45 protein-coding genes, 8 tRNA genes, 2 rRNA genes and 1 riboswitch (2 of these 56 only partly in view) are annotated in these 55074 nt (G+C 62.0%); of the genes, 15 read left to right on the forward strand and 40 right to left on the reverse strand.

Going from position 1 to position 55074, the window contains the following annotated elements; genetic code table 11:
• On the forward strand, nt 1-77 hold the final stretch of the coding sequence (locus MOQ67_RS21645; protein ID WP_017847684.1) for a hypothetical protein. It extends 220 nt beyond the left edge of the window; the window shows 77 of its 297 coding nt (coding positions 221-297); its start codon lies off the left edge, out of view; its stop codon occupies nt 75-77.
• A 17-nt stretch (nt 78-94) separates the two neighbouring features.
• On the opposite strand, the gene MOQ67_RS21650 is transcribed toward MOQ67_RS21645, so the two are convergent.
• Nucleotides 95-772 (reverse strand): HAD family hydrolase, encoded by a 678-nt coding sequence (locus tag MOQ67_RS21650; protein ID WP_017847685.1) that lies wholly within the window; start codon nt 770-772, stop codon nt 95-97.
• 550 nt (nt 773-1322) lie between these two features.
• Nucleotides 1323-1399: transfer RNA gene (locus MOQ67_RS21655), tRNA-Val, on the reverse strand.
• 184 nt (nt 1400-1583) lie between these two features.
• Here MOQ67_RS21655 and MOQ67_RS21660 point away from each other — a divergent pair.
• Nucleotides 1584-2867, forward strand: coding sequence for an NAD(P)/FAD-dependent oxidoreductase (locus MOQ67_RS21660; protein ID WP_104902758.1), 1284 nt, complete (start codon nt 1584-1586; stop codon nt 2865-2867).
• Nucleotides 2868-3091: 224 nt separating this feature from the next.
• Here the strand turns inward: MOQ67_RS21660 and MOQ67_RS21665 are convergent.
• The 19 genes from MOQ67_RS21665 to leuC form a co-directional block, all read right to left on the reverse strand.
• Nucleotides 3092-3168, reverse strand: a tRNA-Asp gene (locus tag MOQ67_RS21665).
• A gap of 105 nt (nt 3169-3273) precedes the next feature.
• Nucleotides 3274-3350: transfer RNA gene (locus MOQ67_RS21670), tRNA-Asp, on the reverse strand.
• Nucleotides 3351-3405: 55 nt separating this feature from the next.
• Nucleotides 3406-3481: transfer RNA gene (locus tag MOQ67_RS21675), tRNA-Val, on the reverse strand.
• Between the two features lie 107 nt (nt 3482-3588).
• Entirely contained in the window at nt 3589-4353 is a 765-nt protein-coding gene (locus MOQ67_RS21680) for an SDR family oxidoreductase (protein WP_017847688.1), read from the reverse strand.
• 11 nt (nt 4354-4364) lie between these two features.
• Complete coding sequence (locus MOQ67_RS21685) at nt 4365-5576, reverse strand: O-succinylhomoserine sulfhydrylase (protein ID WP_057005680.1); 1212 nt, start codon at nt 5574-5576, stop codon at nt 4365-4367.
• Between the two features lie 65 nt (nt 5577-5641).
• Nucleotides 5642-7147, reverse strand: coding sequence for an amidophosphoribosyltransferase (purF, locus tag MOQ67_RS21690; RefSeq protein WP_017847690.1), 1506 nt, complete (start codon nt 7145-7147; stop codon nt 5642-5644).
• A 41-nt stretch (nt 7148-7188) separates the two neighbouring features.
• Nucleotides 7189-7746, reverse strand: a complete 558-nt coding sequence (locus MOQ67_RS21695; protein ID WP_026140123.1) for a CvpA family protein — start codon at nt 7744-7746, stop codon at nt 7189-7191.
• Between the two features lie 257 nt (nt 7747-8003).
• Nucleotides 8004-8657, reverse strand: a complete 654-nt coding sequence (locus tag MOQ67_RS21700) for an SPOR domain-containing protein (RefSeq protein ID WP_046382642.1) — start codon at nt 8655-8657, stop codon at nt 8004-8006.
• The gene (gene folC / locus MOQ67_RS21705; RefSeq protein WP_128192431.1) at nt 8641-9948 is read right to left on the reverse strand and encodes a bifunctional tetrahydrofolate synthase/dihydrofolate synthase; all 1308 of its coding nucleotides are present in this window, start codon (nt 9946-9948) and stop codon (nt 8641-8643) included. The genes MOQ67_RS21700 and folC overlap by 17 nt, the downstream gene beginning before the upstream one ends.
• Entirely contained in the window at nt 9945-10865 is a 921-nt protein-coding gene (gene accD / locus MOQ67_RS21710) for an acetyl-CoA carboxylase, carboxyltransferase subunit beta (protein ID WP_017847695.1), read from the reverse strand. Before accD ends, folC begins: the two co-directional genes overlap by 4 nt.
• 244 nt (nt 10866-11109) lie before the next feature.
• Complete coding sequence (locus tag MOQ67_RS21715; protein WP_193040437.1) at nt 11110-11742, reverse strand: phosphoribosylanthranilate isomerase; 633 nt, start codon at nt 11740-11742, stop codon at nt 11110-11112.
• Between the two features lie 64 nt (nt 11743-11806).
• Nucleotides 11807-12631, reverse strand: coding sequence for a tRNA pseudouridine(38-40) synthase TruA (truA, locus tag MOQ67_RS21720; RefSeq protein WP_046382638.1), 825 nt, complete (start codon nt 12629-12631; stop codon nt 11807-11809).
• Between the two features lie 158 nt (nt 12632-12789).
• Nucleotides 12790-15342 carry a FimV/HubP family polar landmark protein gene (locus tag MOQ67_RS21725; protein ID WP_104902755.1) on the reverse strand — a complete coding sequence of 851 codons (2553 nt, stop codon included), beginning with the start codon at nt 15340-15342 and terminating at the stop codon, nt 12790-12792.
• A gap of 162 nt (nt 15343-15504) precedes the next feature.
• Nucleotides 15505-16515: an aspartate-semialdehyde dehydrogenase gene (locus MOQ67_RS21730; protein ID WP_017847699.1), complete on the reverse strand. Its 1011-nt coding sequence runs from the start codon at nt 16513-16515 to the stop codon at nt 15505-15507.
• A 175-nt stretch (nt 16516-16690) separates the two neighbouring features.
• Nucleotides 16691-17803, reverse strand: coding sequence for an aspartate-semialdehyde dehydrogenase (gene asd, locus MOQ67_RS21735; RefSeq protein WP_017847701.1), 1113 nt, complete (start codon nt 17801-17803; stop codon nt 16691-16693).
• Nucleotides 17804-17867: 64 nt separating this feature from the next.
• On the reverse strand, nt 17868-18950 hold the full coding sequence (leuB, locus tag MOQ67_RS21740; protein ID WP_017847702.1) for a 3-isopropylmalate dehydrogenase: 1083 nt from the start codon (nt 18948-18950) through the stop codon (nt 17868-17870).
• Between the two features lie 52 nt (nt 18951-19002).
• Complete coding sequence (locus MOQ67_RS21745; RefSeq protein ID WP_198718474.1) at nt 19003-19767, reverse strand: class I SAM-dependent methyltransferase; 765 nt, start codon at nt 19765-19767, stop codon at nt 19003-19005.
• 153 nt (nt 19768-19920) lie between these two features.
• Nucleotides 19921-20565, reverse strand: coding sequence for a 3-isopropylmalate dehydratase small subunit (leuD, locus tag MOQ67_RS21750; protein WP_026140124.1), 645 nt, complete (start codon nt 20563-20565; stop codon nt 19921-19923).
• A gap of 10 nt (nt 20566-20575) precedes the next feature.
• Nucleotides 20576-21994: a 3-isopropylmalate dehydratase large subunit gene (gene leuC / locus MOQ67_RS21755; protein ID WP_046382634.1), complete on the reverse strand. Its 1419-nt coding sequence runs from the start codon at nt 21992-21994 to the stop codon at nt 20576-20578.
• A 147-nt stretch (nt 21995-22141) separates the two neighbouring features.
• Between leuC and MOQ67_RS21760 the strand changes: the two genes are divergently transcribed.
• Together MOQ67_RS21760 and MOQ67_RS21765 are read left to right on the forward strand one after the other, a co-directional pair.
• A complete protein-coding gene (locus MOQ67_RS21760) occupies nt 22142-23032 on the forward strand; it encodes a LysR family transcriptional regulator (protein ID WP_017847706.1) in 891 nt (296 codons plus the stop codon).
• A gap of 66 nt (nt 23033-23098) precedes the next feature.
• A complete protein-coding gene (locus tag MOQ67_RS21765) occupies nt 23099-26377 on the forward strand; it encodes an EAL domain-containing protein (protein WP_198718473.1) in 3279 nt (1092 codons plus the stop codon).
• Nucleotides 26378-26380: 3 nt separating this feature from the next.
• On the opposite strand, the gene MOQ67_RS21770 is transcribed toward MOQ67_RS21765, so the two are convergent.
• Together MOQ67_RS21770 and MOQ67_RS21775 are read right to left on the reverse strand one after the other, a co-directional pair.
• Nucleotides 26381-27661 (reverse strand): hypothetical protein, encoded by a 1281-nt coding sequence (locus MOQ67_RS21770; protein ID WP_102618924.1) that lies wholly within the window; start codon nt 27659-27661, stop codon nt 26381-26383.
• Between the two features lie 107 nt (nt 27662-27768).
• Nucleotides 27769-28659 (reverse strand): hypothetical protein, encoded by an 891-nt coding sequence (locus MOQ67_RS21775; protein ID WP_057005687.1) that lies wholly within the window; start codon nt 28657-28659, stop codon nt 27769-27771.
• Between the two features lie 302 nt (nt 28660-28961).
• Between MOQ67_RS21775 and MOQ67_RS21780 the strand changes: the two genes are divergently transcribed.
• Entirely contained in the window at nt 28962-29348 is a 387-nt protein-coding gene (locus MOQ67_RS21780; protein WP_198718472.1) for a hypothetical protein, read from the forward strand.
• An 886-nt stretch (nt 29349-30234) separates the two neighbouring features.
• Here MOQ67_RS21780 and MOQ67_RS21785 read toward each other — a convergent pair.
• The 9 genes from MOQ67_RS21785 to gltX all read right to left on the reverse strand — a co-directional run bounded on the left by MOQ67_RS21785 (nt 30235) and on the right by gltX (nt 35438).
• Nucleotides 30235-31200: a tRNA dihydrouridine synthase gene (locus MOQ67_RS21785; RefSeq protein WP_198717840.1), complete on the reverse strand. Its 966-nt coding sequence runs from the start codon at nt 31198-31200 to the stop codon at nt 30235-30237.
• A 55-nt stretch (nt 31201-31255) separates the two neighbouring features.
• Complete coding sequence (locus MOQ67_RS21790; RefSeq protein WP_017847711.1) at nt 31256-31690, reverse strand: acyl-CoA thioesterase; 435 nt, start codon at nt 31688-31690, stop codon at nt 31256-31258.
• Between the two features lie 38 nt (nt 31691-31728).
• On the reverse strand, nt 31729-32562 hold the full coding sequence (locus MOQ67_RS21795) for an alpha/beta hydrolase (RefSeq protein WP_017847712.1): 834 nt from the start codon (nt 32560-32562) through the stop codon (nt 31729-31731).
• Between the two features lie 14 nt (nt 32563-32576).
• Entirely contained in the window at nt 32577-33116 is a 540-nt protein-coding gene (locus MOQ67_RS21800; RefSeq protein WP_017847713.1) for a TetR/AcrR family transcriptional regulator, read from the reverse strand.
• A gap of 184 nt (nt 33117-33300) precedes the next feature.
• Nucleotides 33301-33376: transfer RNA gene (locus MOQ67_RS21805), tRNA-Glu, on the reverse strand.
• 78 nt (nt 33377-33454) lie between these two features.
• A tRNA-Ala gene (locus tag MOQ67_RS21810) sits at nt 33455-33530 on the reverse strand.
• 50 nt (nt 33531-33580) lie between these two features.
• Nucleotides 33581-33656 (reverse strand) — tRNA-Glu (locus MOQ67_RS21815).
• 77 nt (nt 33657-33733) lie between these two features.
• Nucleotides 33734-33809: transfer RNA gene (locus tag MOQ67_RS21820), tRNA-Ala, on the reverse strand.
• Between the two features lie 147 nt (nt 33810-33956).
• Nucleotides 33957-35438, reverse strand: coding sequence for a glutamate--tRNA ligase (gene gltX, locus MOQ67_RS21825; RefSeq protein ID WP_017847714.1), 1482 nt, complete (start codon nt 35436-35438; stop codon nt 33957-33959).
• 196 nt (nt 35439-35634) lie between these two features.
• Between gltX and MOQ67_RS21830 the strand changes: the two genes are divergently transcribed.
• Together MOQ67_RS21830 and MOQ67_RS21835 are read left to right on the forward strand one after the other, a co-directional pair.
• Nucleotides 35635-36681 carry an HlyD family secretion protein gene (locus MOQ67_RS21830; protein ID WP_017847715.1) on the forward strand — a complete coding sequence of 349 codons (1047 nt, stop codon included), beginning with the start codon at nt 35635-35637 and terminating at the stop codon, nt 36679-36681.
• A 49-nt stretch (nt 36682-36730) separates the two neighbouring features.
• Nucleotides 36731-38221: an MDR family MFS transporter gene (locus MOQ67_RS21835; RefSeq protein WP_185833598.1), complete on the forward strand. Its 1491-nt coding sequence runs from the start codon at nt 36731-36733 to the stop codon at nt 38219-38221.
• Between the two features lie 372 nt (nt 38222-38593).
• On the opposite strand, the gene uvrB is transcribed toward MOQ67_RS21835, so the two are convergent.
• The gene (gene uvrB / locus MOQ67_RS21840; protein ID WP_017847718.1) at nt 38594-40609 is read right to left on the reverse strand and encodes an excinuclease ABC subunit UvrB; all 2016 of its coding nucleotides are present in this window, start codon (nt 40607-40609) and stop codon (nt 38594-38596) included.
• A 345-nt stretch (nt 40610-40954) separates the two neighbouring features.
• Here uvrB and MOQ67_RS21845 point away from each other — a divergent pair, with 345 nt between their 5' ends.
• On the forward strand, nt 40955-42151 hold the full coding sequence (locus MOQ67_RS21845; RefSeq protein ID WP_017847719.1) for an amino acid aminotransferase: 1197 nt from the start codon (nt 40955-40957) through the stop codon (nt 42149-42151).
• 111 nt (nt 42152-42262) lie between these two features.
• Entirely contained in the window at nt 42263-42472 is a 210-nt protein-coding gene (locus MOQ67_RS21850; protein ID WP_198717841.1) for a hypothetical protein, read from the forward strand.
• A 45-nt stretch (nt 42473-42517) separates the two neighbouring features.
• Here MOQ67_RS21850 and ptrR read toward each other — a convergent pair whose 3' ends face one another.
• The gene (gene ptrR / locus MOQ67_RS21855; RefSeq protein ID WP_046382626.1) at nt 42518-43390 is read right to left on the reverse strand and encodes a putrescine utilization regulator PtrR; all 873 of its coding nucleotides are present in this window, start codon (nt 43388-43390) and stop codon (nt 42518-42520) included.
• A 103-nt stretch (nt 43391-43493) separates the two neighbouring features.
• On the opposite strand from ptrR, the gene MOQ67_RS21860 reads away from it, so the two are divergent.
• Entirely contained in the window at nt 43494-44885 is a 1392-nt protein-coding gene (locus MOQ67_RS21860; RefSeq protein WP_198717842.1) for an aldehyde dehydrogenase family protein, read from the forward strand.
• A 55-nt stretch (nt 44886-44940) separates the two neighbouring features.
• Here the strand turns inward: MOQ67_RS21860 and MOQ67_RS21865 are convergent, their stop codons facing one another.
• Both MOQ67_RS21865 and MOQ67_RS21870 read right to left on the reverse strand, forming a co-directional pair.
• Nucleotides 44941-45246: a protealysin inhibitor emfourin gene (locus tag MOQ67_RS21865; protein ID WP_017847723.1), complete on the reverse strand. Its 306-nt coding sequence runs from the start codon at nt 45244-45246 to the stop codon at nt 44941-44943.
• Nucleotides 45247-45274: 28 nt separating this feature from the next.
• Complete coding sequence (locus tag MOQ67_RS21870) at nt 45275-46336, reverse strand: M4 family metallopeptidase (RefSeq protein ID WP_046487116.1); 1062 nt, start codon at nt 46334-46336, stop codon at nt 45275-45277.
• A 134-nt stretch (nt 46337-46470) separates the two neighbouring features.
• Between MOQ67_RS21870 and MOQ67_RS21875 the strand changes: the two genes are divergently transcribed.
• The 4 genes from MOQ67_RS21875 to MOQ67_RS21890 all read left to right on the forward strand — a co-directional run bounded on the left by MOQ67_RS21875 (nt 46471) and on the right by MOQ67_RS21890 (nt 50520).
• Nucleotides 46471-47400, forward strand: coding sequence for a DNA/RNA non-specific endonuclease (locus tag MOQ67_RS21875; RefSeq protein ID WP_046487114.1), 930 nt, complete (start codon nt 46471-46473; stop codon nt 47398-47400).
• A 35-nt stretch (nt 47401-47435) separates the two neighbouring features.
• Nucleotides 47436-47630: riboswitch (cobalamin riboswitch) on the forward strand.
• A gap of 114 nt (nt 47631-47744) precedes the next feature.
• Nucleotides 47745-48755, forward strand: a complete 1011-nt coding sequence (locus MOQ67_RS21880) for an ABC transporter substrate-binding protein (RefSeq protein ID WP_046382623.1) — start codon at nt 47745-47747, stop codon at nt 48753-48755.
• On the forward strand, nt 48752-49756 hold the full coding sequence (locus MOQ67_RS21885) for a FecCD family ABC transporter permease (RefSeq protein ID WP_046487110.1): 1005 nt from the start codon (nt 48752-48754) through the stop codon (nt 49754-49756). The genes MOQ67_RS21880 and MOQ67_RS21885 overlap by 4 nt, the downstream gene beginning before the upstream one ends.
• A complete protein-coding gene (locus MOQ67_RS21890) occupies nt 49753-50520 on the forward strand; it encodes an ABC transporter ATP-binding protein (protein ID WP_017847728.1) in 768 nt (255 codons plus the stop codon). The genes MOQ67_RS21885 and MOQ67_RS21890 overlap by 4 nt, the downstream gene beginning before the upstream one ends.
• 93 nt (nt 50521-50613) lie before the next feature.
• On the opposite strand, the gene MOQ67_RS21895 is transcribed toward MOQ67_RS21890, so the two are convergent.
• Nucleotides 50614-51174, reverse strand: a complete 561-nt coding sequence (locus tag MOQ67_RS21895) for a nucleotidyltransferase family protein (RefSeq protein ID WP_046487107.1) — start codon at nt 51172-51174, stop codon at nt 50614-50616.
• Nucleotides 51175-51328: 154 nt separating this feature from the next.
• Between MOQ67_RS21895 and chrA the strand changes: the two genes are divergently transcribed.
• Nucleotides 51329-52537, forward strand: coding sequence for a chromate efflux transporter (gene chrA / locus MOQ67_RS21900; protein ID WP_198717843.1), 1209 nt, complete (start codon nt 51329-51331; stop codon nt 52535-52537).
• Between the two features lie 54 nt (nt 52538-52591).
• Here chrA and MOQ67_RS21905 read toward each other — a convergent pair whose 3' ends face one another.
• The 3 genes from MOQ67_RS21905 to MOQ67_RS21915 form a co-directional block, all read right to left on the reverse strand.
• Nucleotides 52592-52825 carry a hypothetical protein gene (locus tag MOQ67_RS21905; RefSeq protein WP_017847731.1) on the reverse strand — a complete coding sequence of 78 codons (234 nt, stop codon included), beginning with the start codon at nt 52823-52825 and terminating at the stop codon, nt 52592-52594.
• A gap of 218 nt (nt 52826-53043) precedes the next feature.
• Nucleotides 53044-53159 (reverse strand): 5S ribosomal RNA (gene rrf / locus MOQ67_RS21910).
• Between the two features lie 156 nt (nt 53160-53315).
• Nucleotides 53316-55074 (reverse strand): 23S ribosomal RNA (locus MOQ67_RS21915); it runs 1133 nt beyond the window's last position.

Consider the following 55074-nt stretch of genomic DNA (forward strand, 5'->3'; position numbering starts at 1 on the left):
CGCGCCAGGGCGTGAAAAATTATCCTTTGCACACGCCCGGCGCCCCAGGCACGTGTGAAGAAGGCCACGGCCGATAGAACGCACCCTTTTCCTCTCACTCCATTCGGCGCTCGACGCGCAGCAGGCCTTCAGCGTCGCGCCGCACCTGAAACTGCTCATACCCGTCAATCCAGGCATGCGCAGTCACCATGGGTGTCAGGTGCGTCGAGGTCACGACCATCACATCCGCGCCCGCCGCCTCCCCCGCTCGGATCCCCACCGTCGCATCTTCGAATACCAGGCAGTCCTGGGCCGCGACACCCAGACGTTGCGCACCCAGCCTATAGCAGGCGGGATCCGGCTTGCCGTTGGCGACATCCTCGGCCGTCACCCACACCGCCGGCGGACTGATGCCCGCCGCCTGCAGGCGCCGCAGCGCCAACTCCCTGGGAGCGGACGTCACCAACGCCCATTGATCGCTGGGCACATCATTCAAGAACGCAACGGCGCCGGGAATCGCCACCACACCCTCGACATCATTCAGCTCAGCCTCGGTGATCCATTGCGCCTCAGCCTCAGGATCGACCCCAGGCAACGCCTGACGCCTGATCGTATCGATCGCCCGCGCGCCATGAATGGTGGTCAGGAACGCCGCCACATCCAGGCCATGACGTTCAGCCCAGATACTCCACACCCTTTCGGCAGCCGCAATGGAGTTGAGCAAGGTGCCATCCATATCGAACAGGAAGGCGCGATAACGCTGGGCAAATACAGCTGAACCGGGGATGGGCACGGTGTGGCTTCCTCGCAGGCGACGACAAAAATAGACTCGAGGCAATCTACGGATCACCTCGACGCTTGTAAACGCCAACAGCGCTCACGCGACGCATCCCCGGCGCTACAGCGGCAGCTCCCAGGACGGGGCGACGTGTTTCGAGTGTTTTTTTCCAAGGCGGGAGAATTGTCGCTGCAGACCGACAAACCGTGGGGGGGGGGTGATCGCCTTGTGTCGGCCCGGCGTGAAGATTCTCATTCAGCCACTACACTCAACAAAGCAACCGCACGTTCTGTGCATCGTTCAGGGCAATATTGCCGACAAAGAGGCTAGCCACTATGTACGCCGGACAAACGCATATGGAAACGTTCAATGGCGAAATTCTCGGCCAGATGCTCGTCCAGATCATCTGTCTGCTAGCGGTGGCTCAGCTTTTCTTCTGATCGCCCGCTTCACCGTCCGCCGCGAACGGGGCGTGGCGAAACTGCGCCCAAATTTCAGGCGCATACAAAAAAGGGCCCACCTTTCGGTGAGCCCTTCTAGACCGCCCAGCAGAGCGGATTTTGTTTGGTAGGCGCGATTGGACTCGAACCAACGACCCCCACCATGTCAAGGTGGTGCTCTAACCAACTGAGCTACGTGCCTGCTGTGAGGCGGCATTTTACGGAATTCCGGAGGGCTGTCAACATCTTTTTTGCAGCTAACCCTATGAATATGCGAATTTTTTATTTTCGGCCCGCACACCCGTATTTTTCGGGCGGCTGGCAGGCGATTTTCAACTCAGGTAGGATCAGGGCACTCGTAAAAAATATAAAACAGAGGTTCCAGGATGGCGAACACCCCCTACCCCCAGTCGTATTACGCCGCGTCGGCGAATGCGGCTCCGCCTCGCCCAGTGCTGCAAGGTGAAGTCGAAACCGATGTGTGCGTGATCGGTGCTGGCTACACCGGACTCTCCAGCGCGCTGTTTCTGCTGGAGAACGGTTTTCGCGTGACAGTCCTGGAGGCAGCCAAGGTGGGGTTTGGCGCGTCTGGCCGCAACGGCGGGCAGATCGTCAACAGCTACAGCCGCGATATCGATGTGATCGAGCGCAGCGTCGGGCCGAAGCAGGCGCAGTTGCTGGGACAGATGGCGTTCGAGGGCGGCAGGATCATTCGTGAGCGGATCGCCAAGTACCAGATTCAGTGCGATCTGAAGGACGGTGGAGTATTCGCCGCGCTGAACAGCAAGCACATGGGTCACCTGGAGTCGCAGAAGCGCTTGTGGGAGCGTTATGGCCATACGCAGCTGGAGTTGCTGGACGAGCGGCGCATCCGCGAGGTGGTGGCCTGTGACAATTACGTCGGCGGCCTGCTGGACATGAACGGCGGACATATCCACCCGCTCAACCTGGCGCTGGGCGAAGCAGCAGCCGTAGAGTCCCTCGGCGGCACGATTTATGAGCAGTCAGCCGCATTGCGCATCGAGCGCGGCGCCAACCCAGTGGTACACACCGCCGAGGGCAAGGTCAGGGCGAAGTTCATCATCGTCGCCGGCAATGCCTACCTGGGGAACCTGGTGCCGGAATTGGCGGCCAAATCGATGCCGTGCGGCACGCAGGTGATCACCACCGCACCGCTGGGGGACGAACTGGCCAAAACGCTATTGCCACAGGACTACTGCGTCGAAGATTGCAATTACCTGCTCGACTACTACCGCCTGACCAGTGACAAACGCCTGATCTTCGGCGGTGGCGTGGTCTATGGCGCGCGGGACCCGGCCAATATCGAAGCAATCATCCGCCCGAAGATGCTCAAGGCCTTCCCGCAACTCAAGGATGTGAAGATTGACTACGCCTGGACCGGCAATTTCCTGCTGACCCTGTCGCGCTTGCCGCAAGTCGGTCGCCTGGGCGACAACATCTATTACTCCCAAGGCTGCAGCGGCCACGGCGTGACGTACACACACCTGGCGGGCAAGGTACTGGCAGAGGCCCTTCGAGGCCAGGCAGAGCGTTTTGACGCGTTTGCCGACCTGCCGCACTACCCGTTCCCCGGCGGGCAACTGCTGCGCACGCCGTTTGCCGCGATGGGCGCCTGGTATTACGGGCTACGGGATAAGCTGGGGTTCTGATGGGAAGGCTTGCCTGGGATGCTGGCACGGCGCACTCAGCCGACATCATCGCAGGCAAGCTTGCGTCCACAGGGGCTGAGGTAGCTTGCCGACACGCGCCGATCAATGCTGAATCGCAGACACAAAAAACCCCGGTCTTTCGACCAGGGTCTTTGCTATCGGGTCAAAGGCAGCCAACGGCTTTCTTTGTGCTGCAAGGCGTTCAGTGGGCCTTGAAGCAGATATGGCGCAGCGGACGGGACTCGAACCCGCGACCCCCGGCGTGACAGGCCGGTATTCTAACCGACTGAACTACCGCTGCGTATCGCTTGACCGGCCGAACGTAAACCCTCGACCGTCTTTAAACATCTGGCTGATCAGCCTTGGCTGTTCAACCTCAAGCCCGACGAATCGAACCTGGCAAATATGGCGCAGCGGACGGGACTCGAACCCGCGACCCCCGGCGTGACAGGCCGGTATTCTAACCGACTGAACTACCGCTGCGCGTCGGTGCAACCTTTAACGTTGCGTCTTACCCTAGGGCAAAACTCTCAAGAAGTGGTGGGTGATGACGGGATCGAACCGCCGACCCTCTGCTTGTAAGGCAGATGCTCTCCCAGCTGAGCTAATCACCCTTTGCTTCGTTGAGGCCGCGAAATTTACGCAGATAGCGGACCTAAGTCAATAGCCTGCTTGAAGTTTTTCTGAAAAAGACAAAATAGTTTCAAGACGGCTACCCACCCTACTCGCTGTAAATCATCTTCTTGCTCATGCCGCCGTCCACCACAAACTCCTGCCCGGTGACGAACCCGGCCTGGCGCGACAGCAGCCATGCCACCAGCGCCGCCACGTCCTCCACCGTGCCAACCCTGCCCGTCGGGTGCTGGGCGTGGTCGGCGTCGGTCAGCGGCTCTGCGCGACGGGCTGCCGGATCACGCGCATCGATCCAGCCAGGGCTGACGGCGTTGACCCGCACTTCCGGGCCAAGGCTCATCGCCAAGGCGTGTGTCAGGGCCAGCACGCCGCCCTTGCTCGCCGCGTAGGCTTCGGTGTCCGGCTCCGACTGCCGAGCCCGGGTCGAGGCCAGGTTGACGATCGCACCGCCATGGGCGCGCAGGTAAGGCGCACAGTGCTTGGCCAACAGCATCGGGCCGCTGAGATTCACCGCCAGCACGCGATTCCAGGAGGCCAGGTCAAGGCTTTCAAGGGTGATATTGCGCGGGTCGGCCACCGCCGCATTGCACACCAACGCATCCAGGCGCCCGAACTGCCCGAGCACTTCAGCGACGCCCTGGGCGACTTGCTTCTCGTCGGCCACGTCCATGGTGATAAACCAGGCGTTCTCGCCGAGCACCTTGGAGACCTTGGAGCCGCGCTCGCGGTCCAGGTCGGCCAACACCACCTGCCAGCCTTCGCTGATCAGCCACGCCGCGATCCCCAGGCCAATGCCCCGGGCAGCGCCCGTCACCAGCGCGACGCGGCCGTTACCGCCCGCAGCCGCTTCCATGGACCACTCGATCACAAAGCCGCCAGCCCACGGGCCAGATCAGCCTGCAAGTCAGCGACGTCTTCAAGCCCCACCGCAACACGGATCAGGCTGTCGCGAATACCCGCCGCTTCCCGCTCCTGCGGCGCCAGGCGGCCGTGGGACGTGGTGCTCGGATGGGTAATGGTGGTCTTGCTGTCACCCAGGTTGGCGGTGATCGAGATCAGGCGCGTCGCGTCGATAAAGCGCCAGGCGCCCTCTTTGCCGCCTTTCACTTCAAAACTCACCACCGCACCGAAGCCGCGCTGCTGGCGCTGGGCCAATGCGTGCTGCGGATGGCTCTTGAGACCGGCGTAGTGAACCTTCTCGATACCGTCCTGCTGCTCCAGCCACTCGGCCAGGGCCTGGGCGTTCGCGCAATGGGCTTTCATCCGCAGGCTGAGAGTCTCCAGGCCCTTGAGGAAGATCCATGCATTGAACGGGCTCAGGGTCGGGCCGGCCGTGCGCAGAAAACCCACCACTTCTTTCATCTGCTCGCTACGCCCCGCCACCACACCGCCCATGCAACGGCCTTGGCCGTCGATGAACTTGGTCGCCGAATGCACGACAACATCCGCACCCAGCTTCAACGGCTGTTGCAACGCCGGCGTGCAGAAGCAGTTGTCGACCACCAGCATGGCGCCTTTGGCATGCGCGACTTGCGACAGCGCGGCGATGTCCACCAACTCGGCCAGCGGGTTGGACGGCGACTCGACGAACAGCAGCTTGGTATTGGCTTTGATTGCTGCATCCCAGCCGGAAAGATCCGCCAAAGGCACGTAGTCCACTTCAATACCGAAGCGCTTGAAATACTTTTCGAACAGGCTGATGGTCGAACCGAACACGCTGCGTGACACCAGCACATGGTCGCCGGCGCTGCACAAGCTCATGACCACCGCCAGGATCGCCGCCATGCCGGTCGCCGTGGCGACCGCCTGCTCAGCGCCTTCCAGTGCGGCGATACGCTCTTCGAACGCGCGCACGGTCGGGTTGGTGTAACGGGAATAGACGTTGCCCGGCACTTCACCGGCAAAACGCGCAGCGGCGTCGGCAGCGGTGCGGAACACATAGCTGGAGGTGAAGAACATCGGATCACCGTGCTCGCCTTCTGGCGTGCGGTGCTGACCGGCGCGCACAGCCAGGGTATCGAAAGCTACGCCATCGAGGTCGCTGTCCAACCGACCGGCATCCCATTCCTGACTCATGCTGCGACTCCTTACTCAATGCTTTGTTTAAGATACAAAACCGGCCCCTCAGGGCCGGTGTTCACTCAATTGTTGTACAGATCGATGATCGCACTGACCGCCTGGGTCTTGATCTTCGACGAGTCGTTACGCGCCTGCTCGATCTTGTTCAGGTAAGCCTCATCGACATCACCGGTCACGTATTTGCCGTCGAACACCGCGCAGTCGAACTGCTCGATCTTGATCTTGCCACCGCCGACCGCTTCGATCAGGTCGGAAAGGTCCTGATAGATCAGCCAATCGGCGCCGATCAGATCGGCTACGTCCTGGGTCGTGCGGTTGTGGGCGATCAGCTCGTGGGCGCTCGGCATGTCGATGCCGTACACGTTCGGGTAACGCACGGCAGGCGCGGCGGAGCAGAAGTACACGTTCTTCGCGCCAGCTTCGCGGGCCATCTGGATGATCTGCTTGCAGGTGGTGCCACGCACGATGGAGTCATCCACCAGCATCACATTCTTGCCGCGGAATTCCAGTTCGATGGCGTTGAGCTTCTGGCGTACAGACTTCTTGCGCGCCGCCTGGCCAGGCATGATGAACGTGCGGCCGATGTAGCGGTTCTTGACGAAGCCTTCACGGAACTTGACGCCCAAGTGGTTGGCCAGCTCCAGCGCAGCGGTACGGCTGGTATCCGGGATCGGGATCACCACGTCGATATCGTGCTGAGGGCGCTCGCGCAGGATCTTGTCGGCCAGCTTCTCGCCCATGCGCAGGCGCGCCTTGTACACCGAAACGCCGTCGATGATCGAATCCGGACGCGCCAGGTAGACGTGTTCGAAGATGCACGGGGTGAGTTTCGGCGCAACAGCGCACTGGCGGGTGTGCAGCTTGCCATCTTCGGTGATGTACACCGCTTCGCCCGGTGCCAGGTCGCGGATCAGGGTGAAGCCCAGCACGTCCAGGGACACGCTTTCGGAGGCGATCATGTACTCGACGCCTTCGTCGGTATGACGCTGGCCGAACACGATCGGGCGGATGCCGTGCGGGTCACGGAAACCGACGATGCCATAACCGGTGACCATCGCCACTACCGCGTAACCACCGACGCAACGGTTATGCACGTCGGTGACGGCGGCAAACACATCTTCTTCGGTCGGCTGCAGCTTGCCGCGCTGGGCCAGCTCGTGAGCGAACACGTTGAGCAACACTTCCGAGTCAGAGTTGGTGTTGACGTGGCGCAGGTCAGATTCGTAAATCTCCTTGGCCAGTTGTTCAACGTTGGTCAGGTTACCGTTATGCGCCAGGGTGATGCCGTAAGGCGAGTTGACGTAAAACGGTTGAGCTTCGGCCGAGGTCGAGCTACCGGCAGTCGGGTAACGCACATGGCCAATGCCCATGTGCCCGACGAGGCGCTGCATGTGACGCTGATGGAACACGTCACGTACCAGACCATTGTCCTTGCGCAGGAATAACCGGCCGTCGTGGCTGGTCACAATACCGGCAGCGTCCTGGCCGCGGTGCTGGAGGACGGTTAGCGCGTCATACAGCGCCTGATTGACGTTCGACTTACCGACGATACCGACGATGCCACACATGCGACGCAACCCCTACTTAATGAATCTTGACTGAACACTGCTTACTGAGGCGTTTTGGCCGGTAAGAGGTGCTCCTTGAACGGAAGATCAGCGGGCACGCTGATCCCGCTGGCCAGCCACTGACTGCTCCACCCCAAAATGAGGTTCTTGGACCAATCTGCAACCAATAGAAATTTTGGCACGAGTACCGACTCCTGCCACCACGAATCCTGCTGTACTGGCCCCAGGCTCAACAGCCCGACCGCCACGACCACCAGCAACGCGCCACGCGCAGCGCCGAAGGCCATGCCGAGAAATCGATCGGTCCCGGAGAGGCCGGTGACACGTATCAACTCGCCAATAAGATAATTGACCATTGCTCCCACCAGCAGCGTGGCGATGAACATGATGGCGCAGCCCGCGATGACGCGAGCCGAAGGTGTCTCGATGTACCCGCTCAAGTAGACCGACAGCGAACCGCCGAACATCCAGGCGACGACTCCTGCAATGATCCAGGTCAGCAACGACAGTGCTTCTTTTACGAAGCCGCGGCTTAGACTGATCAAAGCGGAGATGGCGACGATTGCGACGATCGCCCAATCAACCCAGGTAAATGGCACGGTGCAGCCTACAGACGGATAAGGCGGCGCATTTTAGCAGAGCGCCGGGCTATCGGTAAGCTGTGATTGCGGGTGCTTTGCAAAACAATAGTTTGTGACGAGTTAAGCGCATTTCAAGGCCCACTCGAAACCAAAGTGGAAGGGGGCTGGCTCCCGATGGCGATGGATCAGTCAGCACAACCGATACTGATCGACCGCCATCGGGGGCAAGCCCCCTCCCACATTTGACTGCATTCCAAGCTGAAAGCGGCGTGAACTCAGCCGCGTTCAGGCTGGAAACGCACCACAAAACCGTTGAGATTCTGCTGACGCCCCAACAAATCGCGCAGACGGTCCGCCTCGGCGCGCTCGATCAACGGCCCGATAAACACGCGGTTCTTGCCATCGGCGCTGCGGATGTAAGCGTTGTAGCCCTGGCTGCGCAGTTTTTTCTGCAAGGCCTCGGCACTTTCGCGATTGGCCAGGCTGGCCAACTGGATCGACCAACTGATCGGCAGGCCATTCGGGTCGATACGGCTCTGACCCACGTCCGGTTTGCCCGGCGCGGCAGGCTGCGGCACGACCGGCTTGGGGGCAGGCGCTGGCGCAGCGGGCTTGGCAGCGACGGCAGGCGCCGGCTTGACCACAGGCACACTCGGCTGCACCGGCATCGAAGGGGCCGGCTGCGCGGCCAACTCCTCATCGGCCGGCACCGGCTCTTCTTCAGGCAATGCCTGCGGCTCAGGCACCACCACCGGCTCAACCTGCACCTGAGGCACGACCGGCGCCTGGGGCGCTGCCGGGGCCTCGACGACCACCTGGCGCTGTTCGTCCTGACGGGAAAACAGCATCGGCAGGAAAATCACCGCCAAGGCCACCAGCACCAGGGCACCGACCATCCGCTGCTTGTATGCGCTATCCAGTAATGCCATGTGCAGCTTCCTCCGTGGAGCGCCGGGCCAACCATTCGAGCGCCTCGGCAACACAATAAAATGACCCGAACAACAGAATCTCATCCTCGGGCGTGGCAACCGCACACTGCGCTTCAAGGGCCGCAGTGACACTTGCATACGACGCCACGCGCGCACCAAGGTTCTGCAGGGCCGCCTCAAGCTCGGCGGCCGGACGGCTGCGCGGCGTGTCCAGGGGCGCCACGGCCCAGGCCTGGACATTCCCCAGCAACGGCGTCACTACGCCCTCCAGATCCTTGTCGGCCAGCAAGCCGAACACCGCCAGGCGGCGACCGACCGGCGCTGTACGCGACAGGCGTTGCGCGAGGTATTCGGCGGCGTGGGGGTTGTGCCCCACATCCAGCAGCAGGTTCAGGCGCTTGCCCTGCCAATCGAAGGCACGGCGGTCCAGACGCCCGACGATCCGCGTCGCCAGCAATGTACGAGCAATCTGCGCAGGATTCCACGGCAGATCCAATAGCAGATAGGCTTGCAGGGCGAGCGCGGCGTTTTCCATCGGCAGGTTCAGCAGCGGCAGGTCATGCAACGCCACGAGCTGGCCGCGCGCATCACGCCCGCGCCACTGCCAATGCTCAGCACCGACCTCAAGATTGAACTCACGCCCGCGCAGGAAGAATGGGCAATCCAGCTCCCGCACCCGGTCGAGCAACGTCTGCGGCGGGTCCAGGTCACCGCACAGCGCAGGCTTGCCCTGGCGGAAGATGCCGGCCTTTTCATAGGCCACGGATTCACGGGTATCGCCCAGGTAGTCGACATGGTCGACACCGATGCTGGTGACCAGCGCCAGGTCGGCATCCACCACGTTGACCGTATCCAGGCGCCCGCCCAGGCCCACTTCAAGCACGACCACGTCCAGGCGCGCCCGTTCGAACAGCCAGAACGCCGCCAGAGTGCCCATCTCGAAGTACGTCAGGGAAATCTCACCGCGCCCGGCATCGAGCGCGGCGAAGGCTTCGCAGAGCTGCTCGTCAGTGGCTTCCACACCATTGAGTTGCACCCGCTCGTTGTAGCGCAGCAGGTGCGGCGAGCTGTACACGCCGACCTTCAGGCCTTGGGCCTGCAGCAGCGCGGCGACAAAGGCACAGGTCGAGCCCTTGCCGTTGGTCCCCGTCACCGTGATCACTCGCGGCGCCGGGCGGCCCAACCCGAGGCGGGCCGCTACCTGTTGCGAGCGCTCCAGGCCCATGTCGATGGCGGACGGATGCAACTGCTCAAGGTAGGCGAGCCATTCGCCCAGGGTACGTTGGGTCATAGGTTTGCAGGCACCGGCGGCACGACGATCGGCTCAACCTTCGGCGCGATGTAGACCGGCGTCGGCAGGCCCATCATTTGCGCGAGCAGGCTACCCAGGCGTGGACGCAACTCGCCACGGGCGATGATCATGTCGATCGCACCGTGCTCCAGCAGGAATTCGCTGCGCTGGAAGCCTTCCGGCAGTTTTTCGCGAACGGTCTGCTCGATCACACGCGGGCCGGCAAAGCCGATCAGGGCCTTGGGCTCGCCGACAATCACGTCGCCCAGCATCGCCAGGCTGGCGGAAACACCGCCGTACACCGGATCGGTCAGCACGGAGATGAACGGAATGCCCTCTTCCCGCAGACGTGCCAGCACCGCGGAGGTCTTGGCCATTTGCATCAGGGAGATCAGGGCTTCCTGCATGCGCGCACCACCGGAGGCTGAGAAGCAGATCATCGGGCAGCGGTTTTCCAGGGCGTAGTTGGCGGCGCGCACGAAACGCTCGCCGACGATGGCACCCATGGAACCGCCCATGAAGGAGAACTCAAACGCCGACACCACGACCGGCATGCCCAGCAGCTTGCCGCTGACCGAAATCAGCGCGTCTTTCTCACCGGTCTGCTTCTGTGCAGCGGTCAGGCGGTCCTTGTACTTCTTGCCGTCACGGAACTTGAGGCGGTCAACCGGCTCCAGGTCCGCGCCCAGCTCGTTACGGCCGTCGGCGTCGAGGAAAATGTCGATGCGCGCGCGAGCGCCGATACGCATGTGGTGGTTGCACTTAGGGCAAACGTCCAGGGTCTTTTCCAGCTCCGGGCGGTACAACACCGCGTCGCAGGATGGGCATTTGTGCCACAGACCTTCAGGAACCGAGCTTTTTTTCACCTCGGAACGCATGATCGAAGGGATCAGTTTGTCTACTAACCAGTTGCTCATGCTTTCTTTCTCCAGTACCGGTGGCTTGAACACAGCCCCGCGTATGCCCTTGAGCTAAATTCATATGTGGCGATGACACATGCAAGACGGGGTCAGACGTTCGACCAGCCATTTCCCGCATGTTTCCTCAGCCTTCCAGACAACCTGCCCGTGCAGGGTTGCCACTTCATTTCCGGGCCTCCCGCAGGGGGCACCGGGCTGTTTTACACAGTGGTAGTTATGGACGGCGGCAGACTGCCAGCCGTCACATCGCGCCATCGCTGTTGCGCACAGCCTGCATGAATGCGCGAATCTTGCCGTGGTCCTTGATGCCCTTGCCCTGCTCTACCCCACCGCTGACATCCACGGCATACGGCCGGACCTGCTCGATCGCCGCCGCGACATTGGCGGGGGTAAGCCCGCCGGCCAGGATGATCGGTTTGCTCAACCCCTCGGGGATCAGCGACCAATCGAAGGCTTCGCCGGTGCCGCCGGGTACGCCTTCGACGTAGGTGTCCAGCAGTATCCCGCGCGCACCGGTGTAGGCCGCGCAAGCGCCGGCGATGTCATCCCCGGCCTTGACTCTCAACGCCTTGATATACGGACGCTGGTAGCTTTCGCATTCGTCAGGGCTTTCATCGCCGTGAAACTGCAACATGTCCAGTTGCACGGCATCCAGGGTTTCGTTGAGTTCGCAGCGGCTGGCATTGACGAACAAGCCCACGGTGGTCACGAACGGCGGCAGTGCGGCGATGATCGCCCGCGCCTGCAGCACATTCACCGCCCGCGGGCTCTTGGCATAAAACACCAAACCGATGGCATCCGCCCCCGCTTCGACTGCCGCCAGCGCGTCTTCTATGCGGGTAATCCCACAAATCTTGCTGCGAACGGCTGACATGTCGTGGAAACCTCAGGGGTTGAACCGAGAAAGTCCCGGATGGTAACAAAAGCTTTTCCGGGCGTCAGCCGCCAAGTTCGCTGAAACCTGTGAGGAAGTGTGGCCCGATGAAGCGCTGCGGCAGCTCGAACTCGTCGCGGTACTCCACTTCCACCAGATACAGGCCAAACGGATGCGCCGTGACGCCGCCGGTCCGCCGAATACGGCTTTCCAGTACTTCCCTGGCCCACTCCACCGGGCGCTCGCCGGTGCCGATGGTCATCAACACACCGGCAATGTTGCGCACCATATGGTGCAGGAACGCTCCGGCGCGGATATCCAGCACGATCATCTTGCCGTGACGCGTCACCCGCAAGTGATGGACTTCCTTGATCGGTGACTTGGCCTGGCACTGGCCGGCACGGAACGCGCTGAAATCGTGGACGCCAACCAGATGCTGCGCGGCTTCGGCCATGCGCTCGGCATCCAGCGGGCGGTGGTTCCAGGTGATTTCTTCGTTGAGGTGCGCCGGGCGGATCTGATCGTTGTAGATCACATAGCGGTAACGCCGGGCGATCGCCTTGAAGCGCGCATGAAAGTGCGCCGGCATGACCTTGGCCCAACTGACACTGACGTCATGGGGCAAATTGATATTAGCGCCCATCACCCACGCTTTCATCGAGCGCTCGGCCTGGGTGTCGAAGTGAACCACCTGGCCGCAGGCGTGGACGCCGGCGTCGGTACGCCCGGCGCACATCAGCGATACCGGCGAGTCGGCGACTCTGGACAGGGCCTTTTCCAGGGTTTCCTGCACCGTCAGCACGCCGGACGCCTGGCGCTGCCAGCCGCAATAGCGCGAACCTTTGTATTCCACGCCCAGGGCGATGCGGTAAAAGCCTGCAGCCGCCATTTCGGCAGCCGGGTTATCTATATTTGCCAAGAACTGAGAGCCTGATGAGTTGCGCAAAGGCGGGCATTATAAGGCGCTGCGCCCCAGACGCCATGTGTTTGGTACCGGCAATGCAAAACGGCGGCCCGAAGGCCGCCGTCTGGGTCATCCCGTGGCGATTACACCAGTCGGCCAAGCATTTCCTTGGCTTCGCCGCGCTGGGTTTCATCACCCTCGGTCAGTACTTCGGAAAGGATATCCCGCGCGCCATCCGTATCGCCCATGTCGATATAGGCCTGGGCCAAATCCAGCTTGGTTGCGACCTCATCGGTGCCGGAGAGGAAGTCGACCTCCGGTTCGTCACCGCCCAGCGCCGCGTCTTCGGCGGTGAAGGACGGCTCGATCGGCGGGTTTTCCAGGCTCTGGGACAGACGATCGAGCTCGGCGTTGACGTCATCCAGTTCCGAGGCGAACGCATCGGGTTTGGCCGCCGGGGCGTCCGGCTCGTCAGCCAGGGACAGGTCGAAGTCTTCCGGCAGGTCGAGGTCGTCCAGGGCGGCCGGGGTCAGGGTCGGCGGTTCGACCGGCGACACGTCCTTCATCTGATCTTCAAGCCCCGAAAGGAAGTCGTCATCGGACTGGGACGCCGGCGGGTCCAGTTGCAGGTCGAGGTCAAAGTCCGACAGATCTTCCGGGCTTGGCTTGGCATCGGTCTGTTGCTGCAGCAGCGCTTCGAAGGTCTGCTGATCGGTCTTGTCCAACGCCGCTGGCGAAGCCGCCTCCAGCTCGTCCAGACTCAGATCGAAATCAGTATCGAACGGCTCCGCTTCTGCAGTCGCTTGCGGCGCGGCGGCCGGCTTGTCTTCCAGCAGATCCTTGACGTATTGAGCGTCCATCGCGGCGGCGGCCACGGCGGCACTCACTCCCGCCGCCAACACGGCCATGGCCGGGAAGCGCGACTTGAGCTGCTCGACCTGGGCATGGTTTTCACCATTGGCCACCAACTGACGCTCCTGGACGACAAAACCGTCCTTGTCGTTCTGCAGGCCGTAGACTTCCATCAGTTTCAAGCGCAGGTCGCTGCGCTTGGGTTCGTACTTGATGGCTTGCTCCAACACATCGGCCGCCTGGTTCAAGTGACCGCGGTCGATATGGGATTGGGCCTGGACCAGCGCATCATTGGTGTTTTCCGGCGCTACGGCGCCAGCCAGTGGCGCAAGCACCGAGGCCGCGCTTGGTGCCGCTGCCGGCGCGACCACAGGTGCCGGCGCAGGCGCAGGCGCGGCGGCCAACGTCACGTTCGGTGCCGGTACTTCCAGGCCAGCGAAGCTGTCCGGTGGCAGATCAAGGTCGATGTTCGAGGTGAATTCCGGCTCTTCGGACAGGGCCCGCGCCATGCGCAGGTGCTTTTCTTCTGCGCGACGGGCATTGCGATGACGCGCCCACAGCAACAGGAGCACCAACGCCACCAGGCCGGCTGCGCCGCCGATGACGCCAAGCACAATCGGGTTGGTCAGCAGTTCGTTGAATTTGTCTTCGCTGGTCGCAGGCACGGCGTCGGGCTTGATCGGCTCGGCCACCGGGGCCGCAGTGGCGGCCGGCTCAGCGGGCGCGACTGCAGCGGCCGGCGGCTCACCTGCCAACTGCGCGGGCATGACCGCAGTCGCCGGGGTTGCCGGGGCGCCTTTTTCAGCCTGCAACCTGGCCAGTTGATCGTTTTTCAGCTGGATCAGCTTTTGCAGCTTGTCCAATTGGCTCTGCAGGTCTGCGGCGCGACTTTTCAGTTCTTCGTTGTCACGGCGGGTGGTGTCGAGCTGTTCCCGGGCCATCGCCAGCTTGTCGCTCAGGGCCTGGCCATCACCCGCCTTGCCCTTCGCGCCCTTCTTGGCGGAGTCGGCCGAAACCAGACTCAAGTTGTCCTTGGCGTTGGTGCTCGCCGGTGCATTGCCAGCCTGGGTGCGCTTGGTGGCGTCCAGTTGTTGCTTACCGGCCGCCTGATGGGGCGCGGCACGGCGGCCCTGGCGCCAGGCGACGTTCTGCGCGGTCACTTCGGCAATGGCCTTGGACTGCGGTAACGCCGTGCTTTGTACGGTATCCGGCAGGCGCAGCACGTGGCCGGTTTTCAGACGGTTGATGTTGCCGCCGATAAAAGCGTCAGGGTTGAGTGCCTGGATCGCCAGCATGGTCTGCTGCACCGAAGCGCCATTACGGTGCTTCTCGGCGATTTCCCATAGCGTGTCACGGGCCGTGGTGGTGTGCTGGGCCGGCACGCTCAACGCGGGCGCGCTCAAACGCGGCGTGGCTGCGCTGTTGGTCGGCGTCGACTGGTCGAACTTGGCCGGGTCGAGCAGCACGCTGTAGTCACGCATCAAGCGGCCATTGGGCCATTGCACTTGCAGCAGGAACCGCACGTAGGCATCAGGCAGCGGCTTGCTGGACGTGACACGCACCACACTGCGCCCGGCCGGGTTGATCACCGGGGTGAACGTCAGGTCATTGAGGAACGCCTGGCGATCGACGCCGGCATCGACAAACGCCTGGGACGACGCCAGGCTCGGGGTGATCTCGGAGGCCGTGAGGCCGCCGACGTCGAGCAATTCGATTTCCACCGACAACGGCTGGTTCAACTTCGACTTGAGGGTCATCTCCCCCAGCTGCAGCGCCTGCGCCATACCGGAGGACAGCGCCGAGGCGGCCGCTATTGCTAACACCAGTTTGCGAACTTGAACCATAGCCTCATCCTTTGTTTGAACACTCCCCGGCCTGCGAGAAGGTTGGTAACCGTTGCCATAAGGCACGGCGAGCCGATAGGTCACCGACACGCAACTGTTCCTGCTTGGGGCCAAGCATAGCGCCTGGTTAGAATCAATCTACAAATTGCCGCCAAGTATCTTTTACACAAGGCCTTTTATCAACAACTGCGCCAGCTGCACCGCATTCAGTGCGGCGCCTTTACGCACGTTATCTGACGTCAACCACAGATTTAGTTCCGCCGGATCGTCCACCCCCGCACGCACTCGTCCGACGTAGACTACATCCTGGCCGACGGCATCACCCACCGCTGTCGGGTAATCCCCTTCCTCCACCCGCTCGATACCCGCTGCGGCGTCGAGCGCACGGTTGACGGCGGCAAGGTCGACCGGCGAACCCAATTGCAATGACACAGTCAAGCTATCGCCAAAAAACACCGGGGCTTGAACGCAAGTCGCAGAAATCTTTAGTAAAGGAGTTTCCAGCACCGCGCGCAGTTCGTGTACGAGACGTTTCTCCAGCGCTGTATGACCTTGGGCATCCGGCGTGCCGACTTGTGCCAACAGGTTGAATGCCATCTGCCGATCAAAGAATTTGGGCTCCAGCGGGCGCACATTCAGCAACTCGGCGGTTTGGCGCGCCAGCTCGCTGACTGCTTCACGGCCCTGGGCAGACACCGCCAGATTGGCGGTAACGCTGACACGCTGGATATCCAGAATCCCGCGCAGCGGCGCCAGCACCACCGCCAGGTTGGTCGCGGACGGGCTCGGGCTGCCGAGCTGGAACGGCTTTTTCAAGCCCTCCAGCACATGGGCATTGGCTTCCGGCACCACCTGAGGCGCTTGCGCGGCCGGCAATGCGCCCGACAAATCGATCACCGAACAGCCGGCCGCCGTGGCGCGCGGGGCGAAGCTCAGGGTCACCGCCGGGCCGGCGGCGAAAAACGCCAGTTGCGCCTTGCTGAAGTCAAACTCATCGACTTCCCGCACGCGCACGTTCTTGCCACGGAACGGTACCGACGCGCCCGCGGAGTTGCTGCCCGCCAGCAGGTACAGGGTACCCACCGGGAAAGCCAGCTCTTCGAGGATCTGCACCAGGGTTTCACCGACGGTGCCGGTGGCGCCGATCACGGCGATATCAAAGGTCTGGGTCATGGGAGCTGCCTCGGGCATTGCGGGGGGAGCGGCACTTTACCGGGTGGTGGGGGGTGAGGCAATTGGGCTGGGCCTTGCGGTGCGACGATTCGACTTGCTCCCGATGCCTTCCTGAAAGCCAACAAAAAACCCGCGCCTGTCACCAGTCGCGGGTTTTTCTTAGTGCCTCAAGCGATCAACGCTCCAGCAGAATCCGCAGCATGCGCCGCAGCGGTTCGGCCGCGCCCCACAGCAACTGGTCGCCGACGGTGAACGCGCCCAGGTACTGGGTGCCCATGTTCAGCTTGCGCAGACGCCCCACCGGAACATTCAGGGTGCCGGTGACCTTGGTCGGGCTCAGCTCCTGCATGCTGATTTCGCGGCTGTTCGGCACCAGCTTGACCCAAGGGTTGTGCTGGCTGATCAGCCCTTCGATATCGGCGATCGGCACGTCTTTGTTCAGCTTGATGGTCAGCGCCTGGCTGTGGCAGCGCATGGCGCCGATACGCACGCAGATGCCGTCCACCGGGATCGGACTCTTGAAGCGACCGAGGATCTTGTTGGTCTCGGCCTGGGCCTTCCACTCTTCACGGCTCTGCCCGTTCGGCAGTTCCTTGTCGATCCACGGGATCAGGCTACCGGCCAACGGCACGCCGAAGTTCTCGGTCGGGTAGGCGTCGCTGCGCATGGCTTCGGCCACACGGCGGTCGATGTCGAGGATCGCGCTGGCCGGGTCGGCCAGTTGATCGGCGACCGCCGCGTGGGTCGCGCCCATCTGCTTGATCAGTTCGCGCATGTTCTGCGCGCCGGCGCCGGACGCCGCCTGATAAGTCATGGCGCTCATCCACTCGACCAGGCCGGCTTCGAACAAGCCGCCCAGGCCCATCAGCATCAGGCTGACGGTGCAGTTGCCGCCGATATAGTTCTTGGTGCCAGCGTCGAGTTGCTGGTCGATGACCTTGCGGTTGACCGGGTCGAGCACGATCACCGCATCGTCCTGCATGCGCAGGCTGGACGCGGCATCGATCCAGTAACCCTGCCAGCCGGCTTCGCGCAGCTTGGGGAACACTTCGCTGGTGTAGTCGCCGCCCTGGCAGGTCAGAATCACATCGAGGGTTTTCAGCTCTTCAATGCTGTAGGCGTCCTTGAGCGGCGCAATATCCTTGCCCACGGACGGCCCTTGGCCACCCACGTTCGAAGTGGTGAAAAACACCGGCTCAATAAGATCGAAATCCTGCTCTTCCAGCATCCGCTGCATGAGCACGGAACCGACCATACCGCGCCAACCGATCAGACCTACACGTTTCATCGCAACTACACCTTGTTAAAAAGTGGGCCGACTTGCAGCAACAACTGCAAGCGGGCCCGAGAGATTACAGATTCCGCAACGCGGCGACTACTGCGTCACCCATTTCTTGCGTACCGACTTTGGTGCAACCCTGCGACCAGATGTCTCCGGTGCGCAAGCCCTGGTCCAACACCAGGCTCACGGCCTTCTCGATGGCATCCGCCGCGTCGCCCAGGTTGAAGCTGTAACGCAGCATCATCGACACCGACAAAATGGTCGCCAGCGGGTTGGCGATGCCAAGGCCTGCGATGTCTGGCGCCGAACCGTGGCACGGCTCGTACATGCCCTTGTTGTTAGTGTCCAGGGACGCCGACGGCAGCATGCCGATGGAACCGGTGAGCATCGACGCCTGGTCGGACAGGATGTCGCCGAACAGGTTGTCGGTGACGATCACGTCGAACTGCTTCGGCGCGCGCACCAATTGCATGGCGGCGTTGTCGACGTACATGTGGCTGAGTTCGACGTCCGGGTAGTCCTTGGCGACTTCTTCGACGATTTCGCGCCACAGCTGGCTGGAGGCCAGGACGTTGGCCTTATCGACCGAGCAGATCTTCTTGCTACGCACGCGGGCCATGTCGAAACCGACCCGGGCGATACGGCGGATTTCGCTCTCGCTGTACGGCAGGGTGTCGTAGGCCTGGCGCTCGCCATTCGGCAGCTCGCGCACGCCGCGCGGCGAGCCGAAGTAGATACCGCCGGTCAGCTCGCGCACGATCAGGATATCCAGGCCCGCCACCACTTCCGGCTTGAGGCTCGACGCGTCGGCCAGTTGCGGGTAGAGGATTGCCGGGCGCAGGTTGCCGAACAGGCCCAGTTGCGCGCGGATCTTCAGCAGGCCGCGCTCAGGGCGGATGTCACGCTCGATCTTGTCCCATTTCGGGCCACCCACGGCGCCAAGCAACACAGCGTCGGCCGCACGGGCGCGGTCCAGGGTCTCGTCGGCCAGGGGCACGCCGTGCTTGTCGATGGCCGCGCCGCCGATCACGTCGTGGCTCAATTCGAAGCCCAGGTTGTACTTGGTGTTGGCCAGTTCCAGGACTTTGACCGCTTCGGCCATGATTTCCGGACCAATACCGTCGCCTGGGAGAATCAGAATCTGCTTGCTCATGCGTTCCTCATTTCATCATGCGACCCGCCCTGGGGCAGGTCGGGAAAAATACTCAGCGTTCGGCCCAAACCACCAGCACGTCGGTGCTGAAGGTGCCGTCGGCTTGAATTTCGTAATAATCGCGGACTTCCTGGCCCATTGCCTGTTGCAGCTCAAGAATCGCCGCACGCAAAGGCGCTGGCGTACGCATGCGCTCGACCCACGAGGTGTATTCCAGGCGCAGGCGCTGGCGGCTGCTGTTGCGCACATGCAGACCGGCTTCGCTGAGCTGGCGCATCCATTCGGCGGCGGAGTAATCGCGCACGTGGCTGGTGTCGCGCAGCACTTCGACGGTTTGCAGGTAAGTGTCCAACAGCGGGCTGCCCGGTGACAAGACATCGACAAACGCCGCCACGCCACCCGGCTTGAGCACCCGGCGCACTTCGCGCAGGGCCAGGCCGAGGTCGCTCCAATGGTGCGCCGAATAGCGGCTGAACACGAAGTCGAATTCGCCATCGGCGAACGGCAAGCGCTCAGCGGCGCCGTGGACCGTGCGGATATTGCCCAGGCCACGGTCTGCGGCAGCGGCGGCGACCACGTCGAGCATCTGCTGGGACAGGTCGTAGGCCACCACTTCTTTTACCAGCGGCGCCACATGGAAACTGACATGACCGGCGCCGCAGCCCAGATCCAGCAGTCGCGCAGCGCCGTGCCCGGCCAGTTCGGCCTGGAGCAGCGTAAATTCAGTACCTTGGGCGTGTACGGCACTGCTCAGGTAGGCCGAGGCCTGTTCACCGAATTGTTTTTGCACGACTTGGGTGTGGGCGGTGTGGGTCATGGGAGTTTCCTCAATGGGCCTTGCGGTGTTTGTTCTGGCCCCATCGGGGGCAAGTCGAATCGTCGCACCGCCCCTCTCACATTTGAAGGTGTTCACACATCAAAATGTGGGAGGGAGCTTGCTCCCGATGGCGGCGGTCCTGCCTACATCACATCAAGCGTCGCGAAACAACCAAGGCTGGCTGGCCCGGTGCCTGGTTTCAAACGCGGCAATCGCATCGCCGTCCTGCAAGGTCAGGCCGATGTCGTCCAGGCCGTTGAGCAGGCAGTGCTTGCGGAAGGCATCCACTTCAAAGTGGTACACCTTGCCGTCCGGACGGGTCACGGTCTGCGCGGCGAGGTCGACGGTCAGTTCGTAGCCGGGGTTGGCTTCCACTTGCTTGAACAGCTCATCCACTTCGGCATCGCTCAAGATGATCGGCAGCAAGCCGTTCTTGAAGCTGTTGTTGAAGAAGATGTCGGCGTAGCTCGGCGCGATGATGCTGCGAAAGCCATATTCTTCCAGGGCCCACGGCGCGTGTTCGCGGCTGGAGCCGCAGCCGAAGTTTTCCCGCGCCAGCAGCACGCTGGCGCCCTGGTAACGTTCGGCGTTGAGCACGAAGTCCTTGTTCAGCGGGCGCTTGGAGTTGTCCTGGTAGGCGTAGCCCACGTCCAGGTAGCGCCACTCGTCGAACAGGTTGGGGCCGAAACCGGTGCGCTTGATCGACTTCAAGAACTGCTTGGGGATGATCTGGTCAGTGTCCACGTTGGCACGGTCCAACGGCGCGACAAGACCAGTGTGTTGGGTAAAAGCTCTCATCGGGTATTCCTCAGATCAATTCGCGAACGTCGATGAAACGACCGTTGACGGCAGCGGCGGCGGCCATGGCCGGGCTCACCAGGTGAGTACGCCCACCGGCGCCCTGACGCCCTTCGAAGTTACGGTTGGAGGTCGACGCGCAATGCTCGCCGGACTCCAAGCGGTCCGGGTTCATCGCCAGGCACATGGAGCAGCCCGGTTCACGCCATTCAAAACCGGCTTCGAGGAAGATCTTGTCCAGGCCTTCCGCTTCGGCCTGGGCCTTCACCAGGCCCGAACCCGGCACCACGATGGCCTGCTTGATGGTCGAGGCGACTTTGCGGCCCTTGGCGATCACTGCCGCGGCGCGCAGGTCTTCGATCCGCGAGTTGGTGCAGGAACCGATGAACACGCGATCCAACTGAATGTCGGTGATCGCCTGGTTGGCTTTCAAGCCCATGTACTTCAAGGCGCGCTCGATGGAACCGCGCTTGACCAGGTCGGCTTCCTTGGCCGGGTCCGGCACGTTCTGGTCGACGGCCAAGACCATTTCCGGCGAGGTGCCCCAGCTGACTTGCGGCTTGATCTGGCTGGCGTCCAGTTCCACCACGGTGTCGAACACGGCATCGGCGTCGGAGACCAGGTCTTTCCAGGCCTCAACGGCGGCATCCCAGTCGGCGCCTTTGGGGGCGAACGGACGGCCTTTGACGTACTCGACGGTTTTTTCGTCCGCCGCCACCATGCCCACGCGGGCACCGGCTTCGATGGACATGTTGCAGATGGTCATGCGGCCTTCGATGGACAGGTCGCGAATGGCGCTGCCGGCGAATTCGATGGCATGGCCGTTACCGCCGGCGGTGCCGATCTTGCCGATCACGGCGAGCACGATGTCCTTGGCGGTCACACCGAAAGGCAATTGGCCTTCGACGCGCACCAGCATGTTCTTCATTTTCTTGGCGACCAGGCACTGGGTGGCGAACACATGTTCCACCTCCGAGGTGCCGATGCCATGGGCCAGGGCGCCGAACGCGCCGTGGGTGGAGGTGTGGGAGTCGCCGCAGACCACGGTCATGCCGGGCAAGGTCGCGCCCTGCTCCGGGCCGATCACGTGGACGATGCCTTGGCGCACGTCATTCATCTTGAATTCGGTGATGCCGTATTCGTCGCAGTAGTCGTCGAGGGTCTGCACCTGCAAACGCGACACGGTGTCGACAATGGCGTCGATCCCGCCCTTGCGCTCCGGAGTGGTCGGCACGTTGTGATCCGGGGTGGCGATGATCGAGTCGACGCGCCAAGGCTTGCGCCCGGCCAGCCGCAGGCCTTCGAACGCTTGGGGCGAGGTCACTTCATGGATGATGTGACGGTCGATATAGATCAGCGACGAGCCATCGTCGCGCCGTTTCACTTCATGGGAATCCCAAAGCTTGTCGTAAAGCGTTTTGCCGGCCATCAGTCGGTCCTCATCAGCGGTCTTTCTATGCCCCGGGTCTTGAGACATTCAATAACCCTTTGGCTTGTGAGGCTGATGGTATGGCGCTACATTAAATAACTCAAATTCATATTTTTTATGCTTTGGATTACCAACTGGAATACCACAATGGACCTGGCCAACCTCAATGCTTTTATTGCCATCGCCGAGACCGGCAGCTTCTCCGGCGCCGGCGAGCGCCTGCACCTGACCCAACCGGCCATCAGCAAACGCATTGCCGGCCTCGAGCAACAACTGAAGGTGCGCCTGTTCGATCGCCTGGGCCGTGAAGTCGGCTTGACCGAAGCCGGGCGCGCCCTGCTGCCGCGCGCCTATCAGATTCTCAACGTCCTGGACGACACCCGGCGCGCCCTCACCAACCTCACCGGTGAAGTCAGCGGGCGCCTCACATTGGCCACCAGCCACCACATCGGCCTGCATCGCCTGCCGCCGATCCTGCGCACCTTTACCCGGCAATACCCCAATGTGGCGCTGGATATTCAGTTTCTCGACTCGGAAGTGGCCTACGAAGAGATCCTGCATGGCCGCGCCGAAGTGGCGGTGATCACCCTGGCGCCCGAGCCGCACAACCTGGTGCGCGCCACCCCGGTGTGGGACGACCCGCTGGATTTCGTGGTGGCGCCGGAGCACAGCCTGACCCGCAACGGCTCGGTCACCCTGGCGGACATCGCCGGGCACCCGGCGGTTTTCCCCGGCGGCAACACCTTTACCCATCACATTGTCAGCCGCCTGTTCGAGGCCCAGGGCCTCACGCCGAACATCGCGATGAGCACGAACTATCTGGAAACCATCAAAATGATGGTGTCCATCGGCTTGGCGTGGAGCGTATTACCGCGCACCATGCTCGACGATCAGGTGACAAGTATCGCTTTGCCGGGCATACAACTCAGTCGCCAGCTAGGCTATATCGTGCATACCGAAAGGACGCTGTCGAACGCTGCGCGGGCTTTTATGAGCCTATTGGATGCACAGGTCGAGCTGCCAGGGACACCGGCATGAAGCTGTGCGGCCTCAAGGCCTGAATAAAACCGCGCCGAACGCCCATCGAGCCAAGGCTTTTTGATAATGCGCAATCCCGTCGACCCTATGCCACCCCTGCCCCGCATTTACGCCCTGGACCCTGAAGAGGCGGAACAAAGCTGGGACAGCGCCCCGCAACTGCTGGCAGCGCTTAACGCTGCACGGCTGGGTGCATGGTGCTGGGAAATCGATACCGGGCGTATCAGTTGGTCACGGGGCACCCAGGCGCTGTTCGGCTTCGACCCGCGCCAACCGTTGCCCAAGGATCTGGAGTACCTGGACCTGCTCGCGCCGCAAGACCGCGCCCGGGTGATACGCGCGTTTCACGCGGTGCTGGCCGGCGAGCCATTCGAGCAGGCCATGCACCACCACATCCAGTGGCCGGATGGCAGCCAGCACTGGCTGGAAATCAACGGCAGCCTGGCGCCGGACAAAGCCGGCCGGCGCCGCATGATCGGGGTGATCCGCGAGACTACCCGCCAGCGCGAGCGGGAACACGCCCTCAGCCACTCCGAAAAGCGCTTCGCCACGCTGTTTCACCTGTGCCCGAACATGGTCCTGCTCACCCGCCAGTCCGACGGCTTGATCAGCGAAGCCAACCAGTATTTCCAGATCCTCTTCGGCTGGCCGGTCGCCGACGCCATCAGTCGCACCACCCTGGACCTCGGCCTGTGGCTCCACCCTGAACAGCGTGCGCAGTTGGTCAGGGCCACCCAGCGCAAGGGCGAACCCATCACCATGGAAGTGCAATTCTGTGCCAGCAACGGGCAGATCCACGATGGCACGCTCTGCGCGCAGAAGGTCGAGCTGGACGGCGAGGCCTACCTGATCAGCACCTTTCTCGACACCACCGAGCGCAAAAACGCCGAGCAAGCCTTGAAAGACAGCCAGGAGCGCCTGGACCTGGCCCTGGACTCCGCGCAATTGGGCACCTGGGACTGGCACATTCCCACCGGCATGCTCTACGGCTCGGCCCGCGCCGCCCAACTGCACGGCCTGCCGGCGGAAGCGTTCCATGAATCGTTCGAGGCGTTTTTCGAGGGCATGCCCAAGGAAGAGCGCGAGAGTATGCGCAACGCCTATCGCACCCTGCGCGAAGGCCCGGCCGGCAACTATCAGCTGACTTACCGTGTACAACTGGAAGACGGCAGCCCGCGCTACCTGGAAAGCCGAGCACGCCTGTACCGCGACGAAAAAGGCGCGCCACTGCGCATGGCCGGCACCCTGCTGGACATCACCGACCAGGTCGAGCGCGAACAACGCCTGAGCGCCTCCGAAGAAAAATTCGCCAGCCTGTTCCAGGCCAGCCCCGACCCGATCTGCGTCACCCGCCTGGACAACGGCGAGTTCATCGAGATCAACCCCGCGTTCACCCAGACCTTTGGCTGGACGGCCGCCGAAGTGATCAACATGAGCGCCGAACAGATCGGCCTGTGGGACGAGTCGAGCCAGCGCCTGCAACGCATCGAACAGGTGATTCGCGACCAGGCGCTGAACAACGTGGCGATCATCGCGCACCACAAAAGCGGCCAGGCCCTGACCTGCGTGATTTCCAGCCGGATGATCAAGGTCGGCGACCAGCCGTGCATCGTCACCACCCTGCGCGACATTACCCAGCAGCAACGCTCCGAGGCCGCGCTGAAGGCCAGCGAAGAAAAATTCGCCAAAGCCTTCCATTCCAGCCCCGACGCGATTTCCATTACCGAACACGACACCGGCCGCTATGTGGAGGTGAACGACGGGTTCTGCCGCTTGACCGGTTTTCGTGCCGAAGATGTCATCGGCCTGACGCTGTACCAGGTCGGCATCTGGGCCGATGAAAACCAGCGCGCGGTGCTGCTGGCCGAACTGCAACTCAAAGGCCGTATCCGCCATTTGGAAATGCTCTGGCACAACAAGCGCGGCGATGTGCTGGCGGTGGAGGTTTCAGTCGAGCCGATCACCCTCAACGAAACCCCTTGCCTGTTGCTGACCGCGCGGGATGTGAGCCTGTTGAAAAACGCCCAGGCGCAGATCCGCCACCTGGCCTACCACGACCCGCTGACCAACCTGCCCAACCGCGCACTGCTGATGGACCGCCTGAGCCAGCAGATCGCCCTGCTCAAGCGCCATAACCTGCGCGGTGCATTGCTGTTTCTCGACCTCGACCACTTCAAGCACATCAATGATTCCCTCGGTCACCCGGTGGGCGACACCGTGCTGAAAATCGTCACCGCGCGCCTCGAAGCCAGCGTGCGTATGGAAGATACCGTGGCGCGCCTGGGCGGCGATGAGTTCGTGGTGCTGCTCAGCGGCCTGGATGGCACGCGCACCGAAGTCAGCGCCCAGGTTCAGGAACTGGCCGACACCCTGCGTGAATTGCTCTCCGAACCGATGTTCCTCGACGGCCAACGCCTGCAAGTCACGCCGAGCATCGGTGTGGCGCTGATCCCCGATCATGGCTCGACCCCGGCCGACCTGCTCAAACGTGCCGACATCGCGCTGTACCGCGCCAAGGATTCGGGGCGCAACGCCACGCAGATGTTCCACAACAGCATGCAGAAAACCGCCAGCGAACGCCTGCGCATGGAAACCGACCTGCGCCTGGCCCTGTCACGCGGCGAATTCAGCGTGCATTACCAACCCCAGGTGGACGCGCGCGGCAATAAGATCGTCGGCGCCGAGGCCCTGGTGCGCTGGCAGCATCCGCAACTGGGCGCGCAGGCGCCGTCCGAATTCATCAAAGTGCTGGAAGACAGCGGCCTGATCCTCGAAGTCGGTACCTGGATACTCGACGAAGCGTGCGCCGCCTTCGAGCAATTGATCAAAGAAGGCAAGGTGGACCCGCTGAATTTCAGCCTGTGCGTGAACATCAGCCCCCGGCAGTTCCGCCAGAACGACTTTGTCGAACGCGTCGAGCGCAGCCTCAAGCAGCATTCACTGCCCTACTGCCTGCTGAAACTGGAAATCACCGAAGGCATCGTGATCCAGAACCTGGATGACACCATCAGCAAAATGCGTCGCCTGAAAAAACTCGGTGTGAGTTTTGCGATGGACGACTTCGGCACCGGTTACTCATCGCTCACCTACCTCAAGCGCTTGCCGGTGGATACGCTGAAGATCGACCAGTCCTTCGTGCGCGATGCCACCCACGACCCCAACGACGCCGAAATCATCCGCGCCATTGTGGCCATGGCGCGCAGCTTGAACCTGGGGGTGATCGCCGAAGGCGTTGAAACCCCGGAGCAACTGGCGTTCCTGCAAAAGCTGGGCTGCCACTTGTTCCAGGGTTATTTGCACAGCCGGCCCTTACCGATAGAAGGGTTCAGGCTCTTGCTGGATTGAGGCTCAGACCAGCTTCAGGGCCCGGAACCCCGAACTCATCCAGCGCGATGAGGCCAGGTCGTGCTTTTTTCCATAGAAATCCAGCGCCCCATCGATCACCGCCACCGAATGCCAGTTGTCTGCCAGGGTGCCGATCGCCCCGTTGGCCAACTCTGCGACCGTGCTTTCACGCACGTAGCCAAACAACCCCAGGCGGCGCAGCGCTTCGCCAGGGTACTCGCCATCGTTGAGGGTTTGCAGAGCCGTCGTGTAACTCTGGCGGGCACGAAAATCGTTGTTCTCGATCTGCGCGCGCTTGGCACTGACTGCGTACAAAAAGTGCGCGGCATTCAGCAACTGTCGATTATTGCCATGAAAGTTCGACTCGGCGGCAGCCTGGCGCACTTCCTCGTGGGTCAGTTGCAACCGGAAGGCATCTCGCATGACCACGTCAAACCCCGTCGGCGTGATGTGAACCTGCTTATAGATCGCCCTCGGGTCTTGCCCGAACCGGATCATCGCCGCCTTGATCGCCGAGACCGTGACGCAATTGCCTTCGACCCCCTGGTAAAACCCGCTCCAGATGTCCGCGGGCCGGACGCTCGCGACCACAGGGGCGGCGCCGCGATTGCTCGGCGGCGGCAGTTGATCATCGAACAAGACATACCCATAGCCCCGATCGGCCGTTCGTGGTGTCCCGCCATCATGCCTGACCCCCTCGCGCACCAGCGCCGACCCGCGGTTATGGGTCTCCAGCACCCCTACCGCGCCCTTGCCCGCCATATCGCTCACCGGGACGAACTGCGACAGGCCGAACACCCCCATGCCTTGCAGACAACGCTGGGTGGTCTCGCCCTCGAGCGTCTTCGCCAAGGCGGCTTCGAACGTGGCATAGCCCCCGGTCAGTTGCTTGCGTTTGACAAAGGCGGCAAACATGAAATTGGCATCCTTTACCACGCCGCTGTCCGCCCCCGTGAAGCGGGAAGCCTGCGACGCCTGCTGCAACTCCTGGCGGGACAGGTGCAGCTTGAACTCATCCTTCATCGTGACGTCGTACCCATCGCCCGAGGGTAGCAACTCGTTAAACATCGCGGCTGGACGCTGACCGAACGTCATCATCATCAACTTGATCACCGCCGCGTGGCTGCTGCAATCAAAACTCTCGCCGAAGCGCCGCTCGCTCGCGTGGAATGCTGAAGCGATATCAGCCGGCCTTTCACCTGCGGGTTTCACCGGAAATACGGGAGAAGCCCCGCGCTGCTGGGCCGTTTCGATCATCGAACGGCTAGCTGTGGAGATATACATGCACTGGGTTCCTGACGCTTGTAAAAAATAAGCAGCCGAACGGGCAGCCAGGTTTGGGCTGACTGCCCCGTTCGCAGCCCTTCAATTCAACGGATTCACCAATAGGGCTATGGCACCAGAGCTATGGCATCGCCGTGCGTGGGCGCTTTTCCCTGTCGCCCCCATAGCTCTTCGCGACCGTTGATGACCGCCACCGAATGCCGGGCCCGATTGCACATGCCCAACTGCCCCTTGGCGAGCTCACGCACGGGGACCCTCTTCATGTGCTTGCTCAGCCCCAGCCGCTTCAACCCCTCCCCCGGCCCTCGCTCATCCTCGCCATCATTCAGGCTGCGGATCGCCGCACCGAAACTGCGTGCCGCCCTGCCATCGTTGTTTTCGTCCTGGGCACGCTTGGCGCTGATCGCGAAAAGAAATTGCGCGTCTTTGAGCATCTCTTTGTCAGCCCCGACAAATTTTGCCCCACGCGCACCTTCGGCGAGCTCCCGGTCCGTCAGGTTGACGGTTACGTCATCGCGCATGACCACGTGATAACCACGCTCGGTTTTTTTCACCTCCTTGAAAATATCCGTAGGGCTTTGGCCAAACTGGTACATCGCCGCCTTGATGGCCGATACCGTCACGCAGTTGCCATCCGGCCCTTGGCGAAATCCGCTCCAGATATTGTCGGGCTTCGCGCCGTTGCGCTTCTTCGAAAGGCCCGCGATCATCGCCGCAGGCTCGGGTTTTGGCGGCGCCGGCGCAGGCACCACAGGCGTAGTGACCTCCGGCCGCGATGGGGATATTCCCGGCAGCGGCTTCTCTTTGTTATCAGAGACCAAGTTAATCAGCTGAGTTAAAAACGAAGTAAACAGCGTCATTAACTTATCGAGCGGCTCTGAATTATTCGCCACGCCATGAGTGTTTTCCCGCACGTGCTCCAGTACCCCCTGGCTCGCCGGAGACGGCACACTCAAGAAACCGCTTAATTGCGCAAACTGTTCATTTTTTGCTTTCATGGAATCGACAGGAAGTACCTGACGAACATCCACAACACGCGCAATATTATTAATTGAACAACATGACATACGGGCCTCCACTTGCAGGCACTTCCCGGAACATCAGTCCCAAAGAAGTGCACATCCAGTTCAATACGTATAAAGGAAGTTGCTGACGTCAGGCTCTGAATGCAGGCCGGCGGCTGGTCCGCCAGTCGCGCATATCAGATTGACGTTCAGCCGGGCCGGGACTGGTTATATCCGGGGTAGGCGTATCTGGTTGTGGTTGCGGCTGTGGTTGTGGCTGTGGTTGTGGCTGTGGCGTGATCGCCGGTACTTCCGGGGTGGCCGGTCGCGGCTTGACCTCAAGCGCATGCACACCCGGCTTGGGTGCCGGCATGACCTCCGGCGTAGGTGTGTGCTTGTGCGTAGGCGTAGGCGTGGGCGTAGGCGTAGGCGCGGGCGTAGGCATGGGCGTAGGCGTGGGCGCAGGCGTGTGCGTGTGCGTAGGCATGGGCGTAGGCATGGGCGTAGGCATGGGCGTAGGCATGGGCGTAGGCGTGTGCGTAGGCATGGGCATAGGCGTGTGCGTGTGCACAGGCACCACTTCAACCTTGCGAGCGGCTTCCGGCATCGGCATGACGCGAGGTAAAACCGCTGCCGCATTCGGCTTCGTTTCGCCGCTCAGCGCCTTCGTATCGGGGCAATGACAATGACCGACGTTAACGTTCACTTGCACCTGATTGTCGGCATCCTTGATCACGGAGGCAGTGGATTGATGCATGTGGGGTGACACCGGAAGAGCCGGCTGGCCTCGCCGATCAGCCGTCAATGCGAGGTGTCCAGGCTTCTCCGGCAGCTTGCTCGCATCCACTGGAATGGCGGGCGTTTTATCCGCCCCAGGCAACATGCCGGACACCATGTTCCGCCCCGAAAACATCTCACGCACGGTTTTGACAACCTGCTCCAGCATGTCAAGCAAGCGTGCAAGCCCGCCTGTCTCGATTGTCATGTTGCTGTTCGAAACCTTGAAAGGGTCATGAGGCACGCCAGGGTGAGCCACAGTCGTATTGGCCCCCAATGTGCCGGTTTGCGTGAAGGTTTTCGACATGGATGGCGACAACCGCTCCATGGATGTTGTATCGCCGTTGAACAAAGGTGAATGATTAATCGATAGCGACATCAGTAAGTTCCTTATTGGCACGGCCCGGCTCGGTTAATCAGCGGGGCAGGCGAGAGTTTTTTATCGACTGGAAACAACCCTTGCTGCTTCACAGTCGATACTTTCGTGGAATACGAGGCTATCGAGTTCCAGAAATCGCGACTCATATAAGGAAACCAAATCAAACTTTCGGACTTTTCCCCCTGTTAATTTTTAAAAGACCGCAAACCAAGTAGCCTTAGCCAGATCCGACTGGACACACACGCTAATAAACCACCCTCGGGGCAACTTACCGACACAACCCCAAAACCTGCACAGCATCCGGCTGTGTTATTTCGCCCCGACTTCCTCGCGCCAAAACGCAAAATGCCCCGCATCTTTCGATACGGGGCATTTTCTTCAAACAAACGAGCGGCGCATTCAAGCGCAACGGGTCACCCCTCAGACACGGCAGGATGGGCCATCCCCAACAATCGGCTCACCTGCTCCAAATCCGTCTCCCGCCGCATGGCGGTGAACAGCTCGACGGCCTCCGGGTAATTGCGCGTCAGCATCGCCAACCACTGCTTCAGCCGGCCGGGCGCCTGGCGTTCGGTCAGTTGGGCCACCGACTGGGTCCAGAAGTCCTGGAGCATCGGCTGCATCTGCGCCCAGGTCATTGCCACGACGTCTTCGCCGGCGCGTGCCGCCGCGATCTGCCGCGCAAGATCCGGACGCGCAACCAGCCCGCGACCCAGCATGATGTCTTCGGCGCCGCTGACTTCGCGGCAACGCTTCCAGTCTTCGACGCTCCAGATATCGCCATTGGCGAACACTGGCACCTTGACCACATCCTGCACGCGTGGAATCCACTCCCAGTGAGCCGGCGGTTTGTAGCCATCGGTCTTGGTCCGCGCATGCACGACGATATGCGCCGCGCCGCCCTCGGCCAGCGCCGTCGCGCATACCAGCGCGCCATCCGGGCTGTCGAAGCCCAGGCGCATCTTGGCGGTCACCGGGATATGCGCCGGCACTGCGCGACGCACATGCTCGACGATGCGGTTGAGCAGCTCCGGCTCCTTGAGCAGCACCGCGCCGCCACGGGACTTGTTGACGGTCTTGGCCGGGCAGCCGAAATTCAGGTCGATCACCTCGGAGCCCAACTCGCAGGCCAGGGCCGCGTTCTCTGCCAGGCACACCGGGTCGGAACCGAGCAACTGCACACGCAGCGGCACGCCAGCGGCGGTGTGGGCACCGTGCAGCAGTTCGGGGGCGAGCTTGTGGAAATAGGCCGGGGTGAGCAGGCGGTCGTTGACGCGGATGAACTCGGTCACGCACCAGTCAATACCGCCCACGCGGGTCAACACGTCCCGCAGGATGTTGTCGACCAACCCCTCCATGGGCGCCAAAGCAATTTGCATGGAAAACACTCAACAAAAATCGTGGCGCAGTTTACTGGGTTTCCCGCCGCGACCGTTAACCCCCTGTCAGGGCGGCGCCGTAGCCGTCGAGAAACTCCGCCGGCATGCGCTTGGGCTTGCCACTGGACAGTTCGATGCAGACAAAGGTGGTTTGTGCGCGCAGCAGGGTCGCGCCGTCGCGAGGGCGTACCAGCTGGAAACGCCGGGTCATTTTCAGGCGCTGGTCCCAGTCGACGATCCAGGTCGCCAGTTGCAGCTCGTCGCCTTCATAGGCGGCCGCCAGGTAGTCGATCTCATGGCGCACCACCGCCATGGCGCGGTCCAGTCGCCGGTACTCGGTGAGGTCCAGCCCCAGGCGCTGGGAATGGCGCCAGGCGCAACGTTCCAGCCAGGACACGTACACCGCGTTATTGGCATGCCCCAGGCCGTCGATGTCCTCAGCGACGACCTGCAGATCGATGATAAACGGCGTTGCCAAATCCCAGCCCATACCTTGCTCCTGTCGATTGATGTCGGCAGGGCAGTGTATCAGGCAGTTTGGCGCGCCTGTAAACGGCAGCCCGCCAGCAGCGCCAGCACCGCCTCGACGACCCGCGGATCGGCCAGCACGCGCTGGTGCCCGCCCTGCTCCAGGCGCAACAGGCGGCTGTCAAACCAGGCGTCGTGGATGACCTGGGAAGCGCTGACCGGCACGAAGGTATCGTCTTCGGCATGCACGATCAGGCCGGGGAGGTCCATCTGGTAATGGGCCACGTCCAAGTGCTTGAGCGGCATGCCCAGGGTCAGCTCGACTTCCTGGATAAACGCTGAGCGCGCCCGCGACGGCAAACCGACCATCCCGGCAAACCCGCCGAGCACATCAAGGAAGCGCGACGGCGCGGCAATGCTCACCAGCGCTTCGGTACGCAGCCCCAATTGCACCGCCAGCATCGCACTGGCGCCGCCCATGGAGTGGCCGACCACCGCATGCAACGGCGGCAGCTCGGCCGCCGCTTCAAGCATCGCGCGGGCAAACAGCAGTACGTGGGCTTCACGCCCCGGCGAACGGCCATGGGCCGGGCCATCGAGAGCGAATACCGAATAGCCGTTCTGCACCAGCGCAGTGATCAGGCTGGCGAACTGGGTGGGCCGGCCTTCCCAACCGTGCATCAGCAGCACCGCCGGGCCCTGGCCCCAGCGCAACGCCGACAGGCCGAAACGCAAGGTGACGCGCTCGGCGTGCGCCAGCAGCGGCAACTCCCAATCCCGCGGCGGCAGATCCCGCGGGGTCATGAAGACCCGCCGCATGCTGTTGGCCACCGTGTGCGGCGCCAGGCGCCCCAAGGTGCCGTTGACGCCACGAATCCAGGTCAATGCGCCCATTTTTATAACCCCTCTTAACGTATGGCCGACTTGGCGGCACGCAACACACGATCGGACAATTCACCCGGCCCCAGGGCACGCGCCAATGCCAGCCCACCGACCATCAAGGCCATGTCCGCCAGGGCCTTGTCAGTGTCTTCCGGGTTGGCGGCCAGTTGTGCGGCCATCAGTTCCACATGTTCGTTAAGGACATCGCGAAAGGCGTCCGGCAGGCGGCCCATCTCGCCCACGGTTGCCGGAATCGGGCAAGCCTTGGCCGTGGAGTCGCGGTGCTTGCGCGACAGGTAGAACGCCGCAACCAGGGCACGGCGCTCTTCGCCGGTGAGTTGGGCATCCATGTCGTCGATCGATGCACGGCGCTGGGCCAGCAATTGGCTGAAGGCTTCCAGCATCAGCGCATCCTTGCTTTCAAAGTGCGCGTAGAAGCCGCCGACAGTCAGCCCCGCCGCCCCCATGACCTCGCCAACGCTCGGCTCGGCCGGGCCACGCTGGACCAACGCGGCGCTAGCGGCCTGCAGGATACGTTCGCGGGTTTGCGCTTTTTTATCGCTCATCGTGTGCCTCCGACTCTCATGGGTTAAATATTATAACCATAATAATATTTCGCAAGCGAGCGGCACGACCATTGGTCAGAAGCCCGGAGGGGCAAGGGAAGGGAGAATTGGCCAAACGCCAGACAAACAAAAGGGCCATTCAATAATTGAATGACCCTTAAAAATCCCGCAGAGCGGGTAATCGTGGCGTCCCCTAGGGGACTCGAACCCCTGTTACCGCCGTGAAAGGGCGGTGTCCTAGGCCACTAGACGAAGGGGACACAAACCTTCTATACAACTGATCAGGCTGAGACTGATCGATCCAAGGGCGGCGTGGCCAAAACCTTGAACCTGTAAATTGGTGGAGCTAAACGGGATCGAACCGTTGACCTCTTGCATGCCATGCAAGCGCTCTCCCAGCTGAGCTATAGCCCCGGATTTTTCGCCTCGCGGCGCAGCAGACCTTGCGAACTGCTTGTTGAAACTGGCGTCCCCTAGGGGACTCGAACCCCTGTTACCGCCGTGAAAGGGCGGTGTCCTAGGCCACTAGACGAAGGGGACAAAACCTTCTGTACAACCTGATCAAGCTAGGCCTGATCGATTCAAGGACGGTGTGGCCAGACCTTGAACCTGTAAATTGGTGGAGCTAAACGGGATCGAACCGTTGACCTCTTGCATGCCATGCAAGCGCTCTCCCAGCTGAGCTATAGCCCCTCATCGGTGAGGACGGGGCGAATCTTAATGGCGCTTTGGGAACGTGTCAAATTTATTTTCAACAATTTCCAAAATTTTTTGCCGGGATAACAATCACTTACCAACCAAACCCCGAAAAACCGGGGTTTGGCCGCCACAAGCGCTGACTCAGGCGATCGCGCCCAGCAGCTTCTCCCACTCTTTGTTTTCTTTCTTCGACACACCACCAAGCAAATCAAGGGCTTGGCGCAGACGGAAACGCGTAAGGTCCGGGCCGAGAATTTCCATCGCGTCGAGTACCGACACCGAACTGGCCTGCCCGGTGATCGCGGCAAACATCAGCGGCATGGCATCGCGCAATTTCAGCTCGAGGGATTCGACCACGGCCTGGATCGTCGCGGTGATGGCGTCCTTCTCCCACTGGCGCAGGCTTTCGAGCTTCCACAGGATCAGTTGCATCAACTGGCGCACCTGATCGGCGGAGAGTTTCTTCGACTCAAACAGTTTGACGTCCGGGTTCACGCCACCGGCGAAGAAGAAACTGGCCAACGGTGCGACCTGGCTGAACGTCTCCACCCTGCCCTGCACCAGCGGCGCGATCTTCATCATGTACTCGGGGTTCAACGCCCACTGCTGCACGCGGCTGGCGAACTCTTCCACCGGCAGGTCACGCAGCCACTGGCCATTGAGCCACGACAGCTTCTCGATATCGAAGATCGGCCCGCCCAGCGACACGCGGGACAGGTCGAAGTTATCGACCATTTCCTGCAGCGAGAACTTCTCGCGCTCGTCCGGCATCGACCAACCCATGCGGCCCAGGTAGTTGAGCATCGCTTCGGGCATGAAGCCCATGCGCTCGTAGAAGGTCACCGAGGTCGGGTTCTTGCGCTTGGACAGCTTGCTCTTGTCCGGGTTGCGCAGCAGCGGCATGTAGCACAGCTGCGGTTGTTCCCAGCCGAAGTACTCGTAGAGCAGGATCAGCTTCGGCGCCGAGGGCAGCCATTCTTCCCCACGCAGCACATGGGTGATGCCCATCAGGTGGTCATCGACCACGTTGGCCAGGAAGTACGTCGGCAGGCCGTCGGTCTTCATCAACACTTGCATGTCCATGCGGTCCCACGGGATCTCGACGTCGCCGCGCAACATGTCCGGCACCACGCACACGCCTTCGCTCGGCACCTTCATGCGGATCACATGGGGCTCGCCGGCGGCCAGGCGCGCGGCCACTTCTTCTTTCGACAGCAGCAGCGCGCGGCCATCGTAGCGCGGGGTTTCGCCACGAGCCTGTTGTTCGGCGCGCATCTGGTCCAGTTCTTCGGCGGTGCAGAAGCAGGGGAACGCATGGCCCATGTCGACCAACTGCTGGGTGTACTGCTTGTAGATGTCGCTGCGCTCGCTCTGGCGATACGGGCCGTGCGGGCCGCCGACGTCCGGGCCTTCCGACCAGGTGATGCCCAACCAGCGCAGGGCATCGAAAATCTGCTGTTCGGACTCGCGGGTCGAACGCAGTTGATCGGTGTCTTCGATCCGCAGGATGAATTCACCGCCGTGCTGCTTGGCAAAGCAGTAGTTGAACAAGGCGATGTAGGCAGTGCCGACGTGGGGGTCCCCGGTAGGCGATGGCGCGATGCGCGTGCGGACGGTGGTCATGGCTGGTCTCGAATGGGCGATATAACTGAAATTGAAACAAGGGGCGAATGGTAACAGCCATGGGCACTTAGGCTCCAGCGTCCTCCGTACCGAGCATGGCATATAGGCCAAGTTTGAGCCTGGAGACTCGCCGTAGCTATTTGCCAGCTGGCTGGCTGGTTATATTCCATTACCTCTTGTTACAGACTCCGCGCCCATGCCTGCCCCACTGAAACGCCGCCTGCTTATCTTCGTATTGATCGTGAGCCTGATCGCCCTGGGTTTCTTCGCCCATTGGTTCTTCAGGGGCCGCTTCTACGAAAGCACCGACAACGCCTACGTGCAGGGTGAGATTACCCGTGTCTCCAGCCAGCTCGGCGCGCGGATTGTCGAGGTGCTGGTGGGCGACAACGAGCACGTGCAACAAGGCCAGTTGCTGGTGAGGCTTGAAGACGACGACTTCCACCTCGCCGTGGACCGCGCCAACGCCGCCCTCGCCATGCGCGAAGCCGAGCGCACCCAGGCGCAGAGCAAGTTGACCCAGCAAGCCAGCCTGATCGCCGCCGGCGAAGCCAAAGTCGCGTCCAGCCAGGCCAGCCTGGGTCGTTCGCAGATCGACCTGTCCCGCGCCCAAACCCTGCGCAAACCCGGCTACGTCTCGGAAGAACGGGTGACCACCCTCTCCGCCGACAACCATATCGCCCGTTCCCAAGTGGCCATGGCCCAGGCCGACCTGCAGGGGCAGCGCCAGCAGGTCAACGCGCTGAATGCCGAGATCAAGCGCCTCGACGCGCTGATCGCCAACGCCAGAACCGACCTGGCCCAGGCCGAGCTGAACCTGACCCGCAGCGAAATCCACGCGCCCATCAGCGGCCTGGTCGGCCAACGCGCCGCGCGCAACGGCCAATACGTACAGGCCGGTGCCTACCTGCTGTCGATCGTCCCCGACCAGGACATCTGGATTCAGGCCAACTTCAAGGAAACCCAGATCGGCCACATGCAGCCTGGGCAAAAGGCCGAGCTGACGTTCGATGCTTACGGCGATACGCCGATCGAGGCGAGGGTCGACAGCCTGTTCGCGGCCTCCGGGGCGCAGTTCAGCCTGTTGCCGCCGGACAATGCCACCGGCAACTTCACCAAAGTCGTACAACGGATTCCGGTGAAACTTACGTTTGCTGCGGATAACCCGCTGAAGGGCAAGATCCGCCCCGGCATGTCCGTCACCGTCAAAGTGAACATCAAAGATCAGCCTGATGGCCGGTGATCAACTGCTGCGCCCGGTCGGCGAACCGACCCGGCGCGACTGGATCGCGGTGATGAGCGTGATGCTCGGCGCCTTCATGGCGGTGCTCGACATCCAGATCACCAACTCGTCCCTCAAGGACATCCAGGGCGCACTGTCGGCCACCCTGGAAGAAGGCTCGTGGATTTCCACCTCCTACCTTGTGGCCGAAATCATCATGATCCCCCTCACCGCCTGGCTGGTGCAGTTGCTCTCGGCACGGCGCCTGGCGGTATGGGTGTCGGTGGGGTTCCTGATCGCCTCGCTGATGTGCTCCATGGCCTGGAGCCTGGAAAGCATGATCGTGTTCCGCGCCCTGCAGGGTTTTACCGGCGGCGCGCTGATCCCGCTGGCGTTTACCCTGACCCTGATCAAGCTGCCCGAGCACCACCGCGCCAAAGGCATGGCGATGTTTGCCATGACCGCCACCTTCGCGCCGTCCATCGGCCCGACCATCGGCGGCTGGCTCACGGAAAACTGGGGCTGGGAATACATCTTCTACATCAACGTGCCGCCCGGGCTGCTGATGATCGCCGGGCTGCTCTACGGCCTGGAAAAAAAGGCGCCCCACTGGGAGCTGCTCAAAAGCACCGACTACACCGGCATCGTCAGCCTCGCCATCGGCTTGGGCTGTTTGCAGGTGTTTCTGGAAGAAGGCCACCGCAAAGACTGGCTCGAGTCGAACCTGATCGTCAGCCTGGGCAGCATCGCCCTGCTGAGCCTGATCACCTTCGTGATCGTGCAGCTGTCCAAACCCAACCCGCTGATCAACCTTGGCATCCTGGCCAATCGCAACTTCGGCCTGTCGAGTATTTCCAGCCTGGGGATGGGCGTCGGGTTGTATGGCTCGATCTATCTGTTGCCGTTGTACCTGGCGCAGATCCAGAACTACAACGCGCTGCAGATCGGCGAAGTGATCATGTGGATGGGCATTCCGCAGTTGTTCCTGATCCCGCTGGTGCCCAAGCTGATGAAATACGTGTCGCCCAAATGGCTGTGCGCCGTAGGCTTCGGGCTGTTCGGCCTGGCGAGTTTCTCCTCGGGGGTGCTCAACCCGGACTTTGCCGGCAGCCAGTTCAACCAGATCCAGATCATCCGCGCCCTCGGGCAGCCGTTGATCATGGTAACCATCTCGCTGATCGCCACGGCCTACATCCTGCCGCAGGACGCCGGGTCGGCTTCCAGCCTGTTCAACATCCTGCGCAACCTCGGCGGCGCCATCGGCATCGCGCTGCTGGCGACCTTGCTGGATGCGCGCACCAAGACCTATTTCGATTATTTACGCGAAGCGATCGTGCCGACCAACCCGCAGGTGGCGGAGCGGCTGGCGACGCTGACGGAACAGTTCGGCAACCCGACGGCGGCGCTGGGTAAACTCAGTGAGATTACGCACCAGCAGGCGCAGATCATGGCCTACAACGATGCGTTTCACTGCGTGGGATTCGCGTTAGGCGTAAGCATGCTCGCGATCTTGTTGACCAAGGCGTTGCCGGCGGGGCTTAAGGCTGGGGGGAGCCATTGAGACCGTGTCGCGCCTATCGGGAGCAAGCTCCCTCCCACATTTGACGGCATTTCAAGCTTGGGCATGCTGGTGATTTTGTTGAGCACGGCGTTGCCGGCGGGGCTTGAGGCTGGGGGGAGTCATTGAGGCCGTGTCGCGCCTATCGGGAGCAAGCTCCCTCCCACATTTGACGGCATTTCAAGCTTGGGCATGCTGGTGATTTTGTTGAGCACGGCGTTGCCGGCGGGGCTTGAGGCTGGGGGGAGTCATTGAGGCCGTGTCGCACCTATCGGGAGCAAGCTCCCTCCCACACTTGATCGGGTTCCAACGTTGAAATGCGGTCAAATGTGGGAGGGGGCTTGCCCCCGATGAGGCCAGTACCGCCACCACCGATCAAACCGCCAACAGGCGCTCACGCAACTTGCCGATTTCATCGCGGGTTTGCGCCGCCGCTTCGAACTCCAGATCCCGCGCCAGTTGGTACATTTTCTCTTCCAACTGGCGGATACGCTTGGCGATCTCGCTCGGCGAGCGCAGTTCGTTTTCGTACTTGGCGCTTTCCTCGGCGGCCTTGGCCATGCCTTTGCGCTTCTTGCTGCGCGAGCCAGGCACGGTGGCGCCTTCCATGATATCGGCGACGTCCTTGAACACGCCTTTGGGCGTGATGCCGTTCGCCAGGTTGAAGGCGATCTGTTTGTCGCGACGGCGCTCGGTCTCGCCAATCGCCCGCTCCATGGAGCCGGTGATGCGGTCGGCGTAGAGAATCGCCCGGCCATTGAGGTTACGCGCCGCACGGCCGATGGTCTGGATCAGCGAACGCTCGGAGCGCAGGAAGCCCTCCTTGTCCGCGTCCAGAATCGCCACCAGCGACACTTCCGGCATGTCCAGGCCTTCGCGCAGCAGGTTGATCCCCACCAGCACATCGAAGGTGCCCAGGCGCAGGTCGCGGATGATCTCCACGCGCTCCACGGTGTCGATGTCCGAGTGCAGGTAGCGCACGCGCACGCCGTGGTCGGCCAGGTAGTCGGTCAAGTCTTCGGACATGCGCTTGGTCAGCGTGGTGACCAGCACCCGCTCTTCCAGGGCCACGCGCTTGCTGATTTCCGAGAGCAGGTCGTCGACCTGGGTCAACGCCGGGCGGATTTCGATCTGCGGGTCGACCAGGCCGGTCGGGCGCACCAGTTGCTCGATCACGCGCCCCGCGTGCTCAGCCTCGTAATTGCCGGGCGTCGCCGAGACGAAGATGGTCTGCGGGCTGATGCGTTCCCATTCGTCGAAGCGCATCGGCCGGTTGTCCAGCGCCGACGGCAGGCGGAAGCCGTATTCCACCAGGGTTTCCTTGCGCGAACGGTCGCCCTTATACATCGCGCCGACTTGCGGCACGCTGACGTGGGATTCGTCGATCACCAACAGCGCGTCGTCCGGCAGGTAGTCGTAGAGCGTCGGCGGCGGCGCTCCGGATTCACGGCCCGAGAGGTAGCGCGAGTAGTTTTCGATGCCGTTGCAGTAACCCAGTTCCAGGATCATCTCCAGGTCGAAACGGGTGCGTTGTTCCAGGCGCTGGGCTTCCACCAGCTTGTTGTTGGCGCGCAAGTATTCCAGGCGCTCGGCCAGCTCGACCTTGATGCCCTCAACGGCGCCCATCAGGGTTTCGCGCGGCGTGACGTAGTGGCTTTTGGGGTAGAAGGTGAAACGCGGCAGTTTGCGGATCACTTCGCCGGTCAACGGGTCGAACGCCGACAGGCTCTCGACTTCATCGTCGAACAGCTCGATGCGGATCGCCTCCAGGTCGGACTCCGCCGGGTAGATGTCGATCACATCGCCGCGCACGCGGAAGGTGGCACGGGCGAAGTCCATGTCGTTGCGCGTGTATTGCAAGCTCGTCAGCCGACGCAGCAGTTCGCGCTGGTCGAGTTTGTCGCCACGGTCGACGTGCAGCACCATCTTCAGATAGGTTTCCGGGCTGCCGAGGCCGTAGATGCACGACACCGTGGTGACGATGATCGCGTCCTTGCGCTCCAGCAGCGCCTTGGTCGCCGACAGACGCATCTGCTCGATGTGGTCGTTGATCGATGCGTCCTTCTCGATAAAGGTATCGGAGGACGGCACATAGGCTTCGGGCTGGTAGTAGTCGTAGTAGGAAACGAAGTACTCCACCGCGTTGTTCGGGAAGAACGCCTTGAACTCGCCATACAACTGCGCGGCCAGGGTTTTGTTCGGTGCCAGTACCAGGGTCGGACGGTTGATCTGCGCGATCACGTTGGCGATGCTGAACGTCTTGCCCGAACCGGTCACCCCGAGCAGCGTCTGGTGCGACAGGCCCGCTTCGATGCCTTCGACCATCTGGCGAATCGCTTCGGGTTGATCGCCGGCGGGTTCAAAGCGGGTGACGAGCTGGAAATCCGACATAACGTACCTCTTTCAAGTCACCCCCGGCTGCACTCCACCAAGGACGAAAAAAGCTCAGCGACCCGCGAATTTTCATCGCAGGTTGCAGGAAAAAACCATGATAGCTGTAGAAGTGGTGACGAATGTGCCGGGTTTCAAGGCAATCGTCCGACCTGCCGTCTACGCTCAAGGTTGGATTAAGACTAACGGTCGGTAAATAAACCGAAAAACTTGGCCGAAAAGCCGTTTCGGTTGTCGCCCTTGACCGTGATGGCCTCTATACTAGCTCCCCGTTTGTGCACCGCTCTAGTGCATTCGGCTGGAGCGCGACACGTCCCTCCTTTCCCCCAAAGAGCTGCCGCAAAAATGAGCCTGTTCTCCGCTGTCGAAATGGCACCACGCGATCCAATCCTGGGCCTCAACGAAGCATTCAACGCCGATACACGAACCACCAAGGTCAACCTTGGCGTGGGCGTTTACTGCAACGAGGAGGGGAAGATTCCACTCTTGCGTGCCGTTGCCGAAGCGGAAGCCATTCGCGTGGCGCAACACGCTGCCCGTGGCTACCTGCCGATCGACGGGATCGTGGCCTACGACCAGGCTGTGCAAAAGCTGCTGTTTGGCGCTGACTCGCCGCTGCTGAGCGCTGGCCGCGTGATCACCGCACAAGCGGTCGGCGGCACCGGCGCGCTGAAGATCGGTGCAGACTTCCTCAAGCAACTGCTGCCCAATGCCGTGGTTGCCATCAGCGACCCAAGCTGGGAAAACCACCAGGCGCTGTTCGAAAAAGCCGGCTTCCCGGTGCAGACCTACCGCTACTACGACGCCGCCACCCACGACGTGAACCGTGCCGGCCTGCTCGCCGACCTCAACGCCCTGCCGCCGCAATCGATCGTGGTGCTGCACGCCTGCTGCCATAACCCGACCGGCGTCGACCTGAGCCCGGCCGACTGGCAACAAGTGCTCGACGTGGTCAAGGCGAAAAACCTGGTGCCGTTCCTCGACATGGCCTATCAGGGTTTTGGTGATGGCATTTACGAAGACGCCGCCGCGGTGCGCCTGTTCGCGGAATCGGGCCTGACGTTCTTTGTATCGAGCTCGTTCTCCAAGTCGTTCTCCCTGTACGGCGAACGCGTGGGCGCGCTGTCGATCGTCAGCGAATCCAAGGAAGAAAGCGCGCGCATCCTGTCCCAGGTCAAGCGCGTGATCCGCACCAACTACTCCAACCCGCCGACCCACGGCGCGGCGGTCGTGGCCGCAGTGCTGAACAACCCTGAGCTGCGCGCCCAGTGGGAAGCCGAGCTGGCGGAGATGCGCCTGCGCATCCGTGGCATGCGCGAGCAGATGGTCGCCGAACTGGCCAAGGCTGCGCCGGGCCACGACTTCAGCTTCGTCGGTCGCCAGCGTGGGATGTTCTCCTACTCCGGCCTCACCGTTGAGCAAGTCACCCGTCTGCGCACCGAGTTTGGCATCTACGCGCTGGACACCGGGCGTATCTGTGTGGCCGCGTTGAACCAGTCGAACATTGGTGCGGTAACGAAGGCGATTGTTCAGGTTCTATAAACCTGGCGGCGCTGAACGAAGGGAAGCTACGGCTTCCCTTTTTAATGCCTGTCAGAAAACGCCCTGCTCCCCTAGACTGAACCCCGACTGCCCCTTTGCTGTGAGAGCCCTATGAGAAACGACGACCTGGACCTGCGTGCCGACCGCGACGAACTGGACCACTTCACCCCGCGCGCGCCGCAAGCCAAGCGCCAGAAAAGCCTGGTCTTGCAAGTGGCCATCGGCGTATTCCTCGGCGGGTTGGCCCTGTGGCTGGTGCAATTGGGTGCGACAGCGATAATGGCCAAATTGGCGATGGGTACCCTGCAATTCGGCGGCTGATGATGATTGAAAGGTGGAAGGGGCAAGCCCCCTCCCACAGTGGTTTTATGGGGTTGCCAGGACGCGTTCCTCCAGTAACCTTACGAAGCTGTTCAGGCTCTGCGACACCGTGCCGCGGCGCCAGATCAACCAAGTGTGCAAGACGCGGAAACTGTCCGTCAGCGGCCACACACTCACCGTGGTAAACCCCGGCATGCTTTCCAACATGCTGCGCGGCATCAGCGCCAGGCCGGCCCCGGCGCTGACGCAGGCAAGCATGCCGTGGTAAGACTCCATCTCGAAAATCCGCCCCGGCACCGCGCCGTCCTGTGCGAACCAGCGCTCGAAGTGGTGGCGGTACGAACAGTTGGAGCGAAAGGTATAGATGCTTTCCCCGTTCACATCCTGCCCGCGGGTGATCGGCGCGTGATGCAGCGGTGCAATCACCACCATCTCCTCCTCGAACACCGCCAGGCCCTCCAGGGTGGCATGCAACACCGGCCCATCGACGAATGCCGCCGCCAGACGCCCCGACAACACGCCTTCGATCATCGTGCCCGAGGGCCCGGTACTCAGGTCCAGCTCGACCTTGGCGTGCTTCTGGTTATATGCCGCCAGCAGTGCGGGAATACGCACCGCTGCGGTGCTTTCCAACGAACCGAGGGCAAACGCGCCCTGGGGCTCCTCCCCCGCCACCGTCGCACGGGCTTCTTGTACCAGGTCGAGAATACGCCGCGCATAGCCGAGGAAATTCCACCCGGCCGGGGACAGACGCAGGCGGCTCTTCTCGCGGATAAACAGCGCAACGCCAAGATCCTGCTCCAGTTGCTTGATGCGCGTGGTCAGGTTGGACGGCACCCGATGAATCAACTGCGCGGCGGCACTGATGCTGCCTTGCTCGGCAACGGCCTTGAAGATTTCCAGCTGCACCAGGTCCAAATCATTCTCCAATCGTGAACGTATTGCTTAATATTATTCACTTTCCGGAAAAGATATAGCCCCTTACGCTGATTCCAATCCAAACCTTCAGCAGGACGGTGCCATGAACGCTATCGCTCACCAGACCCACGCCCTCTCGATCAACCCCGCCACCGGCGAAACGGTCGGCAGTTACCCGTATGAAAACGAGAGCCAGCTGGACGCCACCCTCAACCGCGCGACCGCCGCTTTCCGCAGCTGGCGCCGCCAGCCGCTCAGCCAGCGCGCAGAGCGGTTGCAGGCCCTGGCCGGCGCGCTGCGTGAGCAAGCCGAAGCAATGGCGCAGATGATCACCCTGGAAATGGGCAAACCCATCATCCAGGCCCGCGCCGAAATCGAGAAATGTGCGCAACTCAGCGAATGGTACGCCGCCCACGGTCCAGCCATGCTCGCCGCGGAACCGACGCTGGTGGACAACGGCAGCGCGCACATCGAATACCGCCCGCTGGGCCCGATCCTCGCGGTGATGCCGTGGAACTTCCCGGTCTGGCAAGTCCTGCGCGGCGCCGTGCCGACGCTGCTCGCCGGCAACACTTACGTGCTCAAACACGCACCGAACGTGATGGGCAGCGCCTACCTGATGAAAGCGGCGTTCCACAAAGCCGGCTTTGCCGAAGGCCTGTTCGAAGTGCTCAACGTGACCCAGGACGGCGTTTCCAAAGCCATCGCCGACCCACGCATCGCCGCCGTCACCCTCACCGGCAGCGTGCGCGCCGGTATGGCCATCGGCGCCCAGGCCGGTGCCGCGCTGAAGAAATGCGTGCTCGAACTGGGCGGCTGCGACCCGTTCATCGTGCTCAACGACGCCGACCTCGACGCTGCCGTCCAGGCCGCGGTGATCGGCCGTTTCCAGAACAGCGGCCAAGTCTGCGCCGCAGCCAAGCGCCTGATCATCGAAGCCGGCGTGGTGGACGCCTTCACCGCCAAGTTCGTCGAAGCCAGCCGCCAACTGGTGATGGGCGACCCGACCTCGACCCACACCTACGTCGGCCCGATGGCCCGCTTCGACCTGCGCGACGAACTGCACGGCCAGGTCCAGGCGACCCTGGCAGAAGGCGCGACCCTGCTGCTGGGCGGCGACAAAGTGCCCGGCGCCGGCAACTACTACGCACCGACCGTACTGGCCGACGTCACCGACCAGATGACCTCGTTCAAACAAGAGCTGTTCGGCCCCGTCGCCTCCATCATCAGCGCCCGCGACGCCGATCACGCCGTGGCCCTGGCCAACGACAGCGAGTTCGGCCTGACCGCGAGCATCTTCACCCGCGACTCGGCGAAAGCGCGCGAGATCGCCGACCAGCTGGAAACCGGCGGGATCTTCGTCAACGCCTTCAGCGTGTCCGACCCTCGGGTGGCGTTTGGTGGCGTGAAGAAAAGCGGCTTTGGGCGAGAGTTGTCGCACTTTGGCGTGCGGGAATTCTGCAATGCGCAGACGGTGTGGCTGGATCGCAAATAATCCACCGCAACCCCTGCGGCAAGGGAGCATGATCCCGCGGGGCTGCGCAGCAGGCTCAGCAGCGGATATGCCGGCGCACGCACTGCACCAGCCCGTCCAGCGCCTCTGACTTCACAGGCGCGAGCACACACACCGTGTGCTCGCGCTCACCTTCGGTCACGGTCAGGGTGTAATGCACCTGGCCTGGATTACCGGGTTCCGGCGCGGTGCTTTGCGGCAACTGAAAGAAGTGTGAAGCCTCGATCAGTTGCCGCAACTCTTGCTGGTCCGCCTCGGGCAGCGTCTCCAGTTCCACGGTGTTCGGTCGGGCCAGGCCCGGGAAAAACGCGGGCCCCCCAATTTCCTTGATCGAAATTTGCATGGCTGTTCCTCACCGCCCAGGCGGGTTGTCAGACGTTAATGCCCACTGCTTTCCAGCCTTCCTTCACCGCCTTGTGCTCGGCCTTGCCAGCACCGTACAGCCGACCGGCAATGTCGTAGGTGATGCGCGCGAAACGCAGAAACCCCGCGTTCGGCCGCAACCGCGCATCGCGTAACGCGTCATACCAGATACGCCCTGCGCGCTCCCAGGCAAACCCGCCGATCTTCGTGGCTACCTGATAGAACGCATGGTTGGGAATACCGGAATTGATATGCACCCCGCCGTTGTCCTCATAGGTCTGCACAAAATCGTCCATATGCCCCGGCTGAGGGTCCTTGCCCAGCAGCTTGTCATCGAACGCGGTGCCCGGCGCTTTCATCGAGCGCAACGCAGTGCCTTTGATTTTCTTGGTAAACAACCCTTTGCCGATCAACCAATCCGCATCTTGCGCCGTTTGCTGCAGCGCGTACTGCTTGATCAGTGAGCCGAACACGTCGGACAGCGACTCGTTCAACGCACCGGATTGATTGAAATACATCAGCTTGGCCTCATCTTCGGTCACACCGTGGGCCAACTCATGGCCAATGACATCAAGGGCTATCGTGAACCGGTTGAATAGCTGCTGATCGCCATTACCAAACACCATCTGGCTCGAGTTCCAGAATGCATTGTTGTAGTTCTGGCCAAAATGAACGGTCGCGTCCAGCGCCATACCGGCGTCGTCTATGGAGTTGCGGTCGAAGACCTGATCGAAAAAATCGAATGTGGCGCCCAACCCATCGTAGGCCTCGTCCACCGCCACATCACCACTGACGGGTTGCCCTTCGCCACGGATCAACTTGCCCGGCAGGCTATCGGCGCCCTCGGCGCTGTAGATCGAACGCCGTTTTTCGGCGCCCATGGGCAGGGCCATGTGGGCGGCCCCTTTGGCGGGTACGGCAACCATGCGCAACGAACGGAACGTGCTGTCTTTGGCGCGTGTGCGTAACGCGACTTCCCGTTGCGCTTTATCGCCGTTGCGGGCGATCTGGTCGAGCATGTATGGCGGGATCAGGCAGAAAATCGGGTTGCGATGCTGGCGAACACACATTGGCTGGCTCCATTTTGGCGTGGGGTGAACGTCCGGGTAACCGTTCAAGAATAGTCCTGCCGTGGCGGCTTGGGCCAAATTGTCATGAAGCTATGCTGCAGTAGTGTTAATCCGAGGACTGCGAGGAACTTACAATGCCCCCACGCGCCACCAAAATCGACCTTTCGCACCGCCCCCGGCTCGCCGATCTGCGCCCGTTGATCGCGGCCGGCCCGAGTCTCATGGAGGCCAGGGCGGTGACTGCGCGTGTCACTGCGGCCAAGGACCTGCAGGACCGGCGCGGCTACGCTGAAGCGTTTCTCGACCGCTTCGTGGTGCCATGGCCCACGGTGGATGAAGCCCTGCTGGCTGACGTACAGCCGCTGCGCCTGGACTACACGCATTTCTCAGTGACCATGTCGCGCTCGAGGCGACTGGCACTCTACGTGGGCGCCAATATCGATGGCGCACAGCATGTGGATATCATCCGCAGCAACGACGCCTGGGCCTACGACGGCCGCCTGCCCATCAGCGCACAGGTGGGTGATGCGCTCTACACCGACAATGGCCTGGACCGCGGTCATCTGGTGCGCCGACAGGACCCCAACTGGGGTGACGCGGCCAACACCGCCAATACCGACACCTTCCACTTCACCAACTGCTCACCGCAGATGAGCGGCTTCAACCAGAAGACCTGGCTGGAACTCGAGGACTACATTCTCGATAACACACAACGCTGGAAAGCCCGGGCCACGGTGTTTACCGGCCCGGTGTTGGCGGACGACGACCGCGTCTACCGGGGCGTTAAAATCCCCAAAGCGTTCTGGAAAGTGGTCGCCTACCTCAGCGACGACGGCAAGCCCTGCGCCAGCGCCTACATGATCGACCAAAACCGCGAGCTGGGTCAGCTCGACCTCATGTTCGGCCAGCTCAGAACCTACCAGCGCAGCGTGATTCAGATCGAACGCTTGACCGGTATCCGCTTCGCCAACCTGGCCGACTACGATGGTTTCAGCAATGAAGAGCGCGCCACGGGGACGCGAATTGAAGCGCTGATCCAGGGCCCTGAAGATATTCGTCTGTAACCGGACGACCTAAGGCTATATCGCCCCGCCGTGATCGACTACCATACCGCGCCGGTTCCCAAACGGGACTAATAGGGAATCCGAAGCGCGGTACACCGCGCCAATCGGAACTGCCCCCGCAACTGTAGATGCCGAGCCCGCTCCCCCACTGCCACTGGACCCCGTCCGGGAAGGCTGGAGCGTGGCGACGACGCATCAGTCAGGAGACCTGCCGGCCCAGTAAAATCACTAACCGGCGGGGTGTCCGGGAAGGACATCCTTGCCTGCCTCACCCGCAGCGGTCGAGGGCGTGTTTCCGAACCGTACACCCCCTGTTCCAGGTACGGCTCCAAGGAGATTGCCCAATGCTGCCACGCGTTACCGCCCTGCTCACCGGCCTGGGCCTGTGTGCCCTGGCCCAAGCGGCCCCCACTCAGTACCCGCTGACAGTGGAGAACTGCGGCAGCAGCCTGACCTTCGCGCAAGCGCCCGCCCGCGCCGTGACCATCGGCCAGGCTGCCACCGAAATGCTCTATGCCCTCGGCGTGGGCGATAAAGTGGTCGGCACGTCGCTGTGGTTCAACAACGTGCTGCCACAGTTCAAGGCGCTGAACGACGGCATCGAACGCCTGGCCAATAACGAACCGAGCTTCGAGTCGGTGATCGCCAAGCGCCCGCAACTGGTGGCGGCCGAGCTGGAATGGGTGGTCGGCCCGCAAGGCGTGGTGGGCACCCGCGAGCAGTTTCATGAGTTGAAGATCCCCACCTACCTGCTGCCCTCCGACTGCGAAGCCAAGAACAACCGGGTGGGCGCCGACGGCACGCGGCTGGAGCCGTTCCGCATCGACACGATCTACAAGGGCATCCGCCAGTTGGCGGAGATTTTCGACGTGCAGGATCGCGGCCAGCAACTCAACGATGAACTCAAGGCGCGCCTGGCCAAGTCCGTCGCCACCGTGCAAGGCAAGGGGCTCAAGCAGGCCAGCGCGCTGGTGTGGTTTTCCAGCGCCGAGATGGCCAGCGATCCCTATGTGGCCGGTCACAAGGGTGTCCCCGAATTCATGCTGCAAACGCTCGGCCTGCGCAACGTGGTGCAGTCCGATGAGGAATGGCCCGCCGTCGGCTGGGAAACCATCGCCAAGGCCAACCCCACCGTGCTGGTGATCGCCCGCATGGACCGTCGCCGCTACCCGGCCGACGATCATGCACAGAAGCTCGCCTTCCTGCGCAGCGACCCGGTGACGCGCAACATGGACGCGGTGAAACACAACCGCATCATCATCCTCGACGCCATGGCCCTGCAGGCCAGCGTGCGGACCTTCGAGGGTCTTGAACAACTGGCCGCGGCCATCGACGGCTACGACCTGCCGAAATGATACGAACCCTACTCGCCCTGGCATTGCTACTGATCGCCGTGCTCGCCGGCGTGGCCATCGGCGAAACCGCCATCGCGCCGCAGGTGGTGTTGCAGGTACTCGCCAACAAACTGTGGGCGGCCGGCTACGTGCTGGACCCGATCGATGAAGGCGTGGTGTGGAACTACCGCCTGACCCGCGCCCTGGTCGCCGCCGCATGCGGGGCCGGGCTGGCCACCTGCGGGGTGATTTTGCAGTCGTTGTTGCGCAACCCCCTGGCCGATCCTTACCTGCTGGGCATCAGCGCCGGCGCGTCGACCGGCGCAGTCCTGGTGGTGCTGATGGGCGTCGGCGGCGGCTTGGTTTCGCTGTCGGTCGGTGCGTTCGGCGGGGCGATGGCGGCGTTTGCGCTGGTGGTATTGCTCGCACGGGCCAGCGGTTCGTCCAGCGGCACCGGGCAGATCATCCTCGCAGGCATTGCCGGCTCGCAGCTGTTCAATGCGCTCACCGCGTTCCTGATCACCAAGTCGGCCAGCTCCGAACAGGCACGCGGCATTCTGTTCTGGCTGCTGGGCAACCTCAGCGGCGTGCGTTGGCCGTCGGTGTGGCTGGCGGTGCCGGTGGCGGTCGCCGGGTTGACGGTGTGCCTGTGGCATCGTCGGGCGCTGGATGCGTTCACCTTCGGCCGCGACTCGGCGGCCTCCCTCGGCATCCCGGTACGCCGCGTGCAATGGGTGCTGGTGGGCTGCGCGGCATTGGTCACGGCGGTGATGGTGTCGATTGTCGGCTCCATTGGTTTTGTCGGGCTGGTGATTCCCCATGCCGCGCGCCTGCTGCTCGGCACCGGGCACTCGCGCCTGTTGCCGGCCAGCGCATTGGGTGGCGCGCTGTTTCTGATCGCGGCGGATGTGCTGTCGCGCACCTTGATCAAGGGCCAGGTGATTCCGGTCGGCGTGGTCACTGCGCTGGTCGGCGCGCCGGTGTTTGCACTGATTCTGATCGGCCGGAGAAACCCTCGATGAGTGCGCCGGTATTGAGCTGCAGCGGGCTGGGCTTCAAGGTGCGGGAAGCCGAGTTGCTGCGGGATATCCACCTGGAGGTGACGCTCGGCGAAACCCTCGGGATCGTCGGCCCGAACGGCTCGGGTAAATCCACCTTGCTCAAACTGTTGGCCGGGTTGCGTACCCCCGCTCATGGCGAAGTACGCCTGGGTGGCGAGCGCCTGGGCGAGCTGCCCCGCCGCACCGTCGCACAACGCCTGGCCGTGGTGGAACAACAGGCCGACACCGACGACGCCATTCGGGTGTTCGACGCTGTCGCATTGGGCCGCACCCCGTGGCTGTCAGCGCTGAGCCCGTGGTCCGAGGCAGACGACCGCATCGTGCGCCAGGCGCTACACGACGTGGACGCCATGCACTTGAGCAACCGCGCCTGGCGCAGCCTCTCCGGCGGTGAGCGCCAACGCGTACACATCGCCCGCGCCCTGGCGCAACGGCCACAGATTCTGGTGTTGGATGAGCCGACCAACCACCTGGATATCCAGCATCAACTGTCGATTCTCAAGGGCGTGCAGGCGTTACCCGTGACGACCTTGATCGCCCTGCACGACCTCAACCAGGCACTGACCTGTGATCGCCTGGCCGTGCTGGACCGCGGGCGTTTGGTGGCGCTGGGCAAGCCGCAGGACGTGCTGACGCCGCAGCGGCTGCAGGACACCTTCGGAGTGCAGGCGCACTACCTGACGGACCCGTTTGACGGGGCGCAGATTCTGCGACTGCGCGCTTAACGGCAACACCGTTCAAATGTCGGCGCTGTCGAGCCCGGCGAGGCGGCGATGGGATCAGCGCGCAGCACCTGCCGAACTGCCGCGCGCGCTGGGCTAATCCTCGACAATCCTCAGCCAAGGCCACCGCGCCTGATAGCTGCGCGCCTTCTGCGCAAACAACTCCGGCTCAGGATTGATCGGGTTGATCCTGAGCAGGCCCTGCTCCATATCAGTCAAACCAAACGGCGCATACACCTCGCCCGTCGCCACATCCAGCCCGATGCACGTCCCGGCCACCAGGTAACGATCAATCCCGGCGCGCGCGGAGTGCAGCTGCGGATACGGTCGGCCAAACCGCTGGCCATACCAAAGGTGAACGCGCGCCTGATTCTTCACTTCAATTTCTACCTCCAAATCCTCGAACAGCCGCTGTGCAGCGCGAATGACTGCGTCTTCGGCCTCCCAGGAAAGGTCCGGGTCGAAGTAAAAAACGTCGTAGTCCTTCACTCCCTGGTCAGCAGGCAGATTCGACTGATGATTCCAAACAGCCTGGAACAGACAGCCCGCGGTCAGCATGCACTGGTTCACACCAAGGGCGGGCAGGCGCGCGGTGATCTCGGCGTTGATGGGGTTGGCCATGGCCAACTCGAGAAAGGTTTCGACGGTCAATGTCATGTTCAATCCTTTGTAGTGGGCACCTGTCTTGGGGAGCCAACAGTACAACAACGCAGGTTACGCTTTCACGTAACGGCCTCTTCTTCACGTCATCAAAATTCGCTAAGGTGCCTCGACACACCGCTCCCCTATTGCCCTCACCGAGACGCCGACCTTGGCCCATTCCCCGACTGATCGCCCCGCCAGCTCCTGGTCGGTGTTTCTGATTTTCCTGCGCTTGGGGCTCACCTCCTTCGGCGGCCCCGTCGCACACCTGGGTTACTTTCGCGACGAGTTCGTCACCCGGCGCCGCTGGCTGAGCGAGCGCAGTTATGGGGATTTGGTCGCGCTGTGCCAATTCCTGCCCGGTCCGGCCAGCAGCCAGGTAGGCATCGCGCTGGGCCTGTCGCGGGCCGGCTACGGTGGGGCGCTGGCGGCATGGCTAGGGTTTACGCTGCCGTCGGCCGTTGTGCTGATCCTGTTCGCCTTGGGCATTGCCCAACACAGCACGGCGCTCCCGCCGGGTGCGTTGCATGGCCTTAAGGTGGTGGCCGTCGCCGTGGTCGCCCAAGCCGTGTGGGGCATGGCGCGCAACCTGTGTAGCGACGCCGCGCGCATCAGCGTGATGCTGATCGCCGCGTGCGTGGCCCTGCTGCAAACCTCGGCGTGGGGCCAGGTCGCCGTGATCAGCGCGGCGGCGCTGGCGGGCCTGCTGCTGTTCAAGCCCACGCCACCGGCCGCGCACGATGCGTTACCCGTGACGCTCAGCCGCCGCGTGGGGGCGATGTTGTTGTCGCTGTTTGTGCTGGTGTTGGCCGGCCTGCCGATCCTGGCCCAACTGATCCCCAATCAGGGCCTGGCGATGATCGACGCGTTCTACCGCAGCGGCTCGCTGGTGTTCGGCGGCGGCCACGTGGTGCTGCCGCTGCTGCAGGCCGAAGTCGTGCCCACCGGCTGGGTGAGCAACGATGTCTTCCTCGCCGGCTATGGCGCCGCCCAGGCCATGCCCGGCCCCTTGTTCACCTTCGCCGCGTTCCTCGGCGCGTCGATGAGCCAGGCCCCGAGCGGCTGGCTCGGCGGCCTGCTCTGCCTGCTGGCCATCTTCGCCCCGTCGTTTTTACTGGTGCTGGGCGCACTGCCCTTCTGGGAAAGCCTGCGCCGCAGCCCGCGCACCCAGGCCGCCCTTGCGGGCGTGAACGCAGCGGTGGTGGGGCTGTTGCTGGCGGCGCTGTACCAGCCGGTATGGACCAGTGCGATCTTCAGCGCACGGGATTTCGGCCTGGCCCTGATCGGCTTGGTGGCGTTGATGGTGTGGAAGCTGCCACCGTGGCTGGTGGTTGTCGGAAGCGGCGCGCTCGGATGGTTATTGAGTCTTGCCCTGTAACGCGTCCACCGCGCCTTGCTGCTTGACCTGTCCGAAGACCTCGGCGGCTGACGACTAGCCCTTCAACTCACTCGCGCGATTGCTCGCCGCGTCGTCGTAAGCCACATACAACGACTCGGCGATTTGGCTCTTGATGGCTTTGGTGGACTCAAGGCCCAAGACAAAACCTTCGGCTTTGCCGCCGGCACGGTTGAGTTCTTCGTGGGTGGAGGCACCGGTGATGGCGTCGAGGAGTTTGGAGGCGTGAGGGCCGACACCTTTGGGAAGGGAGATTTGGTCGATGGTCATTGCGATGCCTTTATGAAAAATGGACGGTAGCGCGTGGACCACTGCCGGGCTGGCATGGTAGACCTGTTTGTCGAGAAAGGGGCTGCTTTCGGCCCAAAACCGGACATCGAGTGGACACTGCCAAGGAAGCAGTGAAGACCACCGCAATGAGGCGCCCTTTCCGACCGCCCAAAACAAAACCCCTGTCTGCGTAAGCAAACAGGGGTTCTGGAATTTAATCTTGACGATGACCTACTCTCACATGGGGAAACCCCAAACTACCATCGGCGATGCATCGTTTCACTGCTGAGTTCGGGATGGGATCAGGTGGTTCCAATGCTCTATGGTCGTCAAGAAATTCGGGTACTGAGTCGTGGCCAGCTGGCCTCGCTTCAGCAAATTGGGTATGTGATAGCTTTCGGTGTTTTGTAAGAGTCGAACTTTCGGTTCGTTTCGTCTTCACACACCGCAATCTGGTCTCTTTCGAGTTCGCAAATTGCTTGGGTGTTATATGGTCAAGCCTCACGGGCAATTAGTATTGGTTAGCTCAACGCCTCACAGCGCTTACACACCCAACCTATCAACGTCGTAGTCTTCGACGGCCCTTCAGGGGACTCAAGGTCCCAGTGAGATCTCATCTTGAGGCTAGTTTCCCGCTTAGATGCTTTCAGCGGTTATCTATTCCGAACATAGCTACCCGGCAATGCCACTGGCGTGACAACCGGAACACCAGAGGTTCGTCCACTCCGGTCCTCTCGTACTAGGAGCAGCCCCTCTCAAATCTCAAACGTCCACGGCAGATAGGGACCGAACTGTCTCACGACGTTCTAAACCCAGCTCGCGTACCACTTTAAATGGCGAACAGCCATACCCTTGGGACCGGCTTCAGCCCCAGGATGTGATGAGCCGACATCGAGGTGCCAAACACCGCCGTCGATATGAACTCTTGGGCGGTATCAGCCTGTTATCCCCGGAGTACCTTTTATCCGTTGAGCGATGGCCCTTCCATACAGAACCACCGGATCACTAAGACCTACTTTCGTACCTGCTCGACGTGTCTGTCTCGCAGTCAAGCGCGCTTTTGCCTTTATACTCTACGACCGATTTCCGACCGGTCTGAGCGCACCTTCGTACTCCTCCGTTACTCTTTAGGAGGAGACCGCCCCAGTCAAACTACCCACCATACACTGTCCTCGATCCGGATAACGGACCTGAGTTAGAACCTCAAAGTTGCCAGGGTGGTATTTCAAGGTTGGCTCCACGCGAACTGGCGTCCACGCTTCAAAGCCTCCCACCTATCCTACACAAGCAAATTCAAAGTCCAGTGCAAAGCTATAGTAAAGGTTCACGGGGTCTTTCCGTCTAGCCGCGGATACACTGCATCTTCACAGCGATTTCAATTTCACTGAGTCTCGGGTGGAGACAGCGCCGCCATCGTTACGCCATTCGTGCAGGTCGGAACTTACCCGACAAGGAATTTCGCTACCTTAGGACCGTTATAGTTACGGCCGCCGTTTACCGGGGCTTCGATCAAGAGCTTCGCGTTAGCTAACCCCATCAATTAACCTTCCGGCACCGGGCAGGCGTCACACCCTATACGTCCACTTTCGTGTTTGCAGAGTGCTGTGTTTTTAATAAACAGTCGCAGCGGCCTGGTATCTTCGACCGGCATGAGCTTACGGAGCAAGTCCTTCACCCTCACCGGCGCACCTTCTCCCGAAGTTACGGTGCCATTTTGCCTAGTTCCTTCACCCGAGTTCTCTCAAGCGCCTTGGTATTCTCTACCCAACCACCTGTGTCGGTTTGGGGTACGGTTCCTGGTTACCTGAAGCTTAGAAGCTTTTCTTGGAAGCATGGCATCAACCACTTCGTCATCTAAAAGATAACTCGTCATCAGCTCTCGGCCTTAGAATCCCGGATTTACCTAAGATTCCAGCCTACCACCTTAAACTTGGACAACCAACGCCAAGCTGGCCTAGCCTTCTCCGTCCCTCCATCGCAATAACCAGAAGTACAGGAATATTAACCTGTTTTCCATCGACTACGCTTTTCAGCCTCGCCTTAGGGACCGACTAACCCTGCGTCGATTAACGTTGCGCAGGAAACCTTGGTCTTTCGGCGTGGGTGTTTTTCACACCCATTATCGTTACTCATGTCAGCATTCGCACTTCTGATACCTCCAGCAAGCTTCTCAACTCACCTTCACAGGCTTACAGAACGCTCCTCTACCGCATCACTTACGTGATACCCGTAGCTTCGGTGTATGGTTT

This window comes from Pseudomonas sp. LY-1 (assembly GCF_053502595.1).

Coding starts and splice junctions, on each gene's coding strand:
- MOQ67_RS21660 (WP_104902758.1), top strand. CDS start 1,584: ATGGCGAACACCCCCTACCCCCAGTCGTATTACGCCGCGTCGGCGAAT.
- MOQ67_RS21680 (WP_017847688.1), bottom strand. CDS start 4,353: ATGGAAGCGGCTGCGGGCGGTAACGGCCGCGTCGCGCTGGTGACGGGC.
- MOQ67_RS21685 (WP_057005680.1), bottom strand. CDS start 5,576: ATGAGTCAGGAATGGGATGCCGGTCGGTTGGACAGCGACCTCGATGGC.
- purF (WP_017847690.1), bottom strand. CDS start 7,147: ATGTGTGGCATCGTCGGTATCGTCGGTAAGTCGAACGTCAATCAGGCG.
- MOQ67_RS21700 (WP_046382642.1), bottom strand. CDS start 8,657: ATGGCATTACTGGATAGCGCATACAAGCAGCGGATGGTCGGTGCCCTG.
- folC (WP_128192431.1), bottom strand. CDS start 9,948: ATGACCCAACGTACCCTGGGCGAATGGCTCGCCTACCTTGAGCAGTTG.
- accD (WP_017847695.1), bottom strand. CDS start 10,865: ATGAGCAACTGGTTAGTAGACAAACTGATCCCTTCGATCATGCGTTCC.
- MOQ67_RS21715 (WP_193040437.1), bottom strand. CDS start 11,742: ATGTCAGCCGTTCGCAGCAAGATTTGTGGGATTACCCGCATAGAAGAC.
- truA (WP_046382638.1), bottom strand. CDS start 12,631: ATGGCGGCTGCAGGCTTTTACCGCATCGCCCTGGGCGTGGAATACAAA.
- MOQ67_RS21725 (WP_104902755.1), bottom strand. CDS start 15,342: ATGGTTCAAGTTCGCAAACTGGTGTTAGCAATAGCGGCCGCCTCGGCG.
- MOQ67_RS21730 (WP_017847699.1), bottom strand. CDS start 16,515: ATGACCCAGACCTTTGATATCGCCGTGATCGGCGCCACCGGCACCGTC.
- asd (WP_017847701.1), bottom strand. CDS start 17,803: ATGAAACGTGTAGGTCTGATCGGTTGGCGCGGTATGGTCGGTTCCGTG.
- leuB (WP_017847702.1), bottom strand. CDS start 18,950: ATGAGCAAGCAGATTCTGATTCTCCCAGGCGACGGTATTGGTCCGGAA.
- MOQ67_RS21745 (WP_198718474.1), bottom strand. CDS start 19,767: ATGACCCACACCGCCCACACCCAAGTCGTGCAAAAACAATTCGGTGAA.
- leuD (WP_026140124.1), bottom strand. CDS start 20,565: ATGAGAGCTTTTACCCAACACACTGGTCTTGTCGCGCCGTTGGACCGT.
- leuC (WP_046382634.1), bottom strand. CDS start 21,994: ATGGCCGGCAAAACGCTTTACGACAAGCTTTGGGATTCCCATGAAGTG.
- MOQ67_RS21760 (WP_017847706.1), top strand. CDS start 22,142: ATGGACCTGGCCAACCTCAATGCTTTTATTGCCATCGCCGAGACCGGC.
- MOQ67_RS21765 (WP_198718473.1), top strand. CDS start 23,099: ATGCGCAATCCCGTCGACCCTATGCCACCCCTGCCCCGCATTTACGCC.
- MOQ67_RS21770 (WP_102618924.1), bottom strand. CDS start 27,661: ATGTATATCTCCACAGCTAGCCGTTCGATGATCGAAACGGCCCAGCAG.
- MOQ67_RS21775 (WP_057005687.1), bottom strand. CDS start 28,659: ATGAAAGCAAAAAATGAACAGTTTGCGCAATTAAGCGGTTTCTTGAGT.
- MOQ67_RS21785 (WP_198717840.1), bottom strand. CDS start 31,200: ATGCAAATTGCTTTGGCGCCCATGGAGGGGTTGGTCGACAACATCCTG.
- MOQ67_RS21790 (WP_017847711.1), bottom strand. CDS start 31,690: ATGGGCTGGGATTTGGCAACGCCGTTTATCATCGATCTGCAGGTCGTC.
- MOQ67_RS21795 (WP_017847712.1), bottom strand. CDS start 32,562: ATGGGCGCATTGACCTGGATTCGTGGCGTCAACGGCACCTTGGGGCGC.
- MOQ67_RS21800 (WP_017847713.1), bottom strand. CDS start 33,116: ATGAGCGATAAAAAAGCGCAAACCCGCGAACGTATCCTGCAGGCCGCT.
- gltX (WP_017847714.1), bottom strand. CDS start 35,438: ATGACCACCGTCCGCACGCGCATCGCGCCATCGCCTACCGGGGACCCC.
- MOQ67_RS21830 (WP_017847715.1), top strand. CDS start 35,635: ATGCCTGCCCCACTGAAACGCCGCCTGCTTATCTTCGTATTGATCGTG.
- uvrB (WP_017847718.1), bottom strand. CDS start 40,609: ATGTCGGATTTCCAGCTCGTCACCCGCTTTGAACCCGCCGGCGATCAA.
- MOQ67_RS21845 (WP_017847719.1), top strand. CDS start 40,955: ATGAGCCTGTTCTCCGCTGTCGAAATGGCACCACGCGATCCAATCCTG.
- MOQ67_RS21850 (WP_198717841.1), top strand. CDS start 42,263: ATGAGAAACGACGACCTGGACCTGCGTGCCGACCGCGACGAACTGGAC.
- MOQ67_RS21860 (WP_198717842.1), top strand. CDS start 43,494: ATGAACGCTATCGCTCACCAGACCCACGCCCTCTCGATCAACCCCGCC.
- MOQ67_RS21865 (WP_017847723.1), bottom strand. CDS start 45,246: ATGCAAATTTCGATCAAGGAAATTGGGGGGCCCGCGTTTTTCCCGGGC.
- MOQ67_RS21870 (WP_046487116.1), bottom strand. CDS start 46,336: ATGTGTGTTCGCCAGCATCGCAACCCGATTTTCTGCCTGATCCCGCCA.
- MOQ67_RS21875 (WP_046487114.1), top strand. CDS start 46,471: ATGCCCCCACGCGCCACCAAAATCGACCTTTCGCACCGCCCCCGGCTC.
- MOQ67_RS21880 (WP_046382623.1), top strand. CDS start 47,745: ATGCTGCCACGCGTTACCGCCCTGCTCACCGGCCTGGGCCTGTGTGCC.
- MOQ67_RS21885 (WP_046487110.1), top strand. CDS start 48,752: ATGATACGAACCCTACTCGCCCTGGCATTGCTACTGATCGCCGTGCTC.
- MOQ67_RS21890 (WP_017847728.1), top strand. CDS start 49,753: ATGAGTGCGCCGGTATTGAGCTGCAGCGGGCTGGGCTTCAAGGTGCGG.
- MOQ67_RS21895 (WP_046487107.1), bottom strand. CDS start 51,174: ATGACATTGACCGTCGAAACCTTTCTCGAGTTGGCCATGGCCAACCCC.
- MOQ67_RS21905 (WP_017847731.1), bottom strand. CDS start 52,825: ATGACCATCGACCAAATCTCCCTTCCCAAAGGTGTCGGCCCTCACGCC.